The sequence below is a fragment of the Anaeromyxobacter diazotrophicus genome (assembly GCF_013340205.1).
Taxonomy (GTDB): domain Bacteria; phylum Myxococcota; class Myxococcia; order Myxococcales; family Anaeromyxobacteraceae; genus Anaeromyxobacter_A; species Anaeromyxobacter_A diazotrophicus.
In genome coordinates, this window is sequence record NZ_BJTG01000006.1 from 170,895 (window position 1) to 227,315 (window position 56,421).

49 protein-coding genes (2 of these 49 running past the window's edge) are annotated in these 56,421 nt (G+C 74.7%); 20 read left to right on the plus strand and 29 right to left on the minus strand.

What is annotated here, in order from left to right; genetic code table 11:
• From HWY08_RS13720 to HWY08_RS13740, 5 genes are all read right to left on the minus strand, one after another.
• Nucleotides 1-1,012, minus strand: the 5' portion of a protein-coding gene (locus HWY08_RS13720; protein WP_176066105.1) for a hybrid sensor histidine kinase/response regulator. 953 nt of this gene lie to the left of the window's left edge; the window shows 1,012 of its 1,965 coding nt (coding positions 1-1,012); the start codon lies at nt 1,010-1,012; its stop codon lies off the left edge, out of view.
• Between the two features lie 123 nt (nt 1,013-1,135).
• Nucleotides 1,136-1,621, minus strand: a complete 486-nt coding sequence (locus HWY08_RS13725; protein ID WP_176066107.1) for a CxxxxCH/CxxCH domain c-type cytochrome — start codon at nt 1,619-1,621, stop codon at nt 1,136-1,138.
• Nucleotides 1,622-2,080: 459 nt separating this feature from the next.
• Entirely contained in the window at nt 2,081-2,584 is a 504-nt protein-coding gene (locus tag HWY08_RS13730) for an FKBP-type peptidyl-prolyl cis-trans isomerase (RefSeq protein ID WP_176066109.1), read from the minus strand.
• A 73-nt stretch (nt 2,585-2,657) separates the two neighbouring features.
• Nucleotides 2,658-4,991, minus strand: coding sequence for a glutamine amidotransferase (locus tag HWY08_RS13735; RefSeq protein ID WP_176066111.1), 2,334 nt, complete (start codon nt 4,989-4,991; stop codon nt 2,658-2,660).
• Nucleotides 4,991-5,743: a DUF4159 domain-containing protein gene (locus HWY08_RS13740; RefSeq protein ID WP_176066113.1), complete on the minus strand. Its 753-nt coding sequence runs from the start codon at nt 5,741-5,743 to the stop codon at nt 4,991-4,993. The genes HWY08_RS13735 and HWY08_RS13740 overlap by 1 nt, the downstream gene beginning before the upstream one ends.
• A gap of 128 nt (nt 5,744-5,871) precedes the next feature.
• On the opposite strand from HWY08_RS13740, the gene HWY08_RS13745 reads away from it, so the two are divergent.
• Nucleotides 5,872-6,543 (plus strand): hypothetical protein, encoded by a 672-nt coding sequence (locus HWY08_RS13745; RefSeq protein WP_176066115.1) that lies wholly within the window; start codon nt 5,872-5,874, stop codon nt 6,541-6,543.
• A 10-nt stretch (nt 6,544-6,553) separates the two neighbouring features.
• On the opposite strand, the gene HWY08_RS13750 is transcribed toward HWY08_RS13745, so the two are convergent.
• Nucleotides 6,554-7,258: a DUF6250 domain-containing protein gene (locus HWY08_RS13750; protein ID WP_176066117.1), complete on the minus strand. Its 705-nt coding sequence runs from the start codon at nt 7,256-7,258 to the stop codon at nt 6,554-6,556.
• Nucleotides 7,255-8,208 carry a sigma-70 family RNA polymerase sigma factor gene (locus HWY08_RS13755; protein ID WP_176066119.1) on the minus strand — a complete coding sequence of 318 codons (954 nt, stop codon included), beginning with the start codon at nt 8,206-8,208 and terminating at the stop codon, nt 7,255-7,257. Before HWY08_RS13755 ends, HWY08_RS13750 begins: the two co-directional genes overlap by 4 nt.
• A 253-nt stretch (nt 8,209-8,461) precedes the next feature.
• Here HWY08_RS13755 and HWY08_RS13760 point away from each other — a divergent pair, with 253 nt between their 5' ends.
• Complete coding sequence (locus HWY08_RS13760) at nt 8,462-10,435, plus strand: DEAD/DEAH box helicase (RefSeq protein ID WP_235969628.1); 1,974 nt, start codon at nt 8,462-8,464, stop codon at nt 10,433-10,435.
• 467 nt (nt 10,436-10,902) lie between these two features.
• Here the strand turns inward: HWY08_RS13760 and HWY08_RS13765 are convergent, their stop codons facing one another.
• From HWY08_RS13765 to ruvX, 6 genes are all read right to left on the minus strand, one after another.
• The gene (locus tag HWY08_RS13765) at nt 10,903-12,216 is read right to left on the minus strand and encodes a M23 family metallopeptidase (RefSeq protein WP_176066122.1); all 1,314 of its coding nucleotides are present in this window, start codon (nt 12,214-12,216) and stop codon (nt 10,903-10,905) included.
• A 255-nt stretch (nt 12,217-12,471) separates the two neighbouring features.
• Nucleotides 12,472-13,968: a SpoVR family protein gene (locus tag HWY08_RS13770; RefSeq protein WP_176066124.1), complete on the minus strand. Its 1,497-nt coding sequence runs from the start codon at nt 13,966-13,968 to the stop codon at nt 12,472-12,474.
• Between the two features lie 35 nt (nt 13,969-14,003).
• Nucleotides 14,004-15,110 carry a DUF444 family protein gene (locus HWY08_RS13775; RefSeq protein WP_176066126.1) on the minus strand — a complete coding sequence of 369 codons (1,107 nt, stop codon included), beginning with the start codon at nt 15,108-15,110 and terminating at the stop codon, nt 14,004-14,006.
• Nucleotides 15,111-15,114: 4 nt separating this feature from the next.
• A complete protein-coding gene (locus HWY08_RS13780) occupies nt 15,115-17,208 on the minus strand; it encodes a PrkA family serine protein kinase (RefSeq protein ID WP_176066128.1) in 2,094 nt (697 codons plus the stop codon).
• 137 nt (nt 17,209-17,345) lie between these two features.
• Nucleotides 17,346-18,404: an endolytic transglycosylase MltG gene (mltG, locus tag HWY08_RS13785; RefSeq protein ID WP_176066130.1), complete on the minus strand. Its 1,059-nt coding sequence runs from the start codon at nt 18,402-18,404 to the stop codon at nt 17,346-17,348.
• Nucleotides 18,401-18,814: a Holliday junction resolvase RuvX gene (gene ruvX, locus HWY08_RS13790; RefSeq protein WP_176066132.1), complete on the minus strand. Its 414-nt coding sequence runs from the start codon at nt 18,812-18,814 to the stop codon at nt 18,401-18,403. Before ruvX ends, mltG begins: the two co-directional genes overlap by 4 nt.
• Nucleotides 18,815-18,990: 176 nt before the next feature.
• Between ruvX and HWY08_RS13795 the strand changes: the two genes are divergently transcribed.
• The 5 genes from HWY08_RS13795 to HWY08_RS13815 all read left to right on the plus strand — a co-directional run bounded on the left by HWY08_RS13795 (nt 18,991) and on the right by HWY08_RS13815 (nt 22,312).
• Nucleotides 18,991-20,076 (plus strand): hypothetical protein, encoded by a 1,086-nt coding sequence (locus tag HWY08_RS13795; RefSeq protein WP_176066134.1) that lies wholly within the window; start codon nt 18,991-18,993, stop codon nt 20,074-20,076.
• Nucleotides 20,077-20,087: 11 nt separating this feature from the next.
• Nucleotides 20,088-20,504: a tetratricopeptide repeat protein gene (locus HWY08_RS13800; protein ID WP_235969629.1), complete on the plus strand. Its 417-nt coding sequence runs from the start codon at nt 20,088-20,090 to the stop codon at nt 20,502-20,504.
• A 42-nt stretch (nt 20,505-20,546) separates the two neighbouring features.
• Nucleotides 20,547-20,936: a CrcB family protein gene (locus HWY08_RS13805; RefSeq protein WP_176066139.1), complete on the plus strand. Its 390-nt coding sequence runs from the start codon at nt 20,547-20,549 to the stop codon at nt 20,934-20,936.
• Nucleotides 20,937-21,019: 83 nt separating this feature from the next.
• On the plus strand, nt 21,020-21,241 hold the full coding sequence (gene infA / locus HWY08_RS13810) for a translation initiation factor IF-1 (RefSeq protein WP_012097326.1): 222 nt from the start codon (nt 21,020-21,022) through the stop codon (nt 21,239-21,241).
• A gap of 15 nt (nt 21,242-21,256) precedes the next feature.
• The gene (locus tag HWY08_RS13815; protein WP_176066141.1) at nt 21,257-22,312 is read left to right on the plus strand and encodes a heparan-alpha-glucosaminide N-acetyltransferase domain-containing protein; all 1,056 of its coding nucleotides are present in this window, start codon (nt 21,257-21,259) and stop codon (nt 22,310-22,312) included.
• Here HWY08_RS13815 and HWY08_RS13820 read toward each other — a convergent pair.
• Nucleotides 22,309-23,652, minus strand: coding sequence for a sensor histidine kinase (locus HWY08_RS13820; protein ID WP_176066143.1), 1,344 nt, complete (start codon nt 23,650-23,652; stop codon nt 22,309-22,311). The two genes, HWY08_RS13815 and HWY08_RS13820, sit on opposite strands and share 4 nt — an antisense overlap.
• 107 nt (nt 23,653-23,759) lie before the next feature.
• Nucleotides 23,760-25,673: a biosynthetic peptidoglycan transglycosylase gene (locus HWY08_RS13825; RefSeq protein ID WP_176066145.1), complete on the minus strand. Its 1,914-nt coding sequence runs from the start codon at nt 25,671-25,673 to the stop codon at nt 23,760-23,762.
• 142 nt (nt 25,674-25,815) lie between these two features.
• Between HWY08_RS13825 and HWY08_RS13830 the strand changes: the two genes are divergently transcribed.
• A complete protein-coding gene (locus HWY08_RS13830) occupies nt 25,816-27,069 on the plus strand; it encodes a TonB family protein (protein WP_176066147.1) in 1,254 nt (417 codons plus the stop codon).
• Here HWY08_RS13830 and gcvPB read toward each other — a convergent pair.
• The 6 genes from gcvPB to folD all read right to left on the minus strand — a co-directional run bounded on the left by gcvPB (nt 27,066) and on the right by folD (nt 33,623).
• On the minus strand, nt 27,066-28,643 hold the full coding sequence (gene gcvPB, locus HWY08_RS13835; RefSeq protein WP_176066149.1) for an aminomethyl-transferring glycine dehydrogenase subunit GcvPB: 1,578 nt from the start codon (nt 28,641-28,643) through the stop codon (nt 27,066-27,068). The genes HWY08_RS13830 and gcvPB overlap by 4 nt on opposite strands.
• 2 nt (nt 28,644-28,645) lie before the next feature.
• Complete coding sequence (gcvPA, locus tag HWY08_RS13840; protein WP_176066151.1) at nt 28,646-29,980, minus strand: aminomethyl-transferring glycine dehydrogenase subunit GcvPA; 1,335 nt, start codon at nt 29,978-29,980, stop codon at nt 28,646-28,648.
• A gap of 90 nt (nt 29,981-30,070) precedes the next feature.
• Nucleotides 30,071-30,463 (minus strand): glycine cleavage system protein GcvH, encoded by a 393-nt coding sequence (gene gcvH, locus HWY08_RS13845; protein ID WP_176066153.1) that lies wholly within the window; start codon nt 30,461-30,463, stop codon nt 30,071-30,073.
• 10 nt (nt 30,464-30,473) lie between these two features.
• The gene (gene gcvT, locus HWY08_RS13850; protein WP_176066155.1) at nt 30,474-31,568 is read right to left on the minus strand and encodes a glycine cleavage system aminomethyltransferase GcvT; all 1,095 of its coding nucleotides are present in this window, start codon (nt 31,566-31,568) and stop codon (nt 30,474-30,476) included.
• 94 nt (nt 31,569-31,662) lie between these two features.
• Nucleotides 31,663-32,775 carry a metallophosphoesterase gene (locus HWY08_RS13855; protein WP_235969630.1) on the minus strand — a complete coding sequence of 371 codons (1,113 nt, stop codon included), beginning with the start codon at nt 32,773-32,775 and terminating at the stop codon, nt 31,663-31,665.
• Nucleotides 32,772-33,623 carry a bifunctional methylenetetrahydrofolate dehydrogenase/methenyltetrahydrofolate cyclohydrolase FolD gene (gene folD / locus HWY08_RS13860; RefSeq protein WP_176066157.1) on the minus strand — a complete coding sequence of 284 codons (852 nt, stop codon included), beginning with the start codon at nt 33,621-33,623 and terminating at the stop codon, nt 32,772-32,774. The genes HWY08_RS13855 and folD overlap by 4 nt, the downstream gene beginning before the upstream one ends.
• A 117-nt stretch (nt 33,624-33,740) precedes the next feature.
• Between folD and HWY08_RS13865 the strand changes: the two genes are divergently transcribed.
• The 4 genes from HWY08_RS13865 to HWY08_RS13880 all read left to right on the plus strand — a co-directional run bounded on the left by HWY08_RS13865 (nt 33,741) and on the right by HWY08_RS13880 (nt 38,064).
• Nucleotides 33,741-34,220: a hypothetical protein gene (locus HWY08_RS13865; RefSeq protein ID WP_176066159.1), complete on the plus strand. Its 480-nt coding sequence runs from the start codon at nt 33,741-33,743 to the stop codon at nt 34,218-34,220.
• Nucleotides 34,221-34,282: 62 nt separating this feature from the next.
• On the plus strand, nt 34,283-35,272 hold the full coding sequence (locus HWY08_RS13870; RefSeq protein WP_176066161.1) for an amidohydrolase family protein: 990 nt from the start codon (nt 34,283-34,285) through the stop codon (nt 35,270-35,272).
• A gap of 46 nt (nt 35,273-35,318) precedes the next feature.
• Nucleotides 35,319-35,591: a hypothetical protein gene (locus HWY08_RS13875; RefSeq protein ID WP_176066163.1), complete on the plus strand. Its 273-nt coding sequence runs from the start codon at nt 35,319-35,321 to the stop codon at nt 35,589-35,591.
• A gap of 190 nt (nt 35,592-35,781) precedes the next feature.
• Entirely contained in the window at nt 35,782-38,064 is a 2,283-nt protein-coding gene (locus HWY08_RS13880) for a cytochrome c biogenesis protein CcsA (protein ID WP_176066165.1), read from the plus strand.
• Between the two features lie 389 nt (nt 38,065-38,453).
• On the opposite strand, the gene HWY08_RS13885 is transcribed toward HWY08_RS13880, so the two are convergent.
• The 7 genes from HWY08_RS13885 to HWY08_RS13915 all read right to left on the minus strand — a co-directional run bounded on the left by HWY08_RS13885 (nt 38,454) and on the right by HWY08_RS13915 (nt 44,660).
• The gene (locus tag HWY08_RS13885; protein WP_176066167.1) at nt 38,454-40,079 is read right to left on the minus strand and encodes a DUF6178 family protein; all 1,626 of its coding nucleotides are present in this window, start codon (nt 40,077-40,079) and stop codon (nt 38,454-38,456) included.
• A complete protein-coding gene (locus HWY08_RS13890; protein WP_176066169.1) occupies nt 40,076-40,888 on the minus strand; it encodes an N-acetylmuramic acid 6-phosphate etherase in 813 nt (270 codons plus the stop codon). Before HWY08_RS13890 ends, HWY08_RS13885 begins: the two co-directional genes overlap by 4 nt.
• Before the next feature lie 14 nt (nt 40,889-40,902).
• Nucleotides 40,903-41,127: a 50S ribosomal protein L28 gene (gene rpmB / locus HWY08_RS13895; protein WP_176066171.1), complete on the minus strand. Its 225-nt coding sequence runs from the start codon at nt 41,125-41,127 to the stop codon at nt 40,903-40,905.
• Nucleotides 41,128-41,208: 81 nt separating this feature from the next.
• Nucleotides 41,209-42,756, minus strand: coding sequence for a phytoene desaturase family protein (locus tag HWY08_RS13900; protein WP_176066173.1), 1,548 nt, complete (start codon nt 42,754-42,756; stop codon nt 41,209-41,211).
• A 6-nt stretch (nt 42,757-42,762) separates the two neighbouring features.
• On the minus strand, nt 42,763-43,437 hold the full coding sequence (gene purN / locus HWY08_RS13905; RefSeq protein ID WP_176066175.1) for a phosphoribosylglycinamide formyltransferase: 675 nt from the start codon (nt 43,435-43,437) through the stop codon (nt 42,763-42,765).
• Nucleotides 43,434-44,468: a phosphoribosylformylglycinamidine cyclo-ligase gene (gene purM, locus HWY08_RS13910; protein ID WP_176066177.1), complete on the minus strand. Its 1,035-nt coding sequence runs from the start codon at nt 44,466-44,468 to the stop codon at nt 43,434-43,436. Before purM ends, purN begins: the two co-directional genes overlap by 4 nt.
• 39 nt (nt 44,469-44,507) lie before the next feature.
• Nucleotides 44,508-44,660 (minus strand): hypothetical protein, encoded by a 153-nt coding sequence (locus HWY08_RS13915; RefSeq protein ID WP_176066179.1) that lies wholly within the window; start codon nt 44,658-44,660, stop codon nt 44,508-44,510.
• 173 nt (nt 44,661-44,833) lie between these two features.
• Between HWY08_RS13915 and HWY08_RS13920 the strand changes: the two genes are divergently transcribed.
• Genes HWY08_RS13920 through HWY08_RS13930 form a run of 3 tightly spaced genes read left to right on the plus strand, consistent with a single transcriptional unit; the run spans nt 44,834 to nt 47,760 of the window.
• Nucleotides 44,834-45,634 (plus strand): MBL fold metallo-hydrolase, encoded by an 801-nt coding sequence (locus tag HWY08_RS13920; RefSeq protein ID WP_176066181.1) that lies wholly within the window; start codon nt 44,834-44,836, stop codon nt 45,632-45,634.
• A complete protein-coding gene (accD, locus tag HWY08_RS13925) occupies nt 45,634-46,494 on the plus strand; it encodes an acetyl-CoA carboxylase, carboxyltransferase subunit beta (RefSeq protein ID WP_176066183.1) in 861 nt (286 codons plus the stop codon). The genes HWY08_RS13920 and accD overlap by 1 nt, the downstream gene beginning before the upstream one ends.
• A gap of 36 nt (nt 46,495-46,530) precedes the next feature.
• Nucleotides 46,531-47,760 carry a bifunctional folylpolyglutamate synthase/dihydrofolate synthase gene (locus HWY08_RS13930; RefSeq protein ID WP_235969631.1) on the plus strand — a complete coding sequence of 410 codons (1,230 nt, stop codon included), beginning with the start codon at nt 46,531-46,533 and terminating at the stop codon, nt 47,758-47,760.
• Between the two features lie 5 nt (nt 47,761-47,765).
• Here HWY08_RS13930 and HWY08_RS13935 read toward each other — a convergent pair whose 3' ends face one another.
• Nucleotides 47,766-48,575: a DUF4412 domain-containing protein gene (locus HWY08_RS13935; protein WP_176066185.1), complete on the minus strand. Its 810-nt coding sequence runs from the start codon at nt 48,573-48,575 to the stop codon at nt 47,766-47,768.
• 192 nt (nt 48,576-48,767) lie between these two features.
• On the opposite strand from HWY08_RS13935, the gene HWY08_RS13940 reads away from it, so the two are divergent.
• The 5 genes from HWY08_RS13940 to serA form a co-directional block, all read left to right on the plus strand.
• Nucleotides 48,768-50,096, plus strand: a complete 1,329-nt coding sequence (locus tag HWY08_RS13940) for an alpha/beta fold hydrolase (protein ID WP_235969632.1) — start codon at nt 48,768-48,770, stop codon at nt 50,094-50,096.
• Between the two features lie 80 nt (nt 50,097-50,176).
• Nucleotides 50,177-51,979, plus strand: a complete 1,803-nt coding sequence (locus tag HWY08_RS13945) for an AMIN domain-containing protein (protein ID WP_176066189.1) — start codon at nt 50,177-50,179, stop codon at nt 51,977-51,979.
• Nucleotides 51,980-52,010: 31 nt separating this feature from the next.
• Complete coding sequence (locus tag HWY08_RS13950) at nt 52,011-54,488, plus strand: LPS-assembly protein LptD (RefSeq protein ID WP_176066191.1); 2,478 nt, start codon at nt 52,011-52,013, stop codon at nt 54,486-54,488.
• Nucleotides 54,489-54,648: 160 nt separating this feature from the next.
• The gene (locus tag HWY08_RS13955) at nt 54,649-55,215 is read left to right on the plus strand and encodes a TetR/AcrR family transcriptional regulator (RefSeq protein WP_371869339.1); all 567 of its coding nucleotides are present in this window, start codon (nt 54,649-54,651) and stop codon (nt 55,213-55,215) included.
• Nucleotides 55,216-55,351: 136 nt separating this feature from the next.
• A protein-coding gene (gene serA, locus HWY08_RS13960; protein ID WP_176066193.1) for a phosphoglycerate dehydrogenase crosses the window boundary here: on the plus strand, nt 55,352-56,421 show its 5' portion. The gene runs 517 nt beyond the window's last position; the window shows 1,070 of its 1,587 coding nt (coding positions 1-1,070); the start codon lies at nt 55,352-55,354; its stop codon lies beyond the right edge, outside the window.

Here is a 56,421-nt window from a genome sequence, read left to right on the forward strand (position 1 = left end):
TCAGGTGCTCGGTCTGGCGGCGGATGACCTCCTTGGCCCGCGCCGCCTGCTCGCTCCCCGGCGCGGCGCGCTCCAGGAGGTAGATCGAGTTCCGGATCGGGGCGAGCGGGTTCCGGAGCTCGTGCGAGAGGACGCCGAGGAACTCGCTCTTGCGCTTGTCGGAGGCGAGGAGCGCCGCCTCGGCGTGCTTCCGGTCCGTGATGTCCTGCCAGACGTTCAGGAACCGCCGCTCCCCGCCGAGGTCGACGGGGCGGGTCCGCACCAGCACGTCGCGGACCTCCCCCGACTTCGTGTGGTGATGGACCTCGTACTCGCTGCCGCCCCCGGCCGCGATGTCCGCGATGTGCCGCCGCACGTCCTCCGGCCGTTCGTCGGCGTCCACGTCGGCGAGGCGGAGCTGCGCGAACTCCTCGCGGGTGTAGCCGAGCTGCCGGTGCGCCTGGTCGTTGAAGGTGAGGATGCGCCCCTCGGCGTCGTTGACCACCACCCCGCTCGGCGCCAGCGTGAAGACCGAACGGTACAGGTCACGGCTCTCGCGCAGCGCCTGGTCGGCGGTCATGCGCTCGGTCACGTCCATGACGAACCCGTGCCAGAGGGTGCTCCCCCCGGGTTCGCGGAGCGGCATCGACCAGCCCTCGATCCAGCGCGGTCCCTTCGTGGGGTGGTCGTAGCGGAACTGGTCGTGCCACGGCGTCATCGCGCGCTCCGCGGCGGCGACGGACGCCGTCAGCCGGTCGCGGTCGTCGCGGTGCACACGCGCGAAGCAGGGCGCCATGCTCTCGGCCAGGACCGCCTGCGGGATGCCGTACAGGTCCTCGATGGCGGGCGTGCTGAGCGGCATCGAGGCGCTGCCGTCGGCGTTCAGGCGGTACGAGCACACCACCCCCGGGACGCTGGCCGCGATCTTCTCGAGCCGGTCCTTCAGCGCCGCCAGCTCCAGGGCGGCGGCGTCTTCGCGCGGGTGCGCGCCGCCACCTGTCGCCAGGTCTGACTTGAGCCGCTGCTCGGCCATCGCGCACCGCCCCGCAATCGGAGGCGGTCACGATATCATTGCCGGGCGCGCGCTGGACGGAGCCGGCCCCGCCCCGCCGTCAGGCGGCGGCGCGGCCAGCGACCGCGAGCGTCGCGCCAGGCCTCAGTGACACCCGAAGCAGCTGCTCCTCCACCGGGGAGCCACCTCGACCGTTCCGTTGCGGTGCAGCGCAGCGCACGGGCCGAAGGTGCCGCCGGGCCCGCAATTCGTCGCCTGGCTGAGCGTCAGCACGCCGCCCGAGCTGGTCACGTCGGGATGGCAGAACGAGCACTCGTTCATCGCCGCGTCGCCGCCGTGCGTGCCGCTGTGCCAGGTCTTGGTGCGCGCGTCCGGCGGATTGTCATGGCAGGAGACGCAGCCCCCCGCGACCGCCGAGTACCAGGGGGGCGTCGTCACCGGCGTACCGCCGAAGCTCGCTCTCTCGAGCGTGGCCTCGCTGTCCACTCCGCACGCATAGTACGTGAAAGTGCCCGCCGGGACCATGTGGCACGCGACGTTGGAGCAGGTCTGGGAAGCGATGTCGTAGCTCGGACGGGGCAGGCCGCTGGCGGTGGCCACGGGCGCGAACGAGATGAGCTTGACGCCCACCGGGCCGCACTCTCCCACGGTGCAGTGACAATCGTTGCACTGCGCCCCCGCGGAGTTCTTGTGCAGCTGGTGCGGGTCGATCGGGGTGAGCGCCCCCGAGCGCCGCGAGGTTGGAGGGGAGCTCGCCGCCGCACCGTTCTCCGGTGTCGAACCGCCACATCCCGATGCGGCCGACAGGACCAGGGTCGCAAGCAACCAGGCTGCGGCGCCCTCGCGCAACTTCGCTGTCGCCATGATGGTCCCCCCCCCCGACTGCCACGGGCGGCGTCGGAAGGCTGACACCCCGAGTGCGCGTCCCTGCAACGCGCATACCCGTGCTGACCGTGGCTCCTCGGCGAGGATTTCCGAGACAATACAAAGCCCTGGCGTTTATCCCAGGGTGAATACCGCGCGCGCGACAGGGCGAGAAGACGCTACGCTGGGTGAAGCCGCGCAGGGCTCAGCCGCCGCGACGCCCGTCTACTCGTGGTGGTGGTCGTGCTCGTGGGCGTCGCCGGCCCCGTGCACGTGCCCGTGCTCGAGCTCCTCCTCGGTGGCGGCGCGGACCTCGCGCACGGTCACCGCGAAGTGGAGCGTCTTGCCGGCGAGCGGGTGGTTGAGGTCGATGACGATCGACTCCGGCTTGACCTCCCGCACGACGAACGGCACCGCCTCGCCGTCCTCGCCCTGCGCCAGGAGCTCCATCCCGATCGCCGGCTGCATGTCGGCGGGGAAGGCGTTCTTCGGTACCTCCTGCACGCCGCGCGCGTCGTGCTCGCCGTAGCCATCCTGCGGCGCCACCACCACCTGCTTCGCTTCGCCGGCGGACAGTCCCTCGAGCGCCCGCTCGAGCCCGGGGACGATCTGCCCCTCGCCGTGGATGTAGGCCATGGGCTCGCCGGGCGCGGACGCGTCCACCACCTTGCCGTCGCCCAGGTGGAGCTCGTAGTCCACCGACACCACGCTGCCCTTGCCGACCTTCATGACGCCTCCGAACGGGGTTGGCCGGCGGTCATAGCAGAGCGCGCGCCGGAGCGCACGGCGGACGGGGCTGGGGCTACCAGTAGCCCCAGCGGCGGCGCAGGGTCCACTCGGCGCCGAGGGAGGCGACCAGCGCGGCGAGGAACCAGCCGCGGTCCCAGATCGGCACGTCCTTCCGCCGCCCCACCTCCACCACCTCCGCCTCGGCCAGGTGCACCGGCGGCAGGCCCCGATCGGCGCTGGAGAAGGCGCCGCCGGTCGCCTCGGCGATGGCCCGGAGCAGCTCGGGTCGGGGCGCCGCGTCCGCGTCCTCGGGCCCGGAGGCGCGCACCGCGACCGCGCCGGTGGCGGTCTCCACCGGAGCGTCGGGCGGGCAGGGCTCCTGGCGGCAGCGCGGCCGGGCGGTCGCCACCACCTTGTAGGCGCCGGGGCCGGGCGGCACGAGCTCGAGCCGCGCGGTGCCGTCGGGCCCCGCGACCGCGTCGCCGCGCGCCACGGTCTTGCCGTCCTCCCCCACGAGCTCGCCGTGGACCGGCAGCCCGGCGCCGGGCCCGTAGTCCGGGGTCCGCACCGCGACCGAGAGGCCCACCGGCTCGCCCGGCTCGACCGAGGGGCGGTCCGGCTCGACCTGCACCGGGGTCAGGGACGGATCGCGCACCAGCCAGCGCAGGGCGTTGTTCCAGAAGCGCTGGTAGGCGCGCGAGGACCCGCTCTCCTCGGCCGCGACGAAGCCCCAGGTCCACGAGGCGTCGGTCGCGAGCGCGAGCGCGCGCCCCGAGCCTGCCTCGCGCACCGCCACGAGGGGCGCCGCGCGGCCCTCCACCTGGACCGCCGGCGCCTCGAGCAGCACGCGCGCCCCCTGGCCGGGCGGCAGCGGCCGGGTGCGGTTCAGGTCGGGCAGGGGCGGGAGCGCCGCCCAGGCGGCCTCGTTCGGCGCCTCGCCGGCGGCGAGGCTGGTGACGGGGTGGCGGCGCCCCTCGGCGGTGAGGCGCGGCCTCGCCTGCGTCTCGGCGATGCCGAGCCCGTCGGCGGCGTCGACCGGGAGCACCTCGGCGAGCGCCGTCTGGCCGTAGCGCGCGTCGCCGAAGCTCTGCTCGCCGCCCACCATGGCGAACCCGCCGCCCCCCTTCACGTAGTCGCGCAGCGCCGGCAGGAAGCGCTCGATGTCGAGCGAGCGGTAGGGCTGGTAGGCGAAGTTCAAGAAGATGACCGCGTCGAAGGTGCGGAGCTGCTCGCCGAAGATCTCCGCCACCGGGAAGGGGATGAGCGACAGCTCGTCCTGGCTGCCGGGCTGATCGCTGGCGGTGCGCAGGATGAAGAAGCTGATGAGGTCGACGTTCGGGTCCTGCTTGAGGAGCGTCCGCAGGAACCGCTCGTCCCAGCTCGGCCGGCCGGCCACGAGCAGCACCCGCACCCGATCGCGGATGACGCGCAGCACGAACGAGCGCGCGTTGTTCTCCGCCACCGCCTCGCCGGGGTAGACCGGGGCCGCCACCGTGAAGACGAAGGTGCCGGTGGTGTCGGGCGCGAACGAGAGGGGCAGGGTGTAGCGCTCCTTGCCGGGCTCGAGGCGCACCGCCCCGCGCGCCACCACCGCGCCTTCGCGGCGGAGCACCACCGGCACCTCCTCGCGGCCGAACCCCCGCGCCGTGAGCGTCACCTCCACGGTGACCGTGTTGCGGACGAAGGCGAAGTCGTCCACCGCCACCCGCTCCACGGCCAGGTCCTTCGGCGCGGCGCTGCCCACCGCCACCGCCGTGATCGGCACCCCGAGCGCGCGCAGCTCGGCGCGCGCCGCCGGGGTGAGCCCCTCCGCCAGTGCGGCGTTGTCGGCGCCGTCCGAGATCACGACCGCGCCGGCGAGCTTGCGGCCGCCCCCGCCGCCTGCCGCCGCCTTGAGCGCGCCGAGCAGGTCGGTGCGGCCGCCGTCGGCCGGGCCGCCCCGCGCCAGGGCCGCCGGATCGGCGGGCGTGAGCTCCCGGTCGAAGGTGTGCCACTCCAGCGCGACCCGGTCGCCGAGCCGCTCCAGCTCGCCCCGGTGCCGCCGGAGGAGCTCGGCGGCCGCGGCGGCGCGGCTCGGGCCCCCCGGCTCGACCGGGAAGCGCATCGAGCGGGAGCCGTCGACGAGCACCGCCAGCCGGCTCTTCACCCGGGAGGTCTGGAGGAGGCGCAGCGCGGGCTCGAGCAGCAGCGCCAGGGCCAGCAGGGCCGACGCGGCGCGGAGCGCGACGAGCGCGGCGCGCCGGCCCGGGCGCGGCTCGCCGGCGAGGCCGCGCCAGGCGAGCGCGACCGCGAGCACCGCCGCCGCCGCGAAGAGCGCGAGCGCCCAGCCCGGCCAGGGCGCGAGCGAGGTGAGGCGCCAGTCGTTGTAGCCGGCCTCGAGGAGCGGGCCGGGCCGCAGGCCGAACATCAGCTCCTCCGCCGCAGGATGAAGGGGAGGTGGACGGCGTCGTCCTTGTAGTCGGTGCAGAGCGCGTACATCGCGACGTTCACGCCCAGCCGGAAGGCGGTCTCGCGCTGCGCCTCGCCGCCGGGGGTGCAGGCGTACTCCCACTCGCCGAGCGCGCCGCGGGCCCAGGCGCCGCCGAGGTCGTTCTGCGAGTAGAGGACGGCGAGGCGCCCGTCGAGCAGCTGCGCCTCCAGCCACGGCTTCACGAGCAGCCGGCCGCCCTGGTGATCGAGCAGGTAGAAGCTCTTGTACAGGACGTGCTCGCGCGCGACGCGCAGGAGCGGCGAGGCGGGGAGGAGCGCGGCCAGCTCGCGGCGCGCGGAGGCGTCGAACCCGCCGCCGTCGGAGCCGTCCGCGGAGTCCACCAGCAGGAACCCGCCGTGCTGCAGGTGCCGCCGCAGCGCCGCCCGCTCGGGCTCGGTGAACGGCGGGAACGCGCCGTCCCCCGCCAGGTACAGGAAGGGCAGCCGGTGCAGCCCGGGCCGGCCGGCGCGGACCGGGACCGCCTCGGGCGCCGTCTCGATGCTGGTGCGCTGCGCCAGCTCCCACTGCAGGCGCCGCAGCGCGGTGGGGCGGGGGTTCCAGCGGCCGCCGTGCTCGAGCTGTCCGATGGCGAGCTGCGAGGCGGCGGGCACGGCGGCGCGCGCCGGCCGCGGCAGGGCCAGCGCCGCCGTTCCCAGGGTGAGCAGCTCGAGGAAGTCGCGTCGCCGCATGGCTCGAGGAAGGTCCGCGCCGCGGCGCCGGGACGCCAGCGCCGGGAGGGTTCGAGACTACTACGGAATCGCGCTTCCGGCGGCGAGGAGCCGCTGCTACATTCCGCCCGCATGAAGGTGCCTCCGCCATGAACGGGATGCTCGCGCTCCTGCAGGCGTGGCTCGCCCGGGCGGAGCAGCTGGCCGGGAAGCTCCCGCAGGTGGCCACCGACCTCACCCGCGGCGCGTGGCCCGCCGCGGTGGTCGCGCTCGCGCTCGGGATCGCGCTGCTCGTCGCGGGCGTGCGCCTCGGCCGCGTCCTGGCCGCCGCTGGGGCGGCGGCGGTGGGCTGGCTCGCCGGCTCGACGTTCATCCCGTCGTTCGAGCTGTGGAACCTCCCTCCGGCGACGCCCGCCTGGGCGTCGGCGCTGGTGCTCGGCGTGGTGGCGCTCGGCGCCCCGGAGATCTACCCGGTGCTGGTCCTCGGCATCCCCGGCTTCCTGCTCGGCCGGCAGGTGGCGGTGGCGGGCAAGGCCTGGCTGGGCGGCCTGGCCGGGGCGGTCGTGCTGGGGCTCCTCGCGCTCTGGCTCCGGCGCGCGGTGCTCGCGGCGACGGCGGCCGCGGCCGGCGCGGTGCTGACGGTGGCGGCGCTCCTCGCCCTGACCGCCGGGGTCCCCCGGCTCGCGGCGCTCGCCCACCGCCCGCTGGTGCTGGCGGCCGTGACGGGGGTGCTGGCCGTGGCCGGGACCGCCTACCAGCTCGGCACGACGCGCCGGACGCGCCCGAGCTGGGGCGAGGGCCGCCCGTCTCTGCGCGACTGACCGCCGGCGCCTAGAGCGGCTCGATCTTCAGGTTGTCGAAGAAGAGGTCGGCCGCCCATCCGGAGAAGCCGAACCGGTCGTGGCCGGGGCCCTCGAGCGGCTCCTCGTCCTCGTACTCGAGGAAGAGCGCGCCGTCGACGAGCCAGCGCAGGGTGTCGCCGCGCCGCTCCAGCCGCATGTGGTAGGTGCGCCCCGGCTCCACCTTGCGGTCGGTGCGCTCCTCGCGGTCCTCGCCGTGCTCGTCGAGCCGGGCGATGACGCTCACCGTGTTGCCCCAGCCCCCGAAGATGCAGACGTAGCCCGAGGCGTGGCTGCGGCCGTCGCCGAAGACCTCGAACTTGATGTCGCCGGCGCGGTCGCCGGAGCCGGTCTCGCTCCGGGCGTCGAACTCGATCGCGACTTCGCGCGGCAGGCGCATGGCGAGCCAGAGCGGGTTGTTCTTCGCCTCCGGCGCCCACAGCTCCCCGCGGGCGAGGCGCCAGTGCGCACCGGTGGTGAAGTAGTCGCGGCCGATCGCGGCCCGCTCGAAGCGGTCCTCGAAGCGGGGCCCGGCCACGGTCACCGGGGCCTCCCCCCGGAGCGCCCCGTGGAGGAGGGCGGCGTTCCCCGCGAGGACGCAGGCGCCGAGCGCCGCCCAGCCGCGCCACGACAGCGGCCGGTCCGGGGCGCCCGCGGGCTCCCGCTCCGGCGCCGGGGGGGAGGGGACGGGCCTCATTCCGGGGGCGTCATGAGCTCGAAGTCGGGGATCTCGTCCCGGAGCTCGTCGCGCAGGCGCTTCACCAGCTTGGCCTCGATCTGCCGCGCCCGCTCGCGAGTGAGCTTGAAGTGGTCGCCCACCTGCTGCAGCGTCAGCGGCTCGGCGCCGTCCCGCGGGAGCAGCCGGCGCTCGAAGATGAAGCGCTCCTTCTCGTCGGTGAGGGAGCGGGCGAAGCTGTCGAGCTTCTCGCGGAAGAGCCGCTTCAGCTCTTCGTCGCCGAGCGCCTCGTCCGCCCCGGGCTCGTCCCCGGCGTACCGCTCGAGGCGCGTCTGCCGCGCGGCGTCCTCCGACCCGCCCGCCGGCGCGTCGAGCGAGAGGTCGTCGCTGCCCATCCGCGCGGTCATCTCCTCGATGTCGCTCGCGTCGACGCGCAGGTTCTTGGCGAGCAGCTGCGGGGTGGGGTCGATGCCGCGCGCGAGGAGCTTCTCCCGCTCCTTGGCCAGGTTGAAGAAGAGCTTGCGCTGCGCCTGGGTGGTCCCGAGCTTCACCATCCTCCAGTTGTCCATGATGAACCGGATGATGTAGGCGCGGATCCACCAGGCGGCGTACGAGGAGAGCTTGACGCCCTTGAGGGGGTCGTACTTCTTCACCGCCTGCATGAGCCCGATGTTGCCCTCCTGGACCAGGTCGAGCAGGCTGAAGGCGCTGCGGCGGTACTCGTGCGCGATCTTCACCACCAGGCGCAGGTTGGAGGCGACGAGCTTGTAGGCCGCCGCCACGTCGCCGGTCTCGCGGTACTGGACCGCCAGCGCGTGCTCCTCGTCCCGGGACAGGAGCGGGTGGCGCGACACCTCCGCCATGTAGGCGCGCAGCGGGTCGTAGCGGACGAGCCCGCCGCCGGACGGGCGCCGGGGGGCCGGGAGCGACCTCTTCGCGGCCGCGGGCGGCTTCTCGGGAGACGTGGCCATCGCTGGGAGAGGAGACGCGGCGAGGGTCGCGCCCGCGCCTTACATACGGAGGTGTTGTGATATAAGCGTCGCGCCTTGCGATCAAGGCGTCTCTTGGCGCATGGCGCGTTCGCGGGATGCGCGCGAGCCTCCGTCGCGACGGGGGCTCACGCGTTCGAGCGAGCCGCCATGCGCCGCTGAAGCGGCGGTGCATCCCTGCGCCGCCCTGGAAAGCGAGCTGCACGTGGACAGCAAGACGAATGGGGAGGGCGCCGTGGCGCCCTCCTCCGACTACGTCGCCGAGCGGACCTTCGACGACCTTCACCTCTCCGACGAGCTGCGGCGCGGCATCGCCGATCGCGGCTACACCCGCCCGACCCCGGTCCAGGCGGCCACCTTCGGCCCGATCGTGGCCGGCAAGGACGTGATCGTCCGCTCCAAGACCGGCACCGGCAAGACGGCCGCCTTCGGCATCCCCATCCTGGAGAAGATCCCGGGCGGGCGCCGGCGCCCGTCGGCGCTCGTCATGTGCCCCACCCGTGAGCTGGCGCTGCAGGTGGCGGAGGAAATCGCCGCCCTCGCCAAGCACAAGGACCTGTCGGTGGTCGCCATCTACGGCGGCGCCTCGATGGGCGACCAGCTCGACGCGCTGAAGCGCGGGGCCGAGATCGTGGTCGGCACCCCGGGCCGGATCCTGGACCACATCCGGCGCCGCACCCTCGACCTGGGGCAGATGCAGGTGTGCTGCCTGGACGAGGCGGACGAGATGCTCAACATGGGGTTCTTCGAGGAGGTGACGCACATCCTCGACCACCTCCCCGACGCCTGCCAGCAGCTGCTCTTCTCGGCCACGGTCCCGGCCGACATCGAGCACCTCATCTCGAAGTACCTCACCGAGCCGGAGACCATCCTGCTCTCCGGGGACGAGTACCGCGTCGACAACATCCGCAACGTCTTCTTCCACACGGTCGAGGACTACCCGAAGCCGCGGAACCTCCTCTACATGATCGAGATGGAGGAGCCGGAGAGCGGCATCGTGTTCTGCAACACCCGCAGCGACACCGGGCTCGTCACGGCGGTGCTGAACCGCAACGGCTACGACGCCGAGCTCCTCAACGGCGAGCTGCCGCAGAAGGAGCGCGAGCGGGTCATGGCCAAGGCGAAGCGCGGCGAGGTGCGCTTCATGGTCGCGACCGACATCGCCGCCCGCGGCATCGACATCTCGGACCTGACCCACATCATCAACTACTCGCTGCCCGAGGACCCGGCGGTCTACCTGCACCGCGCCGGGCGCACCGGCCGCATCGGCAAGAAGGGCACCGCGCTCTCGCTCGTCTCCGGCGCGGAGATGATGACCCTCAAGGCGCTGCAGACGAAGTACGGCGTCACCTTCGAGGAGAAGACGCTGCCGCCGGCGGAGGAGGCGCGGCGCATCTGGACCGAGCGGCGCGTCGACGAGCTCAAGGAGGCGATGAGCTCCACCGTGTTCGAGGCGTTCATCCCCCTGGCGCAGCGGCTCAAGGCGCGCCCGGACGGCGACTGGCTCATCGCCTTCGCGCTCAAGTACTTCTTCTCGCACCTCCGGATGGAGAAGGTGCAGGAGCAGGCGAAGGCCCAGCACAAGCGGGAGGAGCACGAGCAGCGCACGGAGCGCGCCGAGGCGCCGCGGGCGGAGCTCCCGGCGCGCGGCCGGCGCGGCGCCGATCGCGCGCCGCGCGGGGTCGAGCACCGCGAGCGGGGCGAGGCGGAGTCCGAGGGCCGCGGCCGGCGCGAGCGGGCGGTGGGCGAGGCCGAGGGCGGCGGCCGGCGCGGGCGCCGCGGCGGCAACCGCGCCGTGCGCGGGCTGGAGGAGCAGGGCGCCGCCACCCCCACCTCGATGGCCGCGGGCACGTCGAACGGGCACGCGGAGGCGAGCTCCACCCCGACGAGCGAGATCAGCGTCGAGCGCGGCCGGGGCGTGGCCCCGGCGCCCGAGCCGAGCGCCGGCGAGTCCGCGCCGCAGCGCCCGCCCCGGGGCCGCGTCTTCCTGACCTACGGCGAGAAGGACGCCGGCGACGAGGCGAAGGTGCGGGCGGCCGTGGCGGCGCTCGCCCCGGGCGTCGAGCTGCTCGGCGTCGAGGTGCGCCAGAACCACAGCTTCCTCGAGGTGGCCCCCGAGGCGGTCGAGCAGACCGTGGCGGCGCTGAACGCCAAGGAGTGGGAGGGCAAGCCCCTCGCCGCCGAGAAGGCGCGGCGGCGCCGGCGGTAGCCTCGGGGCCCGCGAGCGCTGCTCCCCTCGGCCCGCATCGCGGGAGGGAGTCCGGCGAGACCGCATCTCCCCTCGCATCGCGGGGAGAGGGGCTCACGGCGACGCCGACTTCACGCCAGGCGCGTGGCGGGGAGCCCCTGCCGCCCCTCGCCCGCGCGCGCGTCGGCGCCCGTGCTCCGCGCCGCGCCAAGGCTCCCTCGGCCGGAACGCGCAACGAGGTGCTCGCGACGCGGCTGCGGAATCTTGCGCCGCGCCGCTGCGCGCCGCGGCGCTTCGGTCAGTCCTCGCCGCGGGCGAGGTCCCCTGGGCGCGTTCCGGCGAACCTGGCGCCTGTGGCGGCGCTGCGCAATGGCGCCTCGTGCGCGCGCGGACTCGGGGCGGCGCGAGAGCGGCCGGAGCTCGCTCTCGGATCCGCCGGGCGGAGAGGGCGACGGGGCTCGCCCGGGCACCGCACCAACAGTGATGGACTAAGCGACCGGCGCGCCGTCCAGCCTCGCCCGCAGCGGCGCCACCTTCGCCTCGAAGTCGGCGCGGTGCTTCTCGGCGATGGGCGCCTCGCGCGGCACCTTGAGGCTGAGCGGGTTCACGAAGGCGCCGCCGCGGCGCACCGCGTAGTGCAGGTGGGGCCCGGTGGAGCGGCCGGTGGTGCCGACCGCCCCGATGAGCTGCTTCTGCGAGACGCGCGCGCCGGCGTGCACCGCCACCGCGGAGAGGTGGCAGTAGACCGTGTCGAGGCCGTTGCGGTGGTGCAGGGTCACGGACTTGCCGCAGGCGCCGTTCCAGCCCGCCTGCGCCACGGTGCCGTCGCCGACCGCCCACACCGGCGTGCCGGCGGGCGCGCCGTAGTCCACGCCCTGGTGAGCCTTCACGTAGCCGAGCACCGGGTGCATGCGGGAGCCGAAGCCCGAGGTGAGGTGGGCGTACTTGAGCGGCGACTTGAGGAAGCCGCGCCGCGCGCTGTGCCCCTGGTCGTCGTAGTAGCTCGTCTGGCCGGTGGGGTCGGTGTAGCGGAACAGCCGCTTGGCGCCGGTGACGGCGCCCTCGTAGCCGGCGGCCAGCACCTCGCCGTAGCGGAGCAGCTTGCCGTCGGCGAAGACCTTCTCCACCAGCACCTTCATGCGGTCGCCGCCGCGCACGTCCTGGTAGAAGTCGACGTCCCAGGCCAGCACGTCGGCGGCCAGGACGGCCAGCGCCGGGTCCTCGCCCGCCTTCTGCAGGCTCTCCCAGACCGACCCGCGGATCTCCACGTCGACCCGCGCCACCTCGGTGGTGAGCGCGACGGTGCGCTTCTCGCCGCGCAGCGCGCCGCCCTCGCCTGGCAGGACCGTCCACTCCTCGGCGGCGCTCTGGCGGTAGGTGAAGCGGCGCAGGCCCGCCTCGCCCTCGACCCGCTCGACCTGGATCTGGTCGCCCGGGCGGGAGCGGCGGAAGGGGAACTTGTCCGCCAGGGCGGCCAGGATCGCCTTCGCCTGGCCGGGGGCGAGCTGCAGGCGCGAGAGCGCCTGCGAGAGGGTCTGGTTCCGGGCGAGCCGGACGGTCAGGACCGACATGCGCAGCGGCGGCCGGGCGGGGGGCGCGAGGGCCACCGCGGGGGACGCCGGGGCGACCGCCGGCGCGGCCGTGGGCGCGGACGCGAGCGACGCCACCTCCGCCGGCACCGGGGCGCGCAGGCGCCCCAGGGCGCCGAGCAGCGAGACCGCGAGGATGGCGGCGAGGGCGGCGGAAGCGGCGAGGAGCCTGCCACGGCCGGGCTGCGGGGCGCTGTCACGGCGGTCGGTCACGCGCCCGGCAATCTAGCAGCTGGCGCGGGTGATCCCAAGGTCCGGGGACACGGAAAATTCCGGCCCAGGTGAGCCGGTGTGGTCCGGGGTGGCGGGGTGATCGACGGGTGGGGCCCCCGCAGGCGGGGAGGGCGGAGCCCTCCAGGCCGGGGCAGGCGAGCGATAGCGGCGAAGCCGCGCGCGAGCCTGCACGGGACCCGGCGAGCGGGGTGGGGCCCCGGCCAGCTTTGCTGGACGGGGCGGGGCGCAGCCCCGCTACAAGTCGATCTTCTTGTCGGAGTGGTCGCGCCCGTCGAAGCGGAAGATCACGCCCCGGCCGTCGAGCTTGCTGATCAGGTTCGCGGGGCGGCGCCAGAGGGACTGGAGGTTGCGCAGGGTGTCGCGGGCGTAGTCGACCTTGAGGTCGACGCCGTCGTGCTTGTGGATGAGCAGCAGCTCGCCGCGGTTCTCGTAGTTGCCGTCCTCGACCGCGATGATGGGCTGGCCGAAGTTCGTCAGCATGTGGAGGAGCTTGTCCTTCACCTTCCTGAACTCGCGCTCCACGATCTCCCAGCGCTGGTGCTTCTCGTTGTAGCCGAACGTGAAGAGCTGCTGGTCGACGCAGAACTCGAGGGTGAGGAACTCGTCGATGAAGGTCACGTCGTTGTAGTGCTTGCGGACCTCGAAGATCTTCTGCCGCCCCGCCCCGAGCTTGCGGTCCCAGCGGCGGCGCTCCTCGAAGGAGTCGCAGTCGTCGTACTCCTTCCCGAAGCGCCCCTTGTTCCAGCGGTCCTCGATGTCGCGCCACAGCTCGACGCCGAGCTTGTAGGGGTTGAGCTGGCCGGGGTGGGTGGCGAGCGTGCCGGAGTGGTGGTCGGCGTAGTCGATCAGCTCGGCGGCGGTGAGCGCCTTCTGCGTCATGATGGTGGAGTGCCAGTAGGTGGCCCACCCCTCGTTCATGATCTTGGTCTGCCCCTGCGGCGCGAAGTAGTAGGCCTCCTCGCGGATGATGGAGAGGACGTCGTGCTCCCAGCGCTCGAGCGGCGCCCACTCGAGCAGGAACTGGAGCACGTCGCGCTCCGGCCGCTCGGGGACCTTCTTCTGGCGCTGGAGGTCCTGCTCGATGCGCTCTTGCTGCGCGCGCATGAACTCGGGCGGGTTGATGTACTCCCGCATGTACTCGCGGCCGGTCTTGAACCCCTTCGCCACGTGCGGCTGCTGCTCGGCCTCGAGCTTCTTGTCGGCGTGCCGGCGCACGTACGGCGACTGGTAGTCGATGAGGTTCTCGATCGACAGGCAGCGGTCGATGAAGTCCTCGACCTTCTCCACCCCCAGCTCGTCCTGGTAGCGGCGCACGCGCGTGGCGTGGTTCGCCATCTGGTCCATCATCTTCCGGTTGGTGTGCCGGAACATGAAGTTGTTCTTGAAGAAGTCGACGTGGCCGAAGACGTGGGCCATGACGAGCTTCTGGTCCACGTCCATGTTGGACTCGAGCAGGTACGCGTACGAGGGGTCGTTGTTGATGACCATCTCGTAGATCTTCGAGAGGCCGTACTCGTACCCCTTCGAGAGCCGCTCGTAGTCCATCCCGAACCGCCAGTGCGGGTAGCGGTTGGGGAAGCCGCCGTACGCGGCCACCATGTTGATCTCGTCGAAGCCGAGCACCTCGAAGACGGTGTCGTAGAAGTCGAGGCCGTAGCCGCGCGCGTAGCCCTCGACCTGCTGGCGGATGTCGTGCAGGTGGGCGGGGAGGTGCGTGTTCTTCTGGCTCATGGGGTGCCCGTGGCGGTGGCGCTCGCGCCGCCGCCCTACTTCCCCTTCCCGAGGAACTGCTTGATGCTGCCGTAGATCGCCTCCTTGTCGGCGATCTCGGAGAGCGCCACGTTCTCGGCCGCGCCCACCGTCTCCTTGAGGTCCTTGATGAACTGGCCGGAGCCGTACGGGCTCTCCACCTGGCCGTAGCAGAAGAGGTTCACCGCCGGGAGGATGGAGGTCTTGAGCAGATCGACGCAGACGCGCGTGTCGTCCGCGCTCCAGTTGTCGCCGTCGGAGAAGTGGAACGGGTAGACGTTCCAGGCGCTCGGCGCGTACTCCGCGTCGATGATCTCCTTGCACAGCTTGTAGGCGGACGAGATCATCGTCCCGCCCGACTCGCGGGTGTGGAAGAAGGTCTCGCGATCCACCTCGCGCGCCACCGCGTCGTGGATGATGTAGCGGGTCTCGAGGCCCTTGTAGTGCTTGCGCAGCCAGGTGTCGATCCAGAAGGACTCGATCCGGACGATCTCCTTCTGCTCGTCCCCCATCGACCCGGACACGTCCATCATGTAGAGGACGACCGCGTTCGTCTCCGGGAGCGGCACCTGCTTCCAGGTCCGGTAGCGGCGGTCCTCTCGCACCGGCACGATCACCGGGCGCCGGTAGTTGTATGCGCCGCTCGCGATCTGCCGCCGCAGCGCCTGCTTGTAGGTGCGCTTGAAGTGGCGCAGCGACTCGGGGCCGGAGGGCGCCACCCCGGTGTACTTGATGCGGCTCGCGACGATGCGGTCCCGGCCGCGGGGCTGGATGCGCGGGAGCTGCAGCTCCTCGCCCAGGATGTCGGCCAGCTCCTCGAGCGAGACGTCCACCTCGAGGAGGTGCTGCCCCTCGCCCTGGCCGGCGGCGCCGGCGCCGTCGCCCGGCTGCGACGGGGAGAGCGGATCGCCCGGATCGCCCGCGCCCTGGCCGACCCCGCCCTGCTGCTTCTCGCCGAAGCGGAAGTGGGGGATGTCGATGGTCGGGACGGGGATGGTGATGAAGTCCTTCCCCTTCTTGCCGATCATCTCTCCCTTCTGGACGTACTTCTTCAGGTTGTTCTTGATCCGCCCGCGGACGATGTCGCGGAACCGGGCGTGATCCTGCTTGATCTTCAGGGACACCGCGTCATTCCTTCGCGTCCCCGCGGGCGAAGATGGACGCCACGAAGTTGAGCACGTCGGTGGAGCAGATCTCGCAGTAGCCGTAGTTCTTCACCAGCCGCTGCTTCACCACGTCGATCTTCTCCTGGGTCTCCCGGTCGACCACGCTCGCCACCAGGCTCTTCAGCTTGATCGAGTCCTTCTGGTCCTCGAACAGCTTCAGCTCGAGCGCCTTGTGCAGCCGCTCGTTCGTCCGGTAGTTGAAGGTCTTCCCCTCGATGGCGAGCGCGCCGATGTAGTTCATGATCTCGCGGCGGAAGTCGTCCTTCCGGCTCTCCGCGATGTCGATCTTCTCCTCGATCGACCGCATGAGGCGCTCGTCCGGCTCCTCGTACTGGCCGGTGTACTTGTTGCGGACCTTCTCCTTCTGCGTGTACGCCTTGATGTTGTCGATGTAGTTGGCGCACAGCTTGGTGATGGCGTCCTCGTCGGCGCTGATGGCGCGCTGCACCTCGTTCTTGACGGTGTCCTCGTACTCGCGCTTCACGTCGGTGAGGAGGTCGCGGAACTTCTTCCGCTGGTCCTCGGAGCTGATGAGCGAGTGCTGCCGCAGGCCCGCCTCGAGCTCGTTCAGCACCATGAACGGGTTCACGCACCCCTCGCCCTTGTCCGAGACGAGCGCGTTCGAGATCTTGTCCTGCACGTACCGGGGGCTGATGCCCTCCATGCCCTCGCGGTGCGCCTCCTTGCGCAGCTCCTTGATGTTGTCCTCGGTGAACGAGGGCAGGCTCTTGCCGTTGTAGAGCTTGAGCTTCTGCAGCAAGGTCAAGTTGTGCTTCTTCGGCTCCTCGAGCCGCGTCAGCACCGCCCACATGGCGGCCATCTCGAGGGTGTGCGGGGCGATGTGCTTGCCCCGGATCTTGTGCGCGTTGTAGTCGCGCTCGTAGATCTTCACCTCCTCGGCCAGCCGCGTGATGTACGGGATGTCGATCTTGACGGTGCGGTCGCGCAGCGCCTCCATGAACTCGTTGTTCTGGAGCTTGCGATACTCGGGCTCGTTGGTGTGGCCGACGATGACCTCGTCGATGTCGGTCTGCGGGAACTTCTTCGGCTTGATCTTGTGCTCCTGGGTCGCGCCGAGGAGGTCGTAGAGGAACGCGACGTCGAGCTTCAGGATCTCGACGAACTCGATGACGCCGCGGTTGGCGATGTTGAACTCGCCGTCGAAGTTGAAGGCGCGCGGGTCGGAGTCCGAGCCGTACTCCGCGATCTTCCGGTAGTTGATGTCGCCGGTGAGCTCGGTGGAGTCCTGGTTCTTCTCGTCCTTGGGCTGGAACGTCCCGATGCCGACCCGGTCCTTCTCGGACAGGATCTGCCGCCGCACCCGGACGTGGCTCATGACCTCCTGCCAGTCGCCCTTGTACTCGGTGAGCAGCTCCTTCTGGATGAACCGGCAGGCGGGGCACAGGTCGCCGGTGTCCGGGATGCGGTAGCCCGAGTCCGGCGGCGAGAGCTCGGCGTAGACGCGCTCGCGCCACTCCTGCGGGATGAGGTGGAGCGGCTCCTCGTGCATGGGGCAGGGCATGAGCTCGCGCCGCTTCACCCGGCCGCCGTTCGGCGCGTCCACCTCGCGCTCGACGTCCCAGCCGAAGGTGTAGAGCGCGCCATCGGCGGTCTTCGAGTAGGCCTCGAGCCCCTTCTTGAGCAGCCGGGCGATGGTGGACTTCGACGAGCCGACCGGGCCGTGGAGCAGGATGACGCGCTTCTCGGTGCCGTACTGCTGCGCCGCGCTCTTGAAGACGTTCACGAGCTTCATGAGCGCGATGTCGAGGCCGTAGATCGCGTCCTTCCCGCCGAACACCGGGTCGGTGAAGAAGTCGTACCGGATGAGCTTCTTCTTGTTGTCGAGGTACTCGGTCTTCCCGTGCGACAGGATCATGTCGTAGACGCGCTGGTAGGCGGTCCGCGTGACCTTGGGGTTCTTCCGCACGATCTCGAGGTAGTCCTCGAACGTGCCCTCCCAGTGCTGCTCGGAGTAGCTCCGGCGGTCCTGCATCTCTGCGATGCGGGACAGCCAGCCGGTGCCGGTTGCGGTGGTCAATTCGCGAGGCTCTCGCATGCACGCTCCCTTCAAGCCTGGACCAGTCGAGGATAGTGACCGCCCGGTGCTTGTGCAGGCGGGCATCACCGCTCACCCTTACGGGCTGGCGGGGCGTCGCGGGAGGCGCCGCCGGCGGCGGCGCGGCGGCCCGGAGGTCAGCGGCCGCGGTGGCGGAAGAACTCGACCTGCCAGCGCCGGACGGCGGCGTTATGACAGACGAGGTCGGGGCAGAAGACGTGCGTGCCGTCGTTGCGCGACACGAAGTAGAGGTCGTTGCACGCGGCCGGGTGGAGGGCGGCGCGCAGGGCGGCCGCTCCGGGGCTCGCGATCGGGCCCGGCGGGAGCCCGGCCACCGTATACGTGTTGTAGGGGTGCACCGCGAGCAGGTCCGCGCGGGTGATGTTCTGGGACCAGCGGCCCCCGTGGCGCAGCATGGTCGCGTACATCACGGTGGGGTCCGTCTGCAGGCGCATGCCGCGCCGGAGCCGGTTGTGGAAGACGCACGCGATGCGCGGCCGCTCCTCCGGCTGCCCCGTCTCCTTCTCGATGATCGAGGCGAGCGTGACGGCCTGCTTCTCGTCGAGCTTCACCTCGGGCGCTCGCCCGGCGTCGGCGTCGCGCCAGGCGGCCTTGAAGCGCTGCACCATGGCGGCCAGCACCGCGCGCGGCCGGGGGCCGCGCGGGAAGGTGTAGGTGTCGGGGAAGAGGAAGCCCTCCAGGTTGTCGGAGGGCACGCCGAGCTCGCGCGCGAGCGCAGGATCGCCCATGAGCGGCAGGAGCTCGGAGGCGCGCCCCAGGCCGGCCTGCTCGATCACCCCCGCGATCTCCTGCATGCGGAGGCCCTCGGCGACGGTGAACTGGTACAGCTTCACCTCGCCCCGGTAGACCTTCTCCAGCACCTCGTCGGGCCGGAGCGCGCCCGAGAACCCGTACTCTCCGGCCTTGAGCGGCCGGCGATCGCGCTTCCAGCCCTGCTTCCACCAGCGCAGCCAGCGCCAGGCGAGGCGCTCGTCCGAGAGCACCCCGGCGCGGGCGAGGAGGCGCACGACCTGGTGCGGGCCGGCGCCGGCGGGGATCTCGACCACCTTCTCCTCTTCGGAGCCGTAGGGCGCGTCGCGAAACCGCGCCAGCTCGCGCAGCTCGAAGGCGGCGACCGCGGCGGCGGCCGCGAGCGCGATCGCGACCAGGGCCGCGGCGATGCGGAGGGCTCTCATCCGGTCCTCGCGTCCAGCCACGTCTGCAGGATGACGGCGGCCGCCTCGGCGTCGATCACCGAGCGCTGCGCGCGGGCGGAGAGGCCCCGCTCGCGCAGGCGCACCGACGCCTCGAAGGTGGAGAGGCGCTCGTCGAAGAGCTCGACCGCCAGCCCCAGCTCGTCCGCCAGCTTGGCGGCGAAGGCGCGCGCCAGCCGGGCCGAGCCGCCCTCGGTCCCGTCCATGTTGAGCGGGAGCCCCACCACCGCCCGCGTCACCTCCCACTCGGCGACCACCCGGCGCAGCCGCGCCAGGTCGGCCGCCTCGCCTCGCCGCGCCACGGTCTCGAGCGGCCGCGCCGTCCCGAGGACGTCGTCCGCCAGCGCGAGGCCGATCCGGGCGCGCCCGAGGTCGAGGCCGAGGTAACGCACCGGCCGAATCTACGCCGAGCGGCCGCGCCGTCCAACCGTCCGCCGCGCGGCCGGAGGGGCGGGGCGCGCTCCCCGCCCTCGGGCCAACTGCCCGGAACCACGGCCCCGCCGGCTGGCATGGCGGGCGCTGTAGGGGAGGGTCGCTGGAACGAACCCTTCGAGCGAGGCGGACGGACATGGCGATTGCCGAGGTGGGCGGAGGCGCCCTGGCGCGGGGCGCGAGCGAGCTGGGCGACGCGGCGGGGCCGGCGCTGGCCGACAGCGCCGCGGCCCCGGCGCGGCGCCTCCCCGAGGCCTCCGTTGCGGGGGCGTGGGGGCGCGGCGCCCTCGACGACGCCGCGGCGGTCCCGGAGCAGGCGCGGCCGTACCCGCCCATGCCGGCGCGCACGGGCTACGCGCCGCGCGCGCTCGCCTTCACCGCGGCGGAGCGGGGCTATGCGAGCCCGAGCGCGACGGCGAAGGCGGCGTCGAAGACCTCCGCGACCGCGACCGCGAAGAAGGCGTCCTCGTCCAGGACCACGGCGACCAAGACGTCCGCGAAGACGACCTCGAAGACCACGTCGAAGAGCACCTCCGCCGAGCTGGCGTTCCTGAGCGACCCGCGCCTCAGCATCGAGGACAAGCTGTTCCAGTTCATGGCGCTCATGCAGCAGAAGAGCGACCGCGAGCTCGTGGACGCCATGAAGCAGTACGAGGTCAAGAAGGCCGCGTCGGCCGCGAAGAGCGGCTCGACCAGCAAGTCGTCGGGCGGCGCGGGGGACGAGCCGAAGACCTCCGGCGGAGGCGGCGGCGGGGGGCTGTTCGGCGCGCTCGGGGACGCGCTCGGCGGGCTCGCCAAGACGGTGGTCGGCGGCGCCGAGTCGCTGGCGAAGGACCTCGGCGGGCCACTCCTCGCGGCCGGGTGCACCGCGGTCGGGCTGCCCTTCCTGGCGCCGGTCGCGCTGGAGGTCGGCGGGACGCTGGCGAAGACGGCGGTGAGCGGCCTCGCCGCGGCGGCCGGGCTCGACGCGCTGGGCTCGCCGGCGAAGTCGAGCGGGGGCTCGAGCCGCGCCGCGGCCTCCGGCACCTCGAAGGCCTCCAGCTCGGCGGCCGGCGCCTCCTCGAAGAGCGCGGCGGCGGACGACGGCGAGCTCGACGAGAAGCTCGAGATGATGAAGCTGCAGCGGCTGGTGGAGAAGCAGTCGACGATGTTCGCAGCCCTGTCGAACGTCCTCAAGGCGCTGCACGAGAGCCAGATGTCGGCCGTGAACAACATCCGTTGATGGGAGGCGCCGTGATCACCCTGGAGGAGCTGGCGAGCGGGACCACCCTGGCCGAGGCGCAGGGCATGACGGAGGAGCTGGGGCGCGCCGCGGCCCGGCTGGCGGGCGCGGAGCTGGAGGCGGGGCGGCTCGAGACCGCCCGGGAGATCCTGGAGGGCCTGGCCGTCACGAACCCTCACGACCCCGCGCCGTGGGCCATGCTGGCGCTCGTCGCGCGGCGGCGGGGGCGCCTCCTCGCCGCGCGCGTCTGCGCCGAGACCGCCTACCGGCTCGCGCCCGAGGACGCCCAGGTCCGGCTGGTCCGGGCCGAGGTCCTCCTCTGCGACCCGGAGGAGCGCGGGCGCGCCCGGGCCGAGCTGGCGGGGCTCGCCGGCGCCGAGGCGACGGTGGCGGCGCGGGCGCGGGCGCTCCTCACCGCCCTCGGCTGAATCGCGACGAAGGGCGCGGCGGGCGCGGTATGCTCGATCCGCGTGTCTCCTCCGCTCCGCTTCCTGCTCGTCTGCCTGGCCGGCGCGGCCGGCACGGGCGCGCGCTTCCTCGTCACGACCGGTCTGCTGCGCTGGCTCGGCCCCGCCTTTCCGAGCGGTACGCTGACGGTGAACCTCGTGGGGTCGCTGCTCCTGGGCGTGATCATGGAGCTCGCGCTCCACGGCGCGGTCGGGCCCGACACCCGCGTCGTGCTCGCCGCGGGCGTGATGGGAGGGTTCACGACCTACTCCTCGTTCAACTACGAGGCGCTCGGGTACCTCCAGCGCGGAGCGTGGGCGCTGTTCGCCGGTTATCTCGCGGCCACCGTGCTGGGCTGCCTCGCGATGGGGGCGCTCGGGGTCGCTGGGGCGCGCTGGCTCCTCGCCGGGTGAGCGGCGGCGCCGCGCCGGCGAAGCTTGACGATCGCGGGGAACCTCGGGGATATTCCGCGCGCGTACCTGACCGAAGGAGCGCGATGAGCGAGAAGGAAGCGGGCATCGAGGTCCAGGGCACCGTCGAGGAGGCGCTCGCCGGGGGCATGTACCGCGTCAAGGTGGACCAGGGCCCGACCGTCCTCGCCTACGCCTCCGGGAAGATGAAGAAGTTCCACATCCGCATCATCCCCGGCGACCGCGTCAAGCTCGAGCTCTCCCCGTACGACCTCACCCGCGGTCGCATCACCTACCGCGACAAGTAGCGGTCCGGCTCCGCGATGGCGGCTCCACGCAGGCGCTGGCTGGACCGGCAGCGCGGGATCGCGGTGCTCCTCATGGTCGAGGTGCACACGCTCGACGCCTGGCTCGCGCCGCGCAGCGGCGAGGGGCCGCTGCGCGACGCGCTCCTCATGGCCGGCGGCTTCGCCGCGCCCGCCTTCCTGTTCATGGCCGGGCTGTCCCAGGTGCTCGGAGACGCCGCGCTCGGAGCGCGCGGCGCGCCGCCCGGCGAGCGGCGGCGGCGCGCGCTCGGGCGCGCGGCCTGGCTGCTCGGGGTCGCCTACGCCTTCCGCGGGCTGGAGTACGCGCTCGGCGGCGCCTGGCGGGTGGCGGGCGGCTGGCGCGACCTCCTGCGGGTCGACATCCTCAACGTGCTGGCGGTCGCACTGGCGCTGGGCGCGATCCTCCTCGTCGGCCGCGCCCGGCGGCTCCAGCTCGCGGTCGCCGCCGGCGCGGCGCTGGCCGTGGTCCTCTGCACCCCGCCCGCGGCGGCCTGGGCCCACGTGCCGTCGCGGGTCCTCGACTACCTCTATGCGACCTACCCCCGCGCGAACTTCTCCCTGCTCAACTGGGTGGGCTTCTTCTTCGGGGGCGCGGCCGCCGGGGCGCTCGTCGCCGAGCGCGATCGCCCCTGGCCGCTGCTGGCGCTCGCGGCCGCCGTGGCCGCGGCCGCCGCCGCCGCGCACGCGCTCCCGGCGTTCTACGCCCACCAGGACTTCTGGCGCACCTCGCCGGCGTGGTTCGGGCTGCGGCTGGCGGGCGTGCTGGCCCTCACCGCGCTCCTCCAGCTCGCGCCGGCGGAGTGGGAGCGGGGGCTGGGGTGGCTCACCACGCTCGGCCGGCACTCGCTGCTCGGCTACGTGGCGTCGGTGGAGCTCACCTACGGGGTCGCCAGCCATCCGCTGCACCGCGCGCTCTCGATGGGGAGCGTCCTCTGCGGCATCGCGGTGATGTCCGCCGTGACCTGGCTCCTCGCGCTGGCGGCGGAGCGCCTCTCGCCGCGGCGGCACGGCGGGAGCGGCGCGGCCGTCCCGAGCACGCCCAGCCCGGCCTAGCCCGTCCCGAGCCTCGGCGCGCGCTGCTCGGGCTCCGAGGAGCCGCTCGAGGCGTCGGCCGACCGCAGCCGGATCCGGAAGAGGGCGCCGCCGCCGTGCGCGGGCTCGTGCTCGAGGAGGCCGCCGGAGGCCATCACGTTCTCCCGCGAGAGGACGAGGCCGAGGCCCGTCCCGCGCTCGCCCTTGGTGGTGAAGAACGGCTCGAACAGGTGCTCGGCCGCCTCGGCGCTGAGCCCGGGGCCGGAGTCCTCCACCTCGATGAGGACCTCGTCCCCGGCCGCGCGCGCCCGCACCAGGATGCGCCGGTCGCGGCCCGCGCCGCCCGCCTGCACGGCGTCGGCCGCGTTCACGACCAGGTTCAGCACCGCCTGTGACACGCGCCGGGCGTGCGCGCGCACCTGGGGCAACCCGTCCTCCACCTCGACGCGGAGGTCGGCGACGTCCCGCACCCGCGCGGAGGCGAGCCGCAGGGCGTCCTCGACGAGCTCCGGGACGGCGCAGGGGCCCGGCGCCTCGCGGTCCTCGCGCGCGAACGCCTGCAGGTCGCTCACCACGCGCGCGATGTGGTCGAGGCCGCGCCCGGTGTCGGCGAGCACCTCGAGCAGCTGCGCCGGGGGGCAGCGGCCCGCCGGCAGGGACTCGGCCAGCCACTCCACGTTCCCCTTCGCGTAGGCGAGGGGGTTGTTGATCTCGTGGGCGATCCCGGCGGCGAGCCGGCCCACCGTGGCGAGCTTCTCGGCGCTGGCGCGCCGGCGCTCCGAGCGCGCCAGCTCCTCGGTGGCCCAGACGCAGGCGTGCTCGCTCGCGACCTCCGTGGCCCACGCGCGCAGGTACAGGAACGTGCCCCACAGGGCGAGGCTGCCGGCCGCGACCGACATGAGCAGCCAGGTCGCGAGGTCGAGCGCGGGGTGGCCGCTGCTCCAGAGCAAGACGGCGCCTCCGACGGTGGTGACGGCGGAGGCGAGCGCGGCGCTGGCGGGCTGCTCGGGCGAGACCACCATGACGGCGAGCGGCAGCGCGAGCAGGAAGTTGAAGTAGACGCCGTCCGCGCCGCCGGTGACGGCCACGATCGCGACCAGGGCGGCGCCGCTGGCGAGCCCGAGCAGCTGCCCGGCTGCGGCGGCGAGGCGCGGGCGCTCGGGGCGGAGCGCGGGGATGGCCCCGAGGAGCATGGCCACCCACAGCACCCGGACGGCGGCCGCGGCCTGGCCGCCCGTCGCCTGCGCCAGGTCGACGGGGAGGAAGGACCCCACCAGCGCGGCGGCGACCGCGACCGCCCGCCGGCGGTGCGTCATGAGCCGGGCGGAGGCCTGCGAGCAGTTCCGGAGCGGGAGCGGCACCTCCCGATACCTACCACGAACGCGCAGCCCCATCGTGACACTTGCGGTGGAGACTGACAGCTGCCGTTGCCGCGGCGCGCCAAGGCCTCACGGCGGCGCCGGGGCGCTCAGCGCCCGGCGAAGGCGAGCGGCGCGTACCACGCCTCGTAGAACTGGTCGTCGTCGAGCGCGTCCACCGCGCGCTCCTTCACCAGGAGCGCGCGGACGCGCTCCTCCCAGCGCTCGGTGAGCGCGCCGCGCCGCCGGTAGAGGTCGAACCGCGCCGGGTTGGGCAGGACGGTGGCGAGGAAGGCCGCCTCCTTGGGCGAGAGGTCGCGCGGGTCCTTCCCGAACCAGTGGCGGGCCGCCTCGCCCAGGCCGTGGACGCCGCCCGGGCCCCACTCGACCGCGTTGAGGTAGATCTCGAGGAGCCGCCGCTTGGGGAGGGAGCTCTCCAGGGCGAGGGTGACGATCGCCTCGCGCACCTTGCGCACCAGCGTGCGGTCGGGCGTCAAGAAGAGGTTCTTCGCGAGCTGCTGGGTGAGCGTCGACGCGCCGCGCAGGCGCCGGTCGCCGGAGCGGGAGAGGGCCTCCTGCACCTCGCGCACGTCGAACCCGTGGTGCACGAAGAAGCCAGCGTCCTCGCTCAGCACCACCGCCCGCCACACGTGGGCCGGGAGCGTCGCCAGGGGGACGAAGGCGGGGTTCGCGGGGCCGACGAGCACCTCGCGCGCCCCGCCGCCCGGGAGCGGCGCGCGGAAGGCGAAGGGCCGGTCGAGGGGGCGCGCCTGCGCCGCCGCGGGGCGCAGCGCGCGCAGGTCCACGTCGCCGTCGAGCCGCCACGCCGCCGGCCGCCGCAGCGGCCCCGCGAGCGAGAGCCGGCCGCCCAGCGCGCCCTCGAGCCTGGGCGCCTCGGCGGGAGGCCGGAGCGCGGGCGGGAGCGCCGCGACGGCGGCAGCCCAGTCGACCTGGCGCGCGCGGACCGCCAGCTCGAGGGCGGGCTCGCCGCCGAGGCCGAGGGCCGCGTCGAGCTCCACCTGGGCGAGGCCGCTCGTCCCGAGCTCGGCGCGGCCGCCCTCCAGCGCGAGCCGCCGCGCCCGCGGGTCCCAGCGCAAGGTGGCGGAGAGCCGGCCGGCGAGCGGCCCCACCGGCTGCGGCGCGAGGCGCGCCCAGCGCACCGCGAGCCCGCGCACCTCCGCCTCGAGCTCCGCGGTGAGCGCCGCCTCGCGCTCCACCCGCGGCACCCGCAGCGCGAGGTCGAGCGCGCCGTCCTCCACGCCGAACGGGAGGCGGCCGCGCAGCGCGGCGGGGATCGCGCCCGGGCTGGCCCCCCGCAGCCGGAGGGCGAGCGCCGGCGGGCCGGCGCCCCACCGCGCGTCGAGCTCGCCGTCGCCTCCGCCCGGCAGCCGGAGCGCGAGGCGCGCCACGCGCCGCCCGTCCTCCCGGGCCAGCTCGGCCCGGCCGGAGAGCGCGCCGGTCTCGATCACCAGCGCGCGCGCCCCGCGGGCGAGCGCCGTCCGGATGCGCAGGTCCTGGAAGGTGATGCGAGGCGGCGCGGCTTGCGGCGGGGCGGCGCCGCCGGGGCGCGCCGGCGCGGCGAGCTCGGCCAGCTCCTCCAGCGCGCCCCCGCGCACGCCGGCGTCCACCCGCACGCCCTCGAGGCGCACCGCGCCCGGCTCGAGCCTGGCGCCGAGGAGCGCGGCGAGCCGCGGGCGCACCGCGACGCGCGCGACGGTGAGGACGGGCGGCGCGCCCGCCGCGCGGGCGGGCACCACCACCGGGCCGAAGACGAGCTCGAAGCGCGGGCTCAGGCGCGCCTCCCCGACGAGCCGCGCGCGGGGGGCGCGCTCCGCCAGGGCCTGCGCCACGCGGGCGCGCAGCTCCGCCCGCGCCGCGCCCGTCTGGGCCGCCGCCCACAGCGCCAGGGTGAGCAGGGCGCCGCCCGCCGCCACGGCGGTCGCCGCGCGGAGCGCGCGCGGGGCGGCGGGGACGGGGGAGGGTGAGGGGGCCGGCGTCGGGGCCGGGCGGGGGTTGGGGCGCAAGGCGGCGTATGGTAGCGGCGGCGCCGCGGGGGTCAACGGATGCCTCGCCGCGCGGCAGGCGGAGGGCGCGCCTGGCGGCCCCGCGGCCCCCCTGCGGGCAGGCCGGACGGGGTCCGTGCGTTACAATGAGCGGCGGGAGAACTTGAGCTACCTCGGTCCCAGCCTCCGCCGGCGACGCCGGCGCCAGCGCCCCGGGCTCCGCCTGGCGGCGGCGCTGCTCGTGTCGCTGCTCGTCAACGCGGCGGGGCTCCTGCTCGTGCGCACCACGAGCGTGATGGTCCCCTCGCGCGAGGCGGGTGGGCCCGCCCGCTCGGTCGAGCTCGCTCCGCTCTCGTCGGCCCAGTGGGAGGCGAACCGCCGGCCCGCGAGCGGCGCCGCGGCCCCGCGCCCCTCCACGCCGCTGACCCTCGCGCCCGCGCCGCCCCCCGCCCCGCCGCCGCCGCGCAGCGCCCCGGGCCAGGTGGTCGACGTCGCGCCCTCGAAGAACGCCACCCCGCCCAAGGACAGCCGGTTCGTGGCCGAGCACGACAGCACGGTGGAGAAGGAGACGCGCTCGCGCCACGCGGCGGCGGGCTTCAAGAACACGCTCCCCAAGCCCTCGCAGCCGAACCCCGCCGCGCCGCCGCCTCCGGAGGCGCGCCAGCAGGCGCGCGCCGAGGAGGGCGGCAGCCGCGCGGGCGCGCGCGCCACCGCGCGGCCCAGCTCGGGCGCGGGCTCCGGCAAGCCCACCTTGCCCGATCAGCCGGCGCGCCAGCAGCTCGCGCTGCGCCTCGACCCCCGCGGCGGCCTCCAGCTGCGCGCGCCGAAGCCGGGCGTGCGCGGCAACGGCTCCGCCTTCTCCCCTGGCGCGCAGCCGCCGGGCGGCGCGCCCGCGCCCGGCGAGGGCGGCCGCGGCGGCGAGGGGCAGGGCCGCGGCGAGGGGAAGGGGCTGCAGCTCAGGCCGAGCGCCAGCAACTACGATCAGCTCGCCGGCGGGCCGGCGCCCGACAAGCTCGACGGGGTCGAGGAGGGGGAGGGCACCTACCTCAACACGCGCGAGTGGAAGTACGCGAGCTACTTCAACCGCATCAAGCAGGCGGTGGCGACCCAGTGGCAGCCGTCCGAGAGCCTGCGCCTGCGCGACCCGACCGGCGAGCGCTTCGCGTACAAGGACCGGGTCACGGTGGTGTCGGTGACGCTCGACGCCGCCGGCAGCCTCAAGGGGCTCCAGGTCCAGCGCTCGAGCGGGGTGGACTTCCTCGACGCCACCGCGCTCGAGGCGTTCCGGAAGGCGCAGCCGTTCGTGAACCCGCCGCGCGGGCTCGCCAACGACCGGGGCGAGATCGCCTTCGTCTTCGGCTTCTACCTCGAGGTCGGCTCGGGCCTGCACATCTTCCGCGGCCCGGCGGGCCCCTAGCGCTCGCCGGCCGTCATCCCCGGCTTCCAGCGCAGGATCGGCTTGCGGGCGGCGCGCGTCTCGTCGAGGCGCTCCCGCACCGGCTTGCGCGGCGACGCCTTCACGCCGTCGGGGTCGCGCTGCGCCTGCTCCGCCACCTGGCGCATGCCGTCGATGAAGCGGTCGAGCGTCTCCTTCGTCTCGGTCTCGGTGGGCTCGATCATGAGCGCGCCGTGGACCACCAGCGGGAAGTAGACGGTGGGCGGGTGGAACCCGTGGTCGATGAGCCGCTTCGCGACGTCCATGGTGGTGACGCCGGTGGCCTTGAGGTTCTTGTCGGTGAAGACCACCTCGTGCAGCGAGTCGGTCGCGTAGGGCAGGTCGTAGACGTCGGCCAGCTTGGCGCGGACGTAGTTCGCGTTCAGCACCGCCAGCCGGCCCGTGGCCGCCAGGCCCTCCGGCCCGTACTCGCGGATGAGCGCCAGCGCGCGCACGAACATGCCGAAGTTGCCGTGGAACTCGCGGACCCGGCCGATGCTCTGCGGGCGCTCGGCGGCGTCCTTCACCAGGCGGTAGCCCGCGCCCTCCTTCACCACGATGGGCAAGGGCAGGAACGGGACCAGCTTCTCCGAGACCGCGACCGGGCCCGAGCCGGGGCCGCCGCCGCCGTGGGGGGTGGCGAAGGTCTTGTGCAGGTTGAACTGCATGACGTCGAAGCCCATGTCGCCCGGCCGGGCCACGCCGAGCAGCGCGTTCAGGTTCGCGCCGTCGCCGTACACCAGGCCGCCCCGCGCGTGCACGATCTCCGCGATCTCGGCGATGTGCGACTCGAACACGCCGAGCGTGTTCGGGTTCGTGATCATGATGGCGGCGACGTCGTCGTCCATCGCGGCGCGCACCGTGTCGGGGTGGAGGCGGCCGTCCGGCCCGCTCGCCAGCTGGACCACCTCGTAGCCGTTGAGCGCGCTGGTGGCCGGGTTCGTGCCGTGGGCGGTGTCGGGGATGAGCACCTTGCGGCGCGGGTTGCCGCGCGCCACGTGGTACGCCCGGATCATCATGACGCCGGTGAGCTCGCCCTGCGCCCCGGCGGCGGGCGTAAGGGTGGTGGCGGTGAAGCCGGAGATCTCGGAGAGCGCGCGCTCGAGCTCGTGCATGAGCGCGAGCGACCCCTGGGCCAGCTCCTCGGGGAGCAGCGGGTGGGCGTCGGCGAAGCCGGGGAGCCGCGCCAGCGCCTCCGACGACTTCGGGTTGTACTTCATGGTGCACGAGCCGAGCGGGTAGAACCCGGTGTCGATGCCGTGGTTCCAGGCGCTGAGCCGGGTGAAGTGGCGCACCACCTCCAGCTCGGAGACGGCGGGCAGCTCGGCGATCTCGCCGCGGAGCAGCTCCGGCCCCAGCTCCGCCGCCGGGTCGAAGTCGCCGCTCGGGCGGGGCAAGGACACGCCGCAGCGCTCGCCGGCCGAGCCGCGCTCGAAGAGCAGCTTCTCCTCGTAGGCGAGGCCGCGCGTGGCGCCGCCGGCACCGACGTCGAGCCGGGGCTCGGCCGCCGCCGCGCCCTCCTCCAGGCTGGGCTTCCATCCGGTGGGATTGGCCATGGCTAGCCCTTCACCTCGCGCGCGAAGAGCTCGATGAGCTCCGGGGAGTGCAGCTCGGTGGCGACGCACAGGAGCGCGCCGGAGAGCTTCGGGTCGGGGTACCAGCGGGCGAGCGGGACGCCGGCGGCGAGGCCCTTCTTGGCCAGCCGCGCCACCACCGCCTCGGCGTCGCCGACCTGGAACGCCAGCTCGTTGAAGGCGGGGCCCGAGAACACCGGCGCGAAGCCCGCCCTGCCCATGGCGGCGCGCAGCAGGCGCGCGCGGTCGAAGTTGAGGCGGGCCAGGTCGGCCAGCCCGCGGCGGCCGAGGAGCGCCAGGTGGATGGTCGAGGCGAGCGCGCACAGCCCGGCGTTGGTGCAGATGTTGGAGGTCGCCTTCTCCCGCCGGATGTGCTGCTCGCGCGTGGAGAGGGTGAGGACGAAGCCGCGCCGGCCCTGCTTGTCGACGGTGGCGCCGCAGACCCGGCCCGGCATCTGCCGGACGTTCGCCTCGCGGGTGGCGAAGAAGCCCGGCGCCGGCCCGCCGAACTGGAGCGGGTTGCCGAAGCTCTGGAAGGTGCCCACCGCCACGTCGGCGCCGAGCTCGCCCGGGCCGCGCAGGAGCCCGAGCGCCACCGCCTCGGCGGTGACCGTCACGGTGAGGGCGCCCGCCTGCTTCGCCAGCGCCGCCGCCTTCGCCACGTCCTCGACGACGCCGAAGAAGTTGGGGTAGCCGAGGATCACCGCCGCGGTCGAGCCGTCGACCGCCCGAGCGAGGGCGGCCGGGTCGGTGCGGCCGTCGGGACCGTGCGGCACCGTCACCAGCTCGTCGCCGGTCGAGGCGAGGTAGGTGGCGAGCACGCGCCGGTACTCGGGGTGGACCGCGTCCGAGACGGCGATCCGCTTCCGCCCGGTGAGGCGCGTCGCCATGAGCGCCGCCTCGGCCGTGGCGGAGGCGCCGTCGTACATCGAGGCGTTCGCCACCTCCATCCCGGTGAGGAGGCAGACGTAGGTCTGCCACTCGAACAGCGCCTGGAGCGTGCCCTGCGAGACCTCGGGCTGGTAGGGCGTGTAGGCGGTGAAGAACTCGCCCCGGAGCAGCAGCTGATCCACGGCGGGCGGCACGTGGTGCGGGTAGGCGCCCGCGCCGATGAAGGGCGGGTGGGCCACCTCGTTCCGGGCCGCCAGGCGCCGGAAGTCGCCCAGCAGCGCGATCTCGTCCTGGGCCGGCGCGACCGCCAGCGGGCGCTTCAGGCGGAGCGACTCGGGGATCGAGCGGAAGAGGTCGTCGAGGCTCTTCGCCCCCACGGCCGCCAGCATGTCGCGGATCTCTTCGGGCGTGTGCGGGTGGTAACGCATGGTGGGCTCCACGCCCTGCGGGTCCGCGGCGAGGGGCGCCGCGGGGAGGGCTCAGACGGGCTCGAGGCAGCGGGGGAGGGGGAGGCGCCGCTACCCGGGCTCCTCCTCGGCCAGGAACTTCTGGTACCCGGCGGCGTCGAGCAGGGACTCGACCTCCTTCGGGTCGGAGAGCTCGACCTGGATCATCCAGCCCTCCTCGTACGGATCCTCGTTGATGCTCTCGGGCGCGTCGGAGAGCGGGTCGTTCACCTCGACCACCTTGCCCGTCACCGGCGCGAACAGCTCCGAGACCGCCTTGGTGGACTCGACCACGCCGAACGACTCGCCCTTCTTCACCGGGTCACCGACCTCCGGCAGCTCGACGTAGACGATGTCGCCGAGCTGGTCCTGGGCGTGGTCGGTGATGCCGATCACGGCCCGGTTGCCCTTCAGGCGGCACCACTCGTGCTCCTTCGTGTACTTGAGGTCCTCGGGGACGTTCATGGCGTTCTCCTCACTGAGGGCGGGGCTTCTTGGCGTAGAAGGGGGTCTTCACGACCTTGGCGGCCGCCGGGCGGCCGCGGATCTCGACCGCGAAGGTGGAGCCCTCGGCGGCGAGCGCGGGCGGGACGTAGGCGAGGCCGATGGCGGTGCCGAGGCTGGGGGACTTCGTCCCGCTCGTCACCGTGCCGACCGGCTTGCCCTCCTGCAGCACCGGGTACCCGTGGCGCGGGATGCCCGGCTCGGTCAGCACGAAGCCGACCAGCTTGCGGGAGAGCCCGGCCTCCTTCTGCTTCACGAGCGCCTCGCGGCCGACGAAGTCGCCCTTGTCGAGCTTCACCACCCAGCCCAGCCCCGCCTCGAGCGGCGTGGTGCCGTCGTCCATGTCCTGGCCGTACAGCCGGTACGCCATCTCCAGGCGGAGGGAGTCGCGCGCGCCGAGCCCGCAGGGCGCGAGCCCCTCGGGCTGGCCGGCCTCCATGAGCGCGGCCCACAGGCGCGGCGCGGCGTCGGCCGGGCAGAAGAGCTCGAAGCCGTCCTCGCCGGTGTAGCCGGTGCGGGCCACCATGCAGCGCACGCCGGCGACCTCGCCCTCGGTGAAGCGGTACGTGCCGACCGAGGAGAGCCGCACGCTGGTGAGCTTCTGCACGACCTCGGGCGCGAGCGGCCCCTGGACGGCGAGCTGCCCCCAGGCGTCCGACTCGTTCGTCACCTCGGCGCCGAAGGCGTGGCCGTGCAGCCAGTCGAAGTCCTTCTGGCGATTGGCCGCGTTCACGCACACGAGCAGGTCCTCCGCCGAGCGGCGGTAGACCACCACGTCGTCGACGATCCCGCCGCTCTCGCGGCAGAGCGCGCCGTACTGCGCCTGGCCGTCCTGGCACCGCGACAGGTCGTTCGTGAAGAGCCGCTGCAGGGAGGCGAGCGCCTTTGGCCCCCGGAAGATCACCTCGCCCATGTGCGAGACGTCGAAGATCCCGGCGCGCTCGCGGACCGCCTCGTGCTCGGCCAGGATGCCGGCGTACTGGACCGGCATGTCCCAACCGGCGAACTCGACCATCCGCGCGGCGGCGCGGACGTGGACGGCGTGGAGCGGCGTGCGCTGGGCCATGTGGGGAGATCCGGCTAAGGGGGGATGGCGGCCTCGCATCATAGCGACGCAGGCCTCGAATTCAACAGCGCTGGCGTGACGTAGGCCGCCGCCTTCACGGCGCCGGGCAGGCCACCGGCTCGCACCGTCCCGGGAAGGAGGCCTGGCAGCAGTGGAGCGGCGCGCCGTCGGCCGCCGCGAAGCGCGCCGACCAGGCGCCGGGCGACACCTCGAGCGTGAGGTACCCCCAGGCGGTGGACGCGAAGAGGAGCTGCGCGCCCGGGACGGACACCTGCTCGAACCGCTCGCGCGGCCGGCCGCGGCTGGCGTTGCCCGAGACGAGGACGTCGTACCCCGCCGCGGCGCGGAGGTGCTGCAGGTCGTGGTCGTGCCCGCAGAGCCAGGCCGCCACCGCCCCGCCCGCGGCCTGCTCGAGCAGCGCGGCGCGCGCCCGGTACGCCGGGTCCGCCTCGCGCCGGTGCTGGCCGGCGGTGGCGGTGGGGTGGTGGGCGACGACGAAGCAGGGCCGCTCGTGGCAGCCCGCCGCCGCCGCGCGCAGGAAGGCGGCCTCGGCCTCGAGGGTGAAGCCGCCGTAGTCGCCGAGGAGGAGGTTCGAGTCGAGCACGATGAAGCGCGCCGGGCCGCGGTCCACGACGTAGTGCCGGGCCGGCATGCGCCAGACCGGGGACGCGTGCGCCACCTCCAGGCACGCCTTGAGCCGCGCCTGCGGCCCGGGCGGGAGCGCGCCGTCGCCGCAGTCGCCGCCGCTCGCGACGTCGTGGTTGCCGAGCGCGAGGTAGACCGGCACCGGCGCACCCTCCCGGCGCAGCGCCGGGAAGCGCGCGTCGAAGCGGGCGAAGCGCGGGTCGGCCGGCGGGAGGAACCCCGCCGCGACCGAGGCGCCGTCGTCGCCGAACCGGCAGGCCTCCGCCCCGGGCCGGCGCGGGTCGGGGCCGCAGTCGTAGAGGTTGTCCCCGGGCGAGAAGGCGAGGTCGAACGGGGCGCGCGCGTGCGCGGCGGCGACCGCGCGCGCCAGCGCCGCCTGCTGCGCGGTCTCGTCGCCGAAGTCGCCCAGCACCAGCGCGCGCAGCGCCGGCGGGGCGGCGGGGGCCGCGGCCGGCGGCGGGCGGGCGGCCGCGCCGTGGCGGACCGTGAACGGGGCGGGCGGCGCCGCGCGGCAGGCGGCGAGCGCCAGCGCCGCGGCGGCGAGCGCGCGCCCGCGGCTCACCGCCGGACCGAGGCGCGCGCCAGCTCGAGCGTGTTCACGAGCAGCATGGCGCGGGTCATGGGGCCGACGCCGCCCGGCACCGGCGTGATGGCGCTGGCGCGCTCGGCCGCGGCGGCGAACTCGACGTCGCCGACGAGCTTGCCGCCCGCGAGCCGGTTCATGCCGACGTCGATGACCACCGCGCCCGGCTTCACCCAGGCGCCCTTCACCAGCTCGGCCTTGCCGATGGCGGCCACCAGCACGTCGGCCCGGCCCACCTCGGCCGGCAGGTCGGCCGTCCTGGAGTGGGCGACGGTCACGGTGGCGTGCGCCTCGAGCAGCATCATCGCCATGGGCTTGCCGACGATGTTGGAGCGGCCCACCACCAGCGCCCGCTTCCCCTTCGGATCGCAGCCCGCCTCGCGCAGGAGCCGCATCACGCCGGCAGGCGTGCAGGGCCGCGGCCCCGGGATCCCGATCGACAGCGCGCCGACGTTGTAGGGATGGAAGCCGTCGGCGTCCTTCCGCGGGTCGATCGCCTCCAGGACCGCGCGCTCGTCGACGCCCTTCGGGAGCGGCAGCTGGACCAGGATGCCGTGGACGAGCGGGTCGGCGTTGAGCTTCGCCACCAGCGCCAGGATCTCGGGCTGCGTGGCGGTGGCGGGCAGGTGGTGCTCGACCGAGCGGAACCCGACCTCCTCGCTGTCCTTGCGCTTCCCGCGCACGTAGACGGCGGAGGCCGGGTCGTCCCCGACGCGCACCACCGTCAGCCCGGGCACCAGGCCGGTCGGGGCGAGCTCTTTCACTGCGCGTGCCACCTCGCCGCGGACCTGCGCCGCGATCGCCTTGCCGTCGATGAGCTGAGCCATAGGGCCGCGCAGTATAGCGATCGCGCCCCGCACCGTCACGGCCGGGTGCCGCCCGCGCGCGGGGCCGGACGGGCACGGCCGGGGGCGGTAGGATGGAGCCTGGCCAGGAGGTGATGGATGGACGCGGTCCCGACCTGCGAAACGTGCAACACCCCGCTCGACGCCGGCGGCGTCTGCGTCACCTGCCGCGCCACCGGTCAAGGGCTCGCGCTCCTGTCGCGGTCCGGCTACGCCTCGGTGCGCGAGATGATGGACCGGCTCGAGGAGGGCGGGCTCGCGCCGGAGATCGAGCAGGTCCCGCCGCGCCGGCCCGAGGAGCGGCTGCATCCGCTGTGGAACATCTACGTGCCGGAGGCGGACGCGAAGCGCGCGCTCGAGCTCCTGCGGACCGACTGGGCCGAGCTGCTCGGCGACCCCGACGCCGCGCGCGCCGCCGAGCGCGGCCTGCGCGGGGTCGACCTCGACGCGGGCGGCGAGATCGAGTGCCCCGCCTGCGGGCACCGCTTCGTCGCCACCGCCGCCCAGGCCGAGTGCCCGGACTGCGGCCTCGCCCTGGGCGCCCCGGCCGACGCCGCGCCGGACGAGGCGGAGTCCTAGCGCCTTAGCCGGCGGCGCCGATTCGCGTTTCGCCCGGGGCGGCCGGCCGCTTAGGATCCGGCATGCCCAGCGAGCTCACCGATCTGCACATCCACGTGGGCGGCGCCGTCGCGCCGCACGTCCTGTGGTCCATCGCCCACGACCAGGGCCTCAAGCTGCCGGTCCAGAATTACTGGGAGTTCAAGGAGCTCGTGAGCGCCCGCCCGGGCAAGGTGAAGTCGCTCGACGAGTACCTCGCCGTCATGCACCAGTGGACGGAGCGCATCCAGTCCTCGCCGCAGGCGATGGAGCGCGCCGTGTACGAGATCATCGGCAAGGAGTACCGCTCCTCGCGCGTCGACCTCATCGAGCTGCGCTTCAACCCCATGAAGCGCAACGAGGGCGGCGAGCGCGACCTCGACCACATCATCCACGCCGCCCTGCGCGGCCTCGACCGGGCGGTGCTCGAGTACGGGGTGAAGGCGGGGCTCATCTTCTGCCTGGCGCGCGAGTTCGAGCCGCGCCTCAACGAGATCCTGGTCGAGAAGGCCATCCGCTACCGCCGGCGCGGCGTGGTCGGGATCGACCTGGCCGGCCCCGAGCGCCACGCCATCGAGCTCGGGGCGGACCTCGACCTCTACCGCGAGCTCTTCCGCCGGGCGCGCGCGGGCGGCCTCAAGTCGACCGTCCACACCGGCGAGACCGCCCGGACCGGCTCGGAGGGCGTGCGGGCGGTGGTGGAGGCGCTCGAGCCGGACCGCATCGGCCACGGCCTGTGCGCCGCCCAGGACGAGCGGGTGATGGACCTCCTGCGCGAGCGCGGGGTGGTGCTCGAGATCTGCCCCAGCTCGAACCTCGCCACGCGCGCGGTGGAGAGCGTGGAGGAGCTGGGGCAGGTCCTGCAGCGGTTCTGGAGCCGCGGCGTGCGCTTCACCATCAACACCGACGGCCCCTACCTGCTCGACACCGACATGCGGCGCGAGGTGGCGCTGCTCGAGCGCCACCTGGTGCTCGCCCACGAGCAGGTCGAGCAGACGTTCCGCTGGGCGCGCGAGGCGGCGTTCGTCGATTGAATAGTCCGGCGCGGCCCCCGTCTCTCCTGGCGAAAGGAGAAACACCATGACGAAGATCGCAAGGAAGCTCGTGACCGGCCTCACCATCCTGGGCCTCGCCGCCCCGGCCCTGGCGGCCAGCGCCGCCGTCCCCGCCACCGGCACCGCCCAGGTGCAGACGGCGCAGCCGAAGCACCACCGGACGCACCGCCGGGTGGCGCAGGCGGATCAGAAGAAGGCGGCCGCCAAGAAGGAGGCGAAGGCGAGCAAGAAGCACGCGAAGACGGCCGCCCCCAAGGCCGAGCCGGCCCCGGCCCCCGCGGCCGCGCCCGCGAAGTAGCCGCCCTGCCGCGCTGCGTCGACGAGGGGACCTCGGGCACCGCCCCAGGTCCCCTCGCCATGTAGGGGCGGCGCCTACCTCGCCCTGCGACGCGACGCCGCGGCGGATTGCGGAAACAGATGGGGCGCGGCGGGCGTTCCGTGCGAGTCTCCTTCCCCTTTTCGCACTCCCACCGGGCGAGGTCCCAGTCGTGAAGAAGCTCTTCGCGCTCATCGCGTCGCTGAAGCTGGCCGTCATCCTGCTGGTGCTGCTCCTCGTCTCGCTCTCCGCCGGGACCATCATCGAGTCGCGCGCGGGCGTCGAGCTGGCTGGCCGCGCCGTCTACTACGCGCCCTGGTTTCTGGGGCTGCAGGCGCTCTTCGCCGTGAACGTGGTCGCGTCCATCGTGACCTACTTCCCGTGGGGCCGCTTCCGCATCGGGTACCTCGTGACGCACGCCTCGCTCGTGCTCATCCTGGCCGGCGCGCTCGTCACCTACTTCTTCAAGACCGAGGGGACGATCGGGCTCTGGGAGGGGACGAGCGGCGACGTCATCGAGCAGGTGGAGGGCGGGACGGTGACCGCGCGCCACACGCTCCCGTTCTCCATCTACCTGACGAGCTTCGCGGTCGAGAACTACCCCGGCACGATGCGCCCGGCCGGCTTCAAGAGCCAGGTGGTCATCGCCGAGGCGGGCAAGAGCTGGCCGGCCGCGATCTGGATGAACCACCCGCTGGCGGTGGACGGCTACCGCATCTTCCAGTCGAGCTACCAGCAGGCGAACGGGCGCCAGGCCTCGATCTTCTCGGTCTCGAACGACCCCGGGCAGCCGATCGTCTTCGCCGGCTACGGGCTGCTCGTGCTCGGCATGTGCATCGTGTTCGGCACGCGCGTCCGGACGCGCCAGCGCGCCGCCGCCTCGCGGGAGGCGGCCGCCTCCCAGGGGCCGTCCAAGGCGGTCGCCGGCGTGGCGGCCGCGCTCGCGCTCGCCTTCGCCGGGAGCGCCCGCGCCGCCGGCCCGGAGGTCGAGGCGCTGCGCCGGCTGCCGGTGCAGCACGACGGCCGCACCATGCCCTTCGACACCTTCGCCCGCGAGGCGGTCTGGAACGTCACCGGCTCGCGATCGTGGAACGGCGAGGATCCGGTCGAGACGGTGGGCGGCTGGCTGGCCCAGCCGCAGGGCGCCGGCATGGCCCCCGTGCTCGCGATCGGCAGCGGCGACCTGGCGAGCGCCCTCGGGCTGCCCGGCGAGAAGTACGCGTCCCTGGCGCAGGTCGCGAGCAGCGAGGCCTTCCGGCGCCTCATGGGCGAGATCCAGGCGGCGGAGCAGCGCCAGGAGCCGCGCCGGGGCGTGCTCGGCGACGCCGAGAAGCTGCTCGAGCGCGCCCAGCACATGCAGGAGCTCGTCAACGGCTCCCCGGTGCTTCCCATCCCCTCGGACGCGCCGCCGCTCCACAAGTGGCAGCCGGCCCCGTCGCCCGGGCTCCCCGGGCTCCTCGCCGTCGCGCAGGGGCCGCGGCTCGCGGGGTGGCCCTCCGCCGAGGCGGTCGAGCGCGAGCTCACCTACAACGCCGTCCGGCCCTCCCGCATCGCCTGGGTGGTGCTGCTCCTGTCGCTCCTCGCCTCCGTCGCCGGCTGGCGCCTGCGGCGGCGCGCGCTGGACGTCGCGGCGGCGGTGCTGCTCGCCGCCGGCTTCGGCGTGATGACCTGGGGCATCGGCACGCGCTGGGCGGTGGCCGGGCGCGTCCCGGCCTCCAACATGTACGAGTCGCTGCTCTTCCTGGCCTGGGGCGTCGGCCTCTTCGCGCTGGTCGCGTTCGCCTTCATCCGCAACCGCCTGCTGGTGGTGAACGCCAGCGCCGGCGCGGCGCTCACCATGGCGCTCACCGACCTCCTGCCGATGGACGGCTTCATCCACCCCATCGCGCCGGTGCTCTCCGGCACGCCCTGGCTCGCCATCCACGTGCCCATCATCATGGTGAGCTACGCGGTGCTCGCGCTGGGCGTCATCATCGCCCACATGCAGATCGCCTTCGTCGCGATGGCGTCGCGGCGCGAGGAGGTCATCGCCAAGATGGCCGACCTCAACTACTGGTACATGCTGGCCGGCTCCATCCTCCTCATCGCCGGCATCCTGACCGGCTCGATCTGGGCGGCGTCGTCCTGGGGCCGGTACTGGGGCTGGGATCCGAAGGAGGTCTGGTCGCTGGTGGCCTTCCTCGCCTACATGGCCATCCTGCACGGGAGGGTCGACAAGATCCTGGGGCGGTTCGGTGTGGCGGCGGTGAGCATCGTCGCCTTCCAGACCATCCTCATGACCTACCTGGGCGTGAACTACGTGCTCGGCACCGGCCTGCACGCCTACGGCTTCGGCAACTCGCCCATCGTGCTCTGGATGGTCGTGGTGGCGCTGGCCGAGGCGGCCTTCCTCGGCTGGGGCTGGCTGGCGCACCGCCGCCACCCCGAGCCGGTCGAGGCGGCGCTCACGCCCTGAGCCGGGGGCACCCGCCCTCGCCACGCGGCGGGGGCGGGCGTGTCCACCGTGTCACCAGCTCCGTAGGGCGGGGGCTCGTCCCCCGCCGCCCCGCGCCCGCGCACGCGTCGTCGCCCGTGCTCCGCGCCGTGCCAGACTGCTCCCTCGGCCGGAACGCGCACCGCGGTTCCCACGACGCGGTTGCGGAACCTTGCTCCGCGCCGCTGCGCGCCGCGGATCTTCGAGCAGTCCTCACCGCGCCACGGCTCCCTCGGCGCGTTCCGGCGAGCGTGTGACCTGGGGCGGCGCTCCGCAATGGCTCCTCCGCGCGCGCGGGCGCGCCGCGGCGCGAGTCGGTCGGCGCCGAGAGGGCGCGCGGCACGTGAGCGCACCGACGCCCTGGCGGTGGCTCAGGGCGCGACGAGGAGCGCCGCCACGTGCTCGGGGCGGACGGCCGCGCCGTCGCGGAGCGGCGCCAGCTCCTCGTCGCGGGCGCGCGCCAGCGCCGCCAGGAGCTGCCCCGCCTCGCCCGCCCGCGCCAGGCGCGGGTCGTCGAGCGGCGCCAGCGCGCGCGCGGCGGCGGCCAGCTCGGCGGCGGGGATGGGGACCGGCGCGAACGCGCGGCCGAGCCGCTCGTTGGCGAGCGCCGTCAGGTAGAGCGAGGCGAGCCGGGGCGCGAGCGGTCCGGCCGCGCCCGCCGGCGGGCGCAGGCCGAGGTCCTCGCCGAGCGCCGCCAGGCCCTCGGCCAGCCCGAGCGCCTCGGCGGTGCGCGCCACCTCGGCCGAGGCGAGGAACGGGCGCGGCTCGAAGGCCCCCGCCGCCAGCGTGCCCCACGCCTCCCGCGGCAGCTCCAGGCCGGGGAAGTAGCGCGGCCGGCGCGCGGAGAGGGCGGAGAGGAGCTCGCCCAGGGGCGGGTCGAGGAGCGGCGTCGCCCGCGTCCCCGCCCGGCCCGAGGCGAGGAGGCGCTCGGCGCGCCAGCGCAGCTCGAGGAGCCGCCCGAAGCCGCGCTGGAAGAGCGCCTTCACGGCGGTGGTGGCGAGCGCCTCGGCGGCGCGCGCCTCGTCCGCGCCGGCGACCGCCTCCAGCCCCAGCTCGACCAGCGCGCGCGCCGCCTCGACCGCCGCCCGCACCTCGTCGAGGTCGCCCGGGTCGACGGCGTCGGCCACCAGCACCGCGTTGGCGGCGGTGACGAGCTCGAGCTCCAGGTGGGCGCGCTCCTCCGGCGCGAGGCGGGCCGCGGCGCGCGCGAGCAGCGAGCCCCGCCCGAGCCGCTCCAGGAAGAAGCCGGCCGGCCGCCCCGGCGTGCCGGCGGGCGGCGCGGGCCGCGCCGCGGGCTTCGCGAACCACGACAGCGCCTCCTCCGGCGACGGGTAGCCGAGGTCGGAGAGCCGTCCGGTGCGCCAGCGCAGCGCCGTCTCCTCCAGCTCGCTCGGCAGCTCGGAGCGGAGCGACGCGAGGAGGCGGGTCGCCTTGAACGGATCGTCGGCGTAGAGGTCGTCCACGATCCCGCGGACCGCCATGTACTCGGCGCCGTCGGCGTCGAACTCGACGATGAAGCGGTTCTCCGGGGTCCGCAGGAAGCGGTCGCTCTGGAGGTGCGGGTCGGGGTCGGCGTCGAGGTCGTGGATGCGGAGCGCGTCGCGCAGCACGAGGTCCACCAGCTCGACGTCGAGCCGGGCCAGCTTCGCCTTCCAGCGGGCCGCGGCGCGCGGGCTGTCGGTGGACCCCGCGCGCGCCGCGCGCAGCCAGGGGAGGGCGCGGCGCGGCGCGACGTGGTCCCCCTGCCAGGCGGCGAGGTCGAGGAAGGCGCGAAACTGGTCTGCGCTGGCGAGCTGCACCAGCTCGACCGCGTCGGCGAGGCCCACCTCGCGGATGGTGAGGTAGAGGTCGTCGGCCGGCAGGGCGCGGACCACCGCCGCGGGGTCGGGCTGGTCGAGGATGAGGTCGAGCCGGCGCTTGCCGGTGGCGCGCGACAGCGCCGCGCGCACCTCGGCCAGCGCCGCGGGGTCGATGGGCTTCTCTTCGCGCTTCGTCATCGGTCCAGCTCCTCGAGCGCGGCCCGCACGCTCCACCCCCAGCGCGCCAGCGCCGCCCGCGCCCGCCGCTCGCCCACCCGGCCCAGCTCCGCCACCGTCCGCACCGCCCGCCGGCGCAGCTTGGCGCTCGCCGGTGCGACGTCGATCATGCGCCCCGCCCGCACCCGGCCCAGCCGGAGCATGGCGCCGGTCGAGAGGAGCGCCAGCGCCATCTTGGTGGCCGCGCCGGCGGCCATCCGGGTCGAACCCGCCACGAGCTCCGGGCCGGTGGCGAGGACGGCCCGGGCGGCGCCGCGGGGCCGCGCCGCCGGGTTGCAGGTGAGGAGCGCCACCGCCGCGCCGCGGCGCCGCGCCTCGTCGAGCGCGGCGAGCACGTACGGGGTGGTGCCGGAGGCGCTCACGCCCACGACGAGGTCGGCCGCCCCCACGCGCGCGCGCCGGACGGCCGCGCGCCCGGCCGGCGCGTCGTCCTCGGCGCCTTCCACGGAGCGGCGGAGCGCCGCCGCCCCGCCCGCGACGAGCGCCACCACGCGGGAGCGCGGCACGCCGAAGGTGGGGGGACACTCGGCCGCGTCGGCCGCCGCGAGCCGCCCGGAGGTGCCGGCGCCGGCGTAGAGGAGCCGCCCGCCGCCCTCGAGCGCGCGCGCCGCCGCTTCCGCGAGGCGCGCCAGCGCGGGCAGGGCGCGGCCCACGGCGCGCGCCGCGGCGAGGTCGCCCTCGTGCAGCAGCCGGAGCGCGCCCCGCGGGGGGAGCGTGTCGAGCAGCCTGGACCTGGGGTGGAGTCGCTCGGTGGGCGGGAGCCCGGCCATCCGAGACCGGGCGCTCAGGCGCTGGCGCCCGCCCGCCGGGAGGCGCCGTGCGCCGCCTTGGTGACGCGGCCCGCCTTGAGGCAGCGGGTGCACACGCGGATGCGCTGCACCGACCCGTCCACCACCGCGTGCACCGAGCGGAGGTTCGGGAGGGAGCGCGTCTTCGTCTTGTTGTTGGCGTGGGAGACGTTGTTGCCGACGAGCGGCCCCTTCCCACACATTTCGCAGCGGCGTGCCATGTCGTAAACCCCTAGAAAGCGCGCAGATATGAGCTACTCCGGGCGAAAAAGCAAGGGCCTCGTGCGCCCGAGGCCCCGGTTTCAGCGGAGCAGGTCCTTCTTGCCGAGCAGCTCCTGGGCGGCGGCGGCCGCCTGCAGCCCGGCGTGGAACTCTCCCTCGAGGCCCAGCCCGGGGACCACCTCGCGTCCGGCGAAGACCAGGTTCTTGTAGGGCGAGGCGCAGGGCAGCCCGGTGACGCCGAGCGCCTGCTCGAGCTCGACCGCGTAGAGGGGGTGGGGGAGCAGGCGCGAGCCCCGCCGCTCGCGCGGGGAGGCGAGCGCCGGCAGGGACTCGCGGACGAGGTGCCGCTCGAAGAAGGGGATGGCGTCCGCCACCGCCTCCCGGAGCTGCCGCCCGCGCGCCGCCAGCTCCTCCGCGCCGTGCTCCTTCGCGTCGGCGGGGACGAACCCGGCGGCGCACACCACCCGCTCGTCCGGCACGAGCTCGCTCGCGCCCTTGCCCTTGTCGCGGCGGGCCGGGTTGACCTGCAGGAAGACCGCGTTCTCCAGGGCGTCCGCCCCGGCCGCGTCGCGCAGCGCGAGCACGCTGTCGCCGAGCGCCGGCGGCAGGGCGGCGGCCTTCACGACCAGGTTCAAGGCGAGCAGCTGCCGCACCGGGCGGATGCCCTGCAGCAGGCGCGCGAACTTCCCGTCCTCCTCCTCCGGCGGGAGCATGCGCCGCAGCGCGGGCGCGTCGGTGGCGGCGATGAACACGCGCGCCACCCAGGCGTTGGGCGAGCCGGCCAGCCGCACCGCCGCCACCCGCCCGCCGTCCACCTCCAGCCGCTCCGCGAGCGCCGCCTCCTCGTCCCCGCCCAGGATCTCGCCCCGCGACTCGGCGATCTTGCGCCGGATGGTCTCGCGCAGGCCGTGGTGGCCGCCGGCGAGCCGGTAGCTGCCGCGCAGCACGCCGCCCAGGAGCCGCGCCACCGCCAGCGGCGGGGCCGGCCCGTCGAGGTAGCCGAGGAAGCGCTGCGCGATGGCGAGGGCGCCGGTCAGGGGGTGGCCCTCGAGCCCCTCGAACGCGCTCGCCTCGTCCACGTGGCGCCGCGGCGCGCCGGGGGAGGAGGCGGCGAACTTGATCGCCTTCGAGACCGCGCGCCGCTCGCCGAAGCCGGTCGGGGGCAAGGGCGGCATCGCCTTCATGAACGGCGAGGCCGCGTCGAAGAGGCGGCCCAGCTCGGCGAAGGCCTCCTCCAGGCGCGCGGCGTCCGCCGGCCACTCGCGCCGGAGCTCCTGCTGGCGCCGGGCCGGGTCGTGGCCCAGGTCCACCCGGTGCCGGGGCAGGAGCAGCTGCAGGTCCGGCGCGCACGGCTCGAGCGAGCGCACCATGTCGGTGGTGAGCCCGAGCTCGGACAGCGCCAGCTCGGCGGCGGGCAGGAGCCGCGGGGAGGGGAAGAGCGCCGGCGCGTACGGCAGCAGGTACCCGCCGTCGTCGTAGGCGGCGCCCACCCCGTCGTGGTCGACGTGGAGCACCCGGTAGCCGCGCCGGGCCAGGAGCGCGCCCGCCACCACGCCGCCGAGCTGCGAGCCGACCACGCAGGCGTCGTAGATGCGCTGGGTGGCGGGCGGCTTGAAGGTCTTCGCCATGCTCCCTCACTCGTCCCAGGGGGCGCGCAGCGCGCCGAGCTCGGGGCCGCGCGCGCCGTCGACGCGCACGCGGCGGCCCTCGAGCGAGAGCCGCCCGGCCGCGAACCACCCGACCGCCTTGGGGTAGAGGCGGTGCTCCTCGGCCAGGATGCGCGCGGCGAGCGCCTCCTCGCCGTCGCCGTCCAGCACCGGCACCACCGCCTGCGCGATGATGGGCCCGGTGTCGGTGCCCTCGTCGACGAAGTGGACGGTGCAGCCGGCGAAGCGCGCCCCGTAGGCGAGGGCCTGGCGCTGGGCGTGGAGCCCCGGGAAGCTGGGCAGGAGCCCGGGGTGGACGTTCATGACGCGCGGGCAGCCGCGCGACGCGGGCGACGGCCCGAAGGCGCGCAGGAAGGTCGGGGTGAGCAGCCGCATGAAGCCGGCCAGGCAGACGAGGTCGGGCGCGTGCCGGGCGAGCCGCTCCACCACCGCCGCGTCGTAGGCGGCGCGGTCGGCGGCGCCCTTCGACGGGAGCACCTCGGTCGCGACCCCGGCCCGCTCCGCGCGCGCCAGCGCGCCGGCGCCGGAGACGTTCGACAGCACCACCGCCACCCGCGCGTCGATCCGGCCTGCGGCGCAGGCGTCGAGGAGCGCCTGCAGGTTCGTGCCGCCGCCCGACGCGAGCACCGCGAGGCGGATCACCGCGCGACCTCGCAGGTCGCTTCGCCCACCCCGCGCTCGATCCCGCCCACCGGCCAGCTGGCCAGGCCGCGGCCGGCGAGGAGCGCCTGCGCCGCCGGGACGTCCGCCGGCGCCAGCACCGCCACCAGGCCGAGGCCCATGTTGAAGGTGAGGAGCATGTCGTCCCACGGCACCTCGCCCTCGCGCTGCACGAGGTCGAAGATGGGCGGCCTGGGCCACCGCCGCGCGTCGAGCACGGCCTTCGTGCCGTCGGGCAGGTTGCGCGGCACGTTGCCGGGGAGGCCGCCGCCGGTGATGTGGGCGAGCGACTTGACCGGCACCGCCTCGAGCAGCGCCAGCACGTCCTTGGCGTAGATGCGGGTGGGCTCGAGCAGCGCGTCGGCCACGGTGCGCCCGCCGAGCTCCGCGGGGGTCCAGTCGAGGGGGTGGCGCTCGAGGAGGGCCTTCCGCGCCAGCGAGTAGCCGTTCGAGTGGAGCCCGGAGGAGGCGATGCCCAGCACCGCGTCGCCCGGCGCCACCGCCCGCCCGTCGAGGATGCGCGAGCGCTCCACGCAGCCGACGGCGAAGCCGGCCAGGTCGTACTCGCCCCCGGCGTAGAACCCGGGCAGCTCGGCGGTCTCGCCGCCGATGAGCGCGCACCCGGCTTGGCGGCACCCCTCGGCGATGCCCTTCACCACCTCGGCCGCCTGCTCCGCGGCGAGCTTGCCGGTGGCGAAGTAGTCGAGGAAGAAGAGCGGCTCGGCGCCGACGACGGCCACGTCGTTCACGCACATCGCGACGAGGTCGATGCCGATGGTGGCGTGCCGGCCGGCGGCGAACGCCACTTTGAGCTTGGTGCCGACGCCGTCGGTGCCGGAGACGAGCACCGGCTCCTTCCACCGCGCGAGGTCGAGGGCGAAGAGCCCGCCGAAGCCGCCGATGCCGGCCAGCACCTCCTTGCGGAGGGTGGGGCGGGCGAGCGGCTTGATGAGCTCGACGAGGCGATCGCCCTCGTCGATGTCCACGCCCGCGTCGCGGTAGGTGAGCGCCATGGCGCCCGCCTTACCGTAACTGTCGAGGGCCGCGCAAGCTCATCTGGGATAGGCGGCGATCCGCGCCGGCGGCGGCGCCGCGGCCTGCTCGGGCCGGGCCGGCGAGTCGGCGGCGCGGGTGGGGGTGGCGGGACCGGAGGTGGCGACCGCCCACAGGAGCGCGGCCGCGAAGAGGTAGGTGACGAGTCGCATGAACCCTTCCGCGCGCGGCAAGGTACCAGAGCCCGAACCCGGGCGGGAGTTTTCTCGACCCGGGATGGGTGTGGCGCCGTTTGACACCCCTCGCGCCCATTCGATAAGCGTTCGCCCCAGCGCATGCGCCAGCTCGCCCGCCCTCGCCGCCAGGCCCAGCCTGGGGAGCTTCCGTGAGGCTGCGCGTCCTGGGGTGCTCCGGCGGCGAGCTGGGCCGCCACCGCACCACCTGCTTCCTCCTCGACGGCACCGTCGCCATCGACGCCGGGGCGCTCACCTCGTCGCTCACGCTGGACGAGCTGGCGCGGGTCGAGCGCGTGGTGCTCACCCACAGCCACCTCGACCACGTGAAGGACGTGCCGCTCCTGGCCGACCTGCTCCTGGGCCGCCGCGCCCGGCCGCTCGTGGTCCACGCCTCGACCGCCTGCGCGAAGACGCTGGCGGACAGCCTCTTCAACGACCGGCTCTGGCCCGACTTCACCCGCATCCCCGACCGGCGCAGGCCGTTCGTGAAGGTGGTCCCGTTCCACCCGCGCCGCCGCTTCCGGGCCGGCGGCTACACGGTGGATCCGGTCCCGGTCCACCACCCGGTCGACTCGGTGGGGTTCGTGATCTCCGACGGGCGCGACGCGATCGCCGTCTCGGGAGACACCGGCCCCACCGACGCCTTCTGGAAGCTCGTGAACGCCGCCGACCGCGTGCGCGCGATCCTGGTGGAGACGAGCTTCCCCTCGCGCCTGCAGGCGCTGGCCGATGCCTCGGGGCACCTCACCCCGGCCACGCTGGCGGGTGAGCTCGAGAAGCTCGACCGCGACGGACGGCCCGTCTTCCTGTATCACCTGAAACCCGCCTTCGCGGCGGAGCTGCGACGGGAACTCTCGGCGCTCGGGCTGCCGGGCGTTCGCGTGCTCGCCCGCGGGCAGCAGCTGGAGTGGACATCGGGGCGGCGCGTCCCGAGCCGAGGAGTCTCCTAATGGCCTGGTTCTCGAAGACGAAGAAGCTCTCCCGCTCCGGCGACGGCGCGCCGCAGGAGGGCCCCCAGCCCGCCGGCAAGGGCGAGGCGGTCTGGCGGCGCTGCGACGGCTGCGCCGAGGTGGTCTACACGCAGGACTGGGAGCGGCACTGGAACACCTGCCCGCTCTGCGGCCACCACGATCCGCTGCCGGTGCTGCGGCGCCTGGAGATGATCTTCGACCCGGGCAGCTTCCAGGAGCTCGACCGCGATCTGACGCCCCAGGACCCGCTCGGCTTCGTCGACGCCAAGAAGTACAAGGACCGCCTCAAGAGCACCGCCAAGAACACCGGGATGAAGGACGCCTTCATCTCGGGCGTGGGCACCATCGAGGGGCGCGAGGTGTCGGTGGGGAGCTTCGCCTTCGAGTTCATGGGCGGCTCCATGGGCTCGGTCGTGGGCGAGAAGGTCACGCGCGTCTTCGACCGCGCCTACGAGCGCAAGCTGCCGGCGGTGGTCTTCAGCTCGACCGGCGGCGCCCGCATGCAGGAGGGCATCTTCTCGCTCATGCAGATGGCGAAGACCTCGGCCGCGCTGAACCGCTTCCGGTCGATCCACAAGCCCTACGTCTCGGTCATGCTCCACCCCACCACCGGCGGGGTGGCGGCCAGCTTCGCCTGGCTGGGGGACGTGATCCTGGCCGAGCCCAAGGCCCTCATCGGCTTCGCCGGGCCGCGCGTGATCGAGCAGACCATCCGCGAGAAGCTTCCCCCGGGCTTCCAGCGCTCCGAGTTCCTGCTCGACCACGGCATGATCGACGCGATCGTGAAGCGCCCCGAGATGCGCGCCCGCCTCGGGCAGCTGCTCGGGCTCCTGGCGTGACCTGACGCAGGGGCGGGGGCGCAGCCCTCGACCGAGATGGATCCGCACCGCTACCTCGCCTCGCTCCAGCCGCTGGCCATCCGCCTCGGCCTCGAGCGGATGGAGCGCGCCCTCGACGCGCTCGGCCGCCCGGACCGCGCCCTGCGCGTCCTGCACGTGGCCGGCACGAACGGGAAGGGCTCCACCTGCGCCATGGCGGCGGCGGCGCTCCAGGCGGCCGGCCACCGCACCGGCCTCTACACCTCGCCCCACCTCGTCCGCTTCAACGAGCGGATCGCGGTGGACGGCGCGCCGGTGGACGACGCGGCGCTGGCGCGGCTCGTGGGCGAGGTGCGCCGGGCCTGCCCGTGGCACGAGGCGGGCGGCGAGGGCGAGCGGCTCACCTACTTCGAGTTCGCGACCGCGCTGGCGCTCCTCCACTTCGCCGAGCAGGGCCTCGGGGCGGCGGTGCTGGAGGTGGGCCTCGGGGGGCGCTTCGACGCCACCAACGCCGTCCGCCCGCTCGCCTGCGCCGTGAGCCGGATCGGGCTCGACCACACCGCGCTCCTCGGCGAGACGCTCGACGCCATCGCGCGCGAGAAGGGCGGCATCTTCAAGGCGGGCGTCCCGGCGGTGGTCGCGCACGACCAGCCGCCCGAGGCGCTGGCGGCGCTGCGCGCCGAGGCGGCGCGGCGCGGCGCGCCGCTCGCGGTGGCGGCGGCCGGCTACCCCGGTCCGCTGGCGCTGGCCGGGCCGCACCAGCAGGCGAACGCGGCCCTGGCCGCCGCGGCGCTGCGACTCCTCGACGGGGCGGGGCTCCCGGTGCCCGAGGAGGCGATCGCGCGGGGCCTCGCCACCGCCCGCTGGCCGGGGCGGCTCGAGACGGTGGGGGGCGTGCTGCTCGACGGCGCGCACAACCCGGACGGCGCCGCGGCGCTCGCGGCGGCGCTGCCCGTCCTCCACCCCGGGCGCCCGGTCGAGCTCGTCTTCGGCGTGCTGGCCGACAAGGATCACGCGCGCATCCTCCACGCGCTCGCCCCCGCCGTCCGAGCGCTCCACCTCGTCGCGCCGCGCTCCCCGCGCGCGCGGGCGCCGGACACGTACCGCGACCTCGCGGCGCGCCTGGTGGCGCGCGTCGACGCGCACGCCAGCGCGGCCGAGGCGATCGCCTGCGCGCGCCGCGCCGCCGCGGACGGCGCGGTCGTCTGCGTGGCGGGGTCGCTCTACCTGGTGGGCGAGGCGCGCGGGCTGCTCGCGGGCGAGCCGGCGGCGGCCGACCCGGGGTAGGGCCGCTACCGCCCGCGCCGGGCGCGGCGCGGCGAGGCGTCGTCGAGGAGCGGCGACTGCACCTCGGCGTAGCCTTCGGGGATGGCGAAGCGGTCCGCCGGCACGCGGGTGCGCTCGAGCTTCACCAGCCGGTGCACCGAGGTGCGCTTCCCGTCCGCGCCGAGGTGCTCCAGCACCGCCGGGAAGCCCGGCGCGCGCGCCAGCTCCTCGCCCATCCAGCGGGCGGCGCCGGGGCGCGAGCGCCCTCCGGACGCGGCCGCGGTGAACCCCTCGAAGAACCGCCCCAGCTCGAGGAAGGCGGCCAGATCGTCCCGGGTGGCGGCGCGCGCGCTCCACGGGATGAAGCATCCCTCCTCGTCGCGGCGCCCGTCGCGGAGCACCCGGTAGCGCTGGCAGGCGAAGCCCGCCACCTCCTCGCCCCCGCCGAGCGGCTCGAAGCGGATGTCGCGCTGCTTCGCCGGGGTGGCCTGGCGCTTCGCCAGCGCCGCCTCCGCCCGCGCGCGCTGCTCGGGGGGCAGCTGCGCCAGCATCTTCTGGAGCCGGGCCGAGAGCTCCTGGCCCTGCGCCTCGGTCATGACGCGGTAGGTGCGCGAGGAAGGATCCACCTCCACCAGGTGGTGCGCGTCGCCGTCGAAGAGGGTGAGGTGCGCCGCCTCCTCGCCCTGCCGCGGGTGCTCCACCCGCAGCTTCTTGCCCTCGATGGAGGTGACGGAGGTGCGCCCGTCACCGTCGGTCATGGTCACCACGAGCCCGGCCCGGGCCGGCGAGGCGGCGGCGAGCGCGAGCGCGGCCGCGGCGGCGTTCCAGCGGATCATGTCGGTCCCTCCTCCGCGATGGACGCGGCGAGGCGCCCAGTGTGAGCGGCCGCGGGCGCCCGATCGAGCGGACGCCCCTTCGCGGAACCGGGCGGGCGGGCAGGCCCTCCAGCGGCCGCGGGCCCCGGCGAGGGTCCACCTGAAGGGCGCGACGCCTGGGCGCGGGGCACCCCGATGCGCAACTTGCGAGCAGTGCGCCAGCTCCACCTCGACCCCGGCACCGCGGGCCCGCCGACGCCTCGGCTGGACGCGGTGGACTGGGAGCGCCTCCACCGCAAGAGCCGGTACGAGGTGAGGACCCGCGACGGGTGGACGCTGGTGGTGACCCGCTTCCAGCCGCTGCCGCAGCGCTTCGCGCAGCCCATCTTCGGGGAGCCGCTGCTGCTCGTGCACGGCTTCTCCCAGAACCGCCACGCCTGGACGAGCGGCGGGTTCGTGAAGCACATGCTGTCCTACGGGGCGGACGTGCACGTGCTCGAGCTGCGCGGCCACGGGCTCTCCTCGGTGGCGCTGCAGCGCGCGCGCGCCGCGGCCGCCGGCGGCCCCTGTCCGGACGACCTCGACTACGGCTGGGACATCGACAGCTACTTCCTCGAGGACGTCCCCGCCGCCATCGCGGCGGTGAAGCGGCTCACCGGGCGCGAGTCGATCTTCTACTGCGGCCACTCGATGGGCGGCATGCTCGGTTACGGCTACGCGTCGCTCGGCCGGGACCTGGCCGGGCTCGTCACCATCGGCGCCCCCGGCGACCCGGGGAAGGGGTACCTGCCGCTGCGGCTGCTCGCGCACCTGGGGCCCACGCTCGAGCTCGCGGTCGACGCGGCGCTGCTCGCGCGGTGGGGCCGGAGCTGGGCGGGCTGGCGCGCGCGCGAGGGGCTCCGGCGCGGGCTCGAGCACGCCCCGTGGGCGGCCGCGAGGCTGGCGGGGCTGCTCGGGGCGCGCACGCGGCCCGAGCGGCGGCGCTTCCAGTACTACCCGATGGATCTCCTCCTGCGCCGGCTCGAGCGCGCGCTCGCGAACCCGCGCGCGTTCGAGGCGTGGGAGCGGCTGGCGCGCCACCACGCCTTCCTCGCCAACCCCGCGCAGATGACCATCGACGAGGTCCGCTGGCTCCTGCGCGAGGGCGGCGATCGCGAGCCGCGCCGGGTGGTGGCGCAGCTGGCGCGCTGGATCCGCTCCGGCGAGCTCAAGTGCTACCGCACCGGCTACGACTTCCGCGCGCACTTCGCCGACATCCGCGTACCGATGGCGATCATCTTCGGGGATCTCGATCCGCTCGCCAGCATCGCCTCCACCCAGGAGGTCTACCGCGCGGCGCGCAGCGAGTACCTCCTCTGGCGCCCGGTGAAGGGGAACAGCCACCTGGAGCTGACGATCGGGCGCGACGTCCGCCAGATCTCCTTCGACGTGAAGAACCTCATCGAGTTCGCCCGGAAGTTCCCCCTCTCGGCGGGGGCCCAGCCGCCCGCCCGCGGGGGCGTCGGCGAAGCGGCGACTCAGACACACATCCGCGTAACCTGACGCCTTTTTAGCGGTGAGCCGACCTGCCGTGCTATCGTGCGCCCGACCTCCGACCGGAGCGTACGATGCGTCTTCTTGCCTTGCTGCTCAGTGCTCTCACCGCCGCAACCGCCCTCCCGGCCTGGGCGGCGGATGGGGCGAACGTCGTCACCCGGGTCGAGGTGAAGGCGCAGGGGACCGGGACGACCGTCGTCATCCACGGCTCCCGCCCGCCGAACTTCACGACGTTCTCCATGGTCGATCCGCCGCGGTTCGTGATCGACCTGGCGGAGAGCACGCTGCAGGGCGTCCCCGAGGACGCGGCGGTGGACGACGGCACCGTGCACCTCGTGAAGGCGCTCAACTACGGGACCGGCGAGAGCGCGATCGCCCGCATCATGATCGCGTTCCAGCGCGAGGTCGAGCCGCCCGATCTGCAGGCGTCGGGCAACGATCTCGTGGTGAAGGTGGGCAAGCCCGTGGCGGCGCCGGCGGACGTCGCGTCGGCCCCCGCCGCTCCCGCGCCCGCTCCCGCTCCCGCCGCGCCCGCCGCGCCCGCTCCCGCGGCTGAGCCGGCTGCGCCTCCCGTCGCACCGGCCGTCGCCGCGGCCGGCGCCGCCGTCGCCGCGGCCGCCGGCGTTGCCCCGGTGGTGGCGGGCGCGACGGACGACTCCGATCGCGCGCGGCGCGCGGAGCTGGAGCGCCAGGAGCGGGAGAACAACGAGGTCCGGGCGTGGAAGGAGGCGCGGCGGCTGGAGGAGGCGCGCCGCGCCGCCGACGACACGGCGCAGGTGACGCAGCTCTCGGCCGCCGCCCAGGCGCAGGAAGAGGCGAAGAAGCAGGCCGAAGCCGAGCACAGCGAGCGCGCCGCCGCCGAGGCGCGCGTGCACGTCGCCGAGGCGAAGGTGGCGCGCCTGTCGGCCCTCGGCGAGCCCGTCCCCGCCGAGGACGCCAGGGCGCTCGCCGAGGCGCGCCAGGCGCTCGCCGAGCTCGAGGGGCACCTCGCGCCCGCGCCGGCCGCCGCGGCGGTCGCGGCGGCGCCGGCCGTCGAACCCCCCCCGGCCGTCGCGGCGGCGCCCGCCGTCGAGGCCGCCCCGGCCGTCGCGCCGTCGCCCGCCGTCGAGGTCGCGCCGACCGTCGCGGCCGCGCCCATCGCGCCGGCGGCCCCCGAGGCGCAGGTGCCCGCCCCGGCGGCGCCGGAGCCCGCGGCCGCAGCCGCCCTCGCGGCGGAGCCCGTCGCCCCGGAGGCGGTCGCCGCCGGCGCCGCGGCCGGGACCGCGGCCGGGATCGCGGCGGTCGCGGCGAAGCCGGACGACGAGCCGGCCAAGCCCGAGGCGAAGCCCGCGCTCTCGAAGAAGGAGCGCCAGGCGCTCGCGAAGCGCGAGGCCGCCGAGAAGCGCAAGGCGGCGCAGGAGGCGAAGCTCGCCGCGAAGCGCGAGGCCGCCGAGAAGCGGAAGGCCGAGCAGCAGGCGAAGCTTTTGGCGAAGCGCGAGGCGGCCGAGAAGAGAAAGGCCGAGCTCGACGCCCGGCGGGCGGCCCAGGCCGCCCTGGCGGCGGAGAAGCCGCGCGAGGTGCGCGAGGTCGGCTTCCGGCAGCTCGCCTCGGCGTCGCGCGTCTTCGTGCGCCTCTCCGGCGAGCCCCGCTTCCACATCGTGGAGGCGAGCGACAAGCTCATCCGCGTCGAGCTGCCCAACACCCGCGTGGTGCGCCGCAACGACGCGCGCTTCCTCGACACGTCCTTCTTCCCCGGCGCGGTGGCGATGGTCACGCCCCGCCCGCACGGCTCGACGACGGTCGTCGAGATCGCGCTCAAGGAGAAGGTCGCCTACCAGCAGAAGGTCGAGGGCGACGTGCTGGCCCTCGACTTCGAGCAGCCCGCCCCCAAGACGGCCGCGGCGCCTTAGCGCGGCGGGTTCGTAGTAGGCTGCGCGGCGCTTGCTCGCCGCTCTCCTCGCCGTCGCCCTCGCCGCCGGCCCTGCCGAGGCGCCTCCGCTCGAGGTCCTCGAGGCGGAGCAGGTCGACTACGACGTCGCCACCGGCCGCGGCGTCGCGCGCGGCGGGGTGCTGCTGCGCCGGGGGGCGGTGCTCCTCCGCTCCGAGACGGCCGCCTACGACACCCGCACCGGCGAGGTGGACGCGGCGGGCTCGGTGCTCCTCACCGAGCCCGGGCGCGCGGTGGCGGCGGCCCGCATGCACCTCGTGCTCGACGGCCCGTACGCCGCCCGCGAGGTGGTCGCGTTCCTGAAGAACGCCCCGCTCGACCTCTCCACGTGCCGGACGCTCGACGAGGCGCGCGGGAGGGGATTGAACCGCCTCACGCTGCGCGGCGGCGAGGTGCACGGCGAGAGCGGCGAGCCCGACTTCGAGATCGAGCACGCGCGCATCACCCTCTGCGACTGCGGTACCGAGCCGCCCTCGTGGGAGATCCGCGCGCACCACGCGGACGTGCTGCCCGGGAAGCGCGCCTGGCTCAGCTGGCCCGTCATCTTCATCACCCCGCGGCTGCCGCTCGTCGGCGGCGTCACGGTGCCGGTGCTGGCGCTCCCGGCGCTCTACCTGCCGCTCGGGGAGCGGCAGACGGGGCTCCTCTTCCCGGTGCTGAACCTGGGCGCGGTGAACGGCGTCTCGCAGCCGCTCTTCATCACGCTCGGGCGGAGCTGGGACGCGACCGTGACCGCGGACTACGACTGGGGGCCGACGAAGCGCGTGGAGGGCGCCGGCGGGAGCCTCGAGCTGCGCTGGGCGCCGGCGGAGGGGACGCGCGGCCAGCTCAAGTTCTCGCTGCTCCACGTGTCGCCGGGCGACTGGCTGGGGGGCGTGGCCCTCCCGCCGGGCTGGAACCGCATGGCGCTCTCCGGCTTCCACGAGCAGCGCCTCTCGGACGCGACCTTCCTCAAGGCCGAGCTGCACCTCGTCGGCGACCCGCTGTACGTCCCGGACTTCACGGGCGACGCGCTCCTGCGCGCGCTCGACTACAGCCGCAGCGGGGTGGCCCTGACGCACCGGACGGACGACCTCCTGCTCGAGGCCGACGCCGAGTACCTCTTGCCGCTCGCGCACCTCGGCAGCGGCACCGACCAGACGGCGCCGTACGGCGCGTTCGGCACGGACATGAAGACGTTCCAGCGACTCCCGTCGGCCTCGGTCTCGCTCCTCCCGACGGCGGTGGCCGGCCCGCTGCGCGCCTCGGGCACCGTCGCGGTGGCGCGCTTCGCGCCGCTGCGCGGGGTGACCGGGGACGAGGGCGCCAACGGCATCGGCCCCGGAGACCGCGGCTGGGGCGTGGCCGGATCGATCGACGACTTCGAGTCGAACGGCCGCTGGGAGGGTCCCGGCGCGGGAGGCCCGGGCGAGCGGCTGGCGGCGACCCGCGCGCTGGCGCGGCTCCGCCTGGACGCCCCGTTCTCCTGGCGCGCGCTGTCGGTCGAGCCGTGGGCGTCGGCGACCGCCGCCGGCTACTCGTTCGCCGCCGGGCCCGGGGCGCTCGCCAACGCGCGCGCCGCCGGCGGGCTCGCGCTGTCCACGGAGGTCGGCCGCACCTTCGGGTCGGGGAGCGGGCGGGTCCGGCACCAGCTCGAGCCGCGGATCGAGTGGCGCGGCGGGACCGGTCAGGCCGGGCCCGCGCTGCCCAACTACGCCTACGACGAGCTCGACGTGGCGCTCCCGCAGCCGGTGTCCGCCCAGGGCCAGGTCACCCAGCAACGGACGCTCTCGGCGATCCCCGGCTCCTTCTCGCAGCTCCGGCTGACGCTCCGGAACCGGCTCATCGCCCCGGCCGGCGCGCTGGCGACCACGTTCCTCGAGCTGACGCTGGGCCAGGACTTCGACGCCGCCGCCGGCCGCGCGTCCGAGACCTGGGCCCAGGGCGCCCTGCGCCTCCCCTTCATGATCCTCGACGCGATGGCCGGCTTCCGCGCCTTCGGCGCGACCGCGCCCGCCGGCACCCCCAGCACCTCACCCCCCTCGAGCCTCGATGCCTTCACCCAGCTCTCCGGCGGGCTGACGCTGTTCGACAGCAGGGGCGACAACGTGCACGCGGGGTACATCACGGTCGGCAACGGCGCGTCGCCGCGGCTCATGGCCGGCGTCGAGCCGTTCTTCGACCCGCGCGCCTTCAGCGCCTCCGCGCTGGACGGAGGATCGGCAGGCGTGGTGGGCCACCTGAGCGGCGCCACCCTCGTCTACGACGCGCTCTTCAACGTCCGGGAGCTGGCGGAGCCCTACTGCCCCGGCCACTCCAAGGCCCCGCACGTGTACCAGCACCAGGCCACGCTCGTGTGGGACTCGCCGTGCCACTGCTGGAAGGCGGGCCTGGTCGCGGTCCTGAACGAGTGCGACGTGCACCCGCGGTTCCAGTTCATCATCGACCTCTCGTCGCTCGCCGCCGGCACGAGCGGCGCGCTGGCGCGGTGAGCGGGCGGGCCCGGGGCGCGGCGAGGAAGCGGTTGACACCCCGGCCGGCGGCCGCCTAGGAGACCCGGGAGAAGGAGCGACCCTGGCCCGCGCACGCCACGCCCCCCGCCCGAGCAGCCCTCCCCCGGAGCCGGCCGAGCCGGAGAAGCGGCGGGCCATCCTGCACGCGGCGGTGCGCGTCTTCGCCGAGAAGGGCTACCACGGCTGCCGCATCGCCGACGTGGCGCGCCAGGCCGGGGTGGCCTACGGGCTCGTCTACCACTACTTCCGCAACAAGGACGAGCTGCTCGAGAGCGTGTGCGCCGAGCAGTGGACCATCTTCATCCGGGCGCTGCGCGCCGCCAGCGAGGGGCCCGGCGCCGCGACCGAGCAGCTGGCCGGGATCTGCCGCTTCGCGGTCGACGTGTTCCGCACCGCGCCCGCGGCGGTGCGGGTGCTCCTGCTCGAGGTCGTCCCCACGCCCAACGCCTTCCGGGCCGGCTCCACCCGCCAGACCTTCGAGGAGGCGGTCTCGATCGTGGCGGACATCGTCCGCCGCGGCGCGGCGCGCGGCGAGCTCCGCGCCGACGCCGAGCCGACCGTCGCCGCGACCACGCTGCTCGGCGCGCTCGAGCTCACCCTCACCAGCATGGTGGCGGGGATCGTGCGCGGCGGCACCGAGGAGGAGATCGAGCGCGTGAAGCGAGCGCTCGTCGACCAGGTGGTGGGCGGGCTCGCGCCGCGCTGAGGGCGGCGCGGCCGGCCGCGGCCTTCCTTGGGACGGCGATCGATGACGCGCCGCGGCGGGTTCGCTTGCCCGGCGGCCTCCCGCGCCCTAGGTCTCCGCCCTCTCGCCCCGGGCGATCGCCCCAAAAGGAACCTCCATGGCACCGCGCGTCCTCGTGGCCGACGACCTCTCCAGCGAGGGGGTCGCGCTCCTGCAGCAGGCCGGGCTCACCGTCGACGTGCGGGTGGGCCTGCCGCCGGCGGAGCTGGAGCGCGTCATCGGCGAGTACGACGCGCTCGCGGTCCGCAGCGCCACCCAGGTGACCGCGCGGCTGCTGGAGCGGGCGACGCGGCTCAAGGTGGTGGGCCGGGCCGGGGTGGGCGTCGACAACGTCGACCTGGAGGCGGCCACCCGCCGCGGCGTGGTGGTCATGAACACGCCCGGTGGATCCTCGACCACCGTCGCCGAGCTGACGCTGGCGCACATGCTGGCCCTGGCGCGCCACGTCGCCCAGGCCACCGCCAGCGTGAAGGCGGGCCGGTGGGAGAAGAAGAAGTTCCAGGGGCGCGAGCTGGCCGGGAAGACGCTCGGCGTGGTCGGCATCGGCAACATCGGGTCCATCGTGGTCGCGCGCTGCCTGGCGATGAAGATGCGCGTCGTCGCCTACGACCCGTTCATCAGCGCCGACGCGGCCGCCCAGCTCGGCGTCACCCAGGTCGCGCTGGAGGACCTCTGGCCGCAGGCGGACGTGATCTCGCTCCACGTGCCGCTCACCGAGCAGACGCGGAACCTCGTCGACGCCGCGACGCTGCGCCGGATGAAGAAGGGCGCGCTCCTCGTCAACTGCGCGCGAGGCGGGGTCATCGACGAGCGCGCCCTGGCCGAGGCGCTCGCCTCGGGGCACCTCGGCGGCGCCGCCCTGGACGTCTTCGAGAAGGAGCCGCCGCCGCCGGACCACCCCCTCCTGGCGCTCGACGGCTTCATCTGCACCCCGCACCTGGGCGCCTCGACGGAGGAGGCGCAGGCCGCGGTGGCGGTGGCCATCGCCCAGCAGCTCGCCGCCTACCTCACCCGCGGCGAGGTGAAGAACGCCGTGAACCTGCCCAGCGTCCCGCGGGAGGTGCTCGACCGGCTCGCCCCGTACCTCGCGCTGGCGGAGCGGCTCGGCTCCCTGGCGGCGCAGATCGCCCCCGCCTCCATCGGCGAGGTCCGCCTCGAGCTCGCCGG

Bases quoted from the DNA above. Each gene is read 5' to 3' on its own strand.
- HWY08_RS13870 (WP_176066161.1), top strand. From the start codon at position 34,283: ATGCCCAGCGAGCTCACCGATCTGCACATCCACGTGGGCGGCGCCGTC.
- HWY08_RS13885 (WP_176066167.1), bottom strand. From the start codon at position 40,079: ATGACGAAGCGCGAAGAGAAGCCCATCGACCCCGCGGCGCTGGCCGAG.
- HWY08_RS13915 (WP_176066179.1), bottom strand. From the start codon at position 44,660: ATGCGACTCGTCACCTACCTCTTCGCGGCCGCGCTCCTGTGGGCGGTC.
- purM (WP_176066177.1), bottom strand. From the start codon at position 44,468: ATGGCGCTCACCTACCGCGACGCGGGCGTGGACATCGACGAGGGCGAT.
- gcvT (WP_176066155.1), bottom strand. From the start codon at position 31,568: ATGGCCCAGCGCACGCCGCTCCACGCCGTCCACGTCCGCGCCGCCGCG.
- gcvH (WP_176066153.1), bottom strand. From the start codon at position 30,463: ATGAACGTCCCCGAGGACCTCAAGTACACGAAGGAGCACGAGTGGTGC.
- HWY08_RS13755 (WP_176066119.1), bottom strand. From the start codon at position 8,208: ATGGCCACGTCTCCCGAGAAGCCGCCCGCGGCCGCGAAGAGGTCGCTC.
- HWY08_RS13745 (WP_176066115.1), top strand. From the start codon at position 5,872: ATGAACGGGATGCTCGCGCTCCTGCAGGCGTGGCTCGCCCGGGCGGAG.
- folD (WP_176066157.1), bottom strand. From the start codon at position 33,623: ATGGCTCAGCTCATCGACGGCAAGGCGATCGCGGCGCAGGTCCGCGGC.
- infA (WP_012097326.1), top strand. From the start codon at position 21,020: ATGAGCGAGAAGGAAGCGGGCATCGAGGTCCAGGGCACCGTCGAGGAG.
- rpmB (WP_176066171.1), bottom strand. From the start codon at position 41,127: ATGGCACGCCGCTGCGAAATGTGTGGGAAGGGGCCGCTCGTCGGCAAC.
- gcvPB (WP_176066149.1), bottom strand. From the start codon at position 28,643: ATGGCCAATCCCACCGGATGGAAGCCCAGCCTGGAGGAGGGCGCGGCG.
- HWY08_RS13770 (WP_176066124.1), bottom strand. From the start codon at position 13,968: ATGAGCCAGAAGAACACGCACCTCCCCGCCCACCTGCACGACATCCGC.
- HWY08_RS13795 (WP_176066134.1), top strand. From the start codon at position 18,991: ATGGCGATTGCCGAGGTGGGCGGAGGCGCCCTGGCGCGGGGCGCGAGC.
- HWY08_RS13935 (WP_176066185.1), bottom strand. From the start codon at position 48,575: ATGATCCGCTGGAACGCCGCCGCGGCCGCGCTCGCGCTCGCCGCCGCC.
- HWY08_RS13730 (WP_176066109.1), bottom strand. From the start codon at position 2,584: ATGAAGGTCGGCAAGGGCAGCGTGGTGTCGGTGGACTACGAGCTCCAC.
- HWY08_RS13735 (WP_176066111.1), bottom strand. From the start codon at position 4,991: ATGTTCGGCCTGCGGCCCGGCCCGCTCCTCGAGGCCGGCTACAACGAC.
- HWY08_RS13930 (WP_235969631.1), top strand. From the start codon at position 46,531: ATGGATCCGCACCGCTACCTCGCCTCGCTCCAGCCGCTGGCCATCCGC.
- HWY08_RS13780 (WP_176066128.1), bottom strand. From the start codon at position 17,208: ATGCGAGAGCCTCGCGAATTGACCACCGCAACCGGCACCGGCTGGCTG.
- HWY08_RS13890 (WP_176066169.1), bottom strand. From the start codon at position 40,888: ATGGCCGGGCTCCCGCCCACCGAGCGACTCCACCCCAGGTCCAGGCTG.
- HWY08_RS13815 (WP_176066141.1), top strand. From the start codon at position 21,257: ATGGCGGCTCCACGCAGGCGCTGGCTGGACCGGCAGCGCGGGATCGCG.
- gcvPA (WP_176066151.1), bottom strand. From the start codon at position 29,980: ATGCGTTACCACCCGCACACGCCCGAAGAGATCCGCGACATGCTGGCG.
- accD (WP_176066183.1), top strand. From the start codon at position 45,634: ATGGCCTGGTTCTCGAAGACGAAGAAGCTCTCCCGCTCCGGCGACGGC.
- HWY08_RS13740 (WP_176066113.1), bottom strand. From the start codon at position 5,743: ATGCGGCGACGCGACTTCCTCGAGCTGCTCACCCTGGGAACGGCGGCG.
- HWY08_RS13875 (WP_176066163.1), top strand. From the start codon at position 35,319: ATGACGAAGATCGCAAGGAAGCTCGTGACCGGCCTCACCATCCTGGGC.
- HWY08_RS13865 (WP_176066159.1), top strand. From the start codon at position 33,741: ATGGACGCGGTCCCGACCTGCGAAACGTGCAACACCCCGCTCGACGCC.
- mltG (WP_176066130.1), bottom strand. From the start codon at position 18,404: ATGAGAGCCCTCCGCATCGCCGCGGCCCTGGTCGCGATCGCGCTCGCG.
- HWY08_RS13900 (WP_176066173.1), bottom strand. From the start codon at position 42,756: ATGGCGAAGACCTTCAAGCCGCCCGCCACCCAGCGCATCTACGACGCC.
- HWY08_RS13750 (WP_176066117.1), bottom strand. From the start codon at position 7,258: ATGAGGCCCGTCCCCTCCCCCCCGGCGCCGGAGCGGGAGCCCGCGGGC.